This is a genomic window from Dysgonomonas sp. BGC7 (assembly GCF_001261735.1).
Lineage (GTDB): Bacteria > Bacteroidota > Bacteroidia > Bacteroidales > Dysgonomonadaceae > Dysgonomonas.
Genome location: NZ_CVRP01000007.1, coordinates 519,045 through 576,715, shown reverse-complemented (window position 1 = coordinate 576,715; position 57,671 = coordinate 519,045). Strand labels below are relative to the sequence as shown.

Sequence of the window (57,671 nt, the reverse complement as noted above, 5' to 3'; positions counted from 1 at the left end):
TCTCTTCTATTCCCACCAAATGACAAGCGGATATATAAGGAGAACCTGTATAGATAAACTCACGATACACTTCATCCGAGAACAAATACAAATCGTACTTCTGAACTAGATGTTTTATTTGATTCATTTCTGCACGCGAATAAAGATAACCTGTAGGATTGTTAGGATTACAGATCATAATACCCTTTGTACGCTCATTGATAAGCTCTTCAAATTTTTCGACAGGAGGTAGTGCAAATCCCTCCTCGATAGAAGAAGACACTGTACGAATTGTAGCGCCTGCCGATACCGCAAATGCCATATAGTTTGCATAGGCCGGTTCGGGAACAATAATCTCATCTCCAGGATTGAGGCAGGCTAAAAAGGCAAAAAGGACAGCTTCCGATCCACCCGTAGTTATAATAATATCGTCTGCCGACACATTTATATTAAACTTAGCATAATAGCCAACAAGTTTCTCTCTATACGAGCGATAGCCATCGCTGGGACTATACTCCAAGATTGTACGATCTATATTTCTAATTGCATTGAGTGCAGCTTCAGGCGTCGGCAAATCAGGTTGTCCGATATTCAAATGATACACTTTCAGGCCTCTGGCCTTAGCCGAATCTGACAATGGAGCCAGTTTTCTAATAGGAGAGTTTGGCATTTCCACGCCTCGCTGAGAAATATGTGGCATAATTAAATTGTTATAGTTTTACCCTTTTTACATTAAGACGCAAATATATGAATTTATAGTTACAGTTTGTAAAGTAGCAGCTATAAGTTCGGCTTCAACCTTAAAGAAAAATATCAACGTCTGTCTCATTATTCATAATTATATTTCTTACCTTTGCATCGCTTTGTTCCAAGACTTTATGTCTAAATGGATTAAAAGGGAATCAGGTGAAAATCCTGAACAGACCCGCTGCTGTAAGCTCTATATCAACGCTTATATACACAAAAAGCCACTGTAATAACGGGAAGGCTATATAAACGAGAGCAAGTCAGAAGACCTACAAAGCATATATCAGGAAAGCTTTCGAGGCATAAGGCTTAAGATACAACTGTAAAGAAATATTTTCTTCTCTTTGTTCTTATCGAAGGCTATCTTATAAACAGATACTAAAGATGAGACTTAAACTTCTTTTCCTTATACTTTTCTTCTGCTGTTCTCTCTATATCGGGGCACAAGTAAGCGATAGCATCAGGACACAACAGCTCAGTGAGATTGAAGTATCTGCTCACAGCAAGCCTTCAACAACACTTTCTACTACCCCGTTGCAAGTAATGGATAGCGAAGAGCTATTGAAACAAGGCATACAATCTGTTTCTGATGCCGTCCGTAGATTTAATGGAATTGTACTAAAAGATTATGGTGGTATAGGAGGTCTTAAGACTGTATCTATACGTGGCATGGGCGCCGAACACACAGCCATAAGCTACGATGGAGTGGTAGTAGGCAATGTACAATCGGGGCAAGTGGATATCGGAAGATTTGCACTGGATAATATTTCTGTAATTTCATTGAATATAGGGCAGGCAGATGATATTTTACAGACAGCAAGAGCGCGTGCTTCGGGCGGTGTATTAAACCTACAGACCTCATTTCCTGAACTTACTAACAAGAACTATAAAGGTCATGCACGTGTAACAGGTGGTTCGTTCGGATTGTTTAATCCGATGCTTGATTACGCTCAAAAAATAAATAAGAACCATTCCGTTTCGGTAAACGGAAGTTGGCAACGCGCCGATGGCAACTATCCTTTTACTCAGAAAGACGATAAAATATTCACCGAAAGAAAAAGAGAAAATAGCGATGTAGATATTTTCCGTACTGAGATCAACTTATACTCTAATTTAGAAAAAGCAGGAACACTAAAAACAAAAATATATTATTTTGATTCGGAAAGAGGTCTGCCCGGAGCAGTAGTCAAGGGTAATATCTACTCGAAAGAGAGACTTTGGGATAAAAACTTTTTTGCACAAATAGCTTATGAAAAATATTTAGGGAGAAAATTTAAGCTCCGATCGCAAGCTAAATATGATTATGTCTACACCCGATACGAAGATGATCAGTCTAGCGGCAAAACAAAAGATAAATACAGAGAACAGGAAGTTTATCTATCAAATGTTCTGTCTTACTCCTTAAACGACATAGTATCATTTTCGTTTGCGGAAGATCTTTTCTACAATAAGCTAAAAAATGAATATGTGTATAAATCGTCGGCAACAGGAGATAATCTCCCCTACCCCGAGCGATACAATTCTTTATCAGCACTCACCTTTCAGTACAAAAGCAAATATATTACAGTCTCTTCAAGCCTATTGGCCACATACATTTCTGAAAAGGTAAAAAACAACAAGAATGATAATTCTTATAAGAAGTTAAGTCCTGCCATATCATTATCATATCAACCTTTCAGCACAACAAACCTCAGACTGAGAACATCTTATAAACAAGTCTATAGGGTACCGACCTTTACCGAACTATATTATTCTTCGATAGAAAAAAAATTAAATCCAGAATCGGCAAAGCAATATAATTTAGGATTGACTTGGGTAGGAAGTATATCAAACAGCCCTATTGATTATATTAGTTTTTCGGCAGATGGATACATCAATAAGGTGGACGACAAGATTGTAATTATTCCTAAGACTTATCTGGCTACAACAATGAATATCGGCAATGCTGACATAAAAGGTATAGATGTACGAGTGGCAACAAATGCCCGCATAAATAAAGAAATGAGCCTCCAATTAGTAGTATCGTATAGCTTTATAGAAGCACTGGATGTTACCTCTAAAGATTCTGAAAGATATAAAAACCAATTGCCTTATACACCAAAACATTCGGGAGCAGCAACTCTTTCGTTCAACAATCCTTGGGTAGACCTGTCTTATTCAGTTGTAATAACCGCCAAACGCTATTCGATGCCAATAAATGAAAAAGCTACCCGTGTAGATGGTTATTCGGATCACAGTATATCACTGTTCAGACAATTTAAAATAAAGAATATGGAAACCTATCTGCAAGGAAATATATTAAATATGTGGAACAAAAGGTACGACATAATAGCCAATTACCCTATGCCGGGACGCTCGTTTAAAATTTCGGCAGGAGTCAAATTTTGAAAAGAGTTAATTTGAGAATTAAATAAATTATAAAAATAATTGAAGATGAAAAAGTATTTATTAAAAGTATTATTAGTAAGCATTTTTGCTTTACCATTTATATCTTGTGATTCAGACGATGATGATATAATATACGTAGAGCCGGAAATAAAAACCACAGGTATATATCTCTTAAATTCAGGAATAATGGGTTCAATTGATGGAACTTTGTCGTACTATGATGTAGACACAAAGAAAGTAACAGAAAATATATTTTCAAAACAAAATGACGACTTATCTCTTGGCGATATTGCACAGGACATCGTTATATATGGATCGAAAATGTATATTACAGCAACAAATTCTAACAAGATATACATTACTGACCGTAAAGCCAAGCTAGTACCTCAACGGGATTCTATCATATCTCCTGAAAATGAATCAAAACAACCATTAAAACCTCGTTCGATAGTTACTCACAAAGGTAAAGTATATGTGAGTACCGAAGCCGGGTATATTCTCCGTATTGATACTACAACAATGAATATGGACAGAGTGAAAGCCGGTACTTTTACAGAAGAAATGACTGTAGTAAATGATAAGCTATATGTAACCAATTCGAGAACGGGAAATAAAACTGTATCTATTCTTGACCTGAACAATTTCAGTGCACAAAAAACAGAAATTACTGTAGATGACAATCCTGCTGCAATAACAAGTGACAAATCGGGGAATATCTTTGTTATTCCATTGGGTATTTGGGGAAGTACATCTTCTACACTATACAAAATAAATGCAACAAACAATCAGGCAACTAAAATAGGAGAAGATGTTGCATCTATGATGGCAATAAACGGAGACAAACTACTATTAGTGAAAGTGGATTATAATACTAATCCTGCTTCTACAACTCTTTCTTATTACGATATAAAGAAAGGCGAGTTAGTCAACAAATCATTTATTACTGATGGTACTACCATATCTGCACCCGGAAATTCCATCAAAGTTGATCCGGCTACAGGTTATATATATTTAGGTACAGGCGATTATCAGAACAAAGGTAAGATGTATGTATTTTCGGCAGAAGGCAAGCTTATCGATCAATTTGCGACAGGAGGATATTACCCAATGGGCGCTTACTTCCTTACCGGAACAAAATAAGATATAAACAGATGAAAACATTATATTCATATATATTATTCATTACTTTTCTTCTTTTTGCCGTGGCAGGGTGTACTCACAAGCCTGCCGGGCAAAATGGAGAAAACGTGCAATCCGGCAGCTATACGATCCATTATGCCAAAGGATTTCAGGTAGAGAAACATGCAGAATATACAGAAGTTTCAGTAGTCAACCCTTGGGATACTACAAAACTACTTCAAAAGTATATCCTGATAGACAGAAATAAAGATGTACCTCAAAACCTTCCGCAAGGAACAGTTATAAAAGTTCCTATAAAAACTGTTGCAGCATATAACACCCTGCAATGTTCTACTCTTGCAGAACTGGAAGTCGCCGGCATAATAAAAGGAGTATTCGAACCTCAGTACATAAATCTGAAAGATGTGAAGAAAGGAATTGCAGATGGAACGATCAATGACTTGGGCAGTGCTGCAAAGCCGGATATAGAAAAACTGATATTACTCTCGCCCGAAGCAATAATGGCCTCACCTATCGTTGGGCAAACATATGGCAATGTAGAAAAAACAAAAATACCTATTATAGAAATTCCCGACTATACAGAACCTCATCCGCTAGGAAGGGCTGAATGGATACGTTTCTACTCTCTCTTTATAGGAAAAGAACAACTTGCCGATTCTCTGTTTACCATTACAGAAAAGAACTATAATGAAATAAAAACTCAATCATCTTCTGTAGCCAATCAGCCTTCTGTATTTACCGATATGCGGTATATGGGTAGTTGGAATATGCCCGGAGGAAAGAGCTACATGGCAAATATGCTTGCCGATGCCGGAGGGGCATACATATGGAAGGAGGACAACTCTACCACATTTCTTCCTCTGTCGTTCGAGGCTGTACTCGACAAAGCCGGAGAAGGGGATATATGGATTATACGCTATTTTTCACCTGAAGACCTCACATACGAGGGCTTAATGAAGGAATACAAACCATACTCTCACTTCAAGGCCTTTAAGGACAAAAAGATATATGGATGTAATACTACATATTCGACTTATTATGAAGATTTGGCTATACATCCCGACTATATACTAAAAGATTTCGCTGCAATATTTCATCCGGACTTATTCAAAGATTACCAGTTGAGGTATTACAAGAAATTAGACTAATAAAACAAAAAAGGAGAATTACTCGAGTAATCCTCCTTTTTTATATTATCTATACAATTCTAAAAACGGAAACCTAAAGAGACTGTCATATTACGATTTTTCATATCAGCTCCGCTATCTGCAACGTTATACATACCATATTCATACCCAAAGTTGATAGTATAAATATCATATATAAAACCAACCTTAGCAATACCTCCATAGTCGAAACGTCTCCAGCGTGTCAGTCCAAAAGTTTCTGTTTCATTTTCTGTTACAGTAGAAGTTATAACAGCACCATCTCTGTGAGTTGTGAGGAAACCTTCCTCGGTACTTTTACCTTTAAACCCGTAGGCGCCATATACCCCGACATTAATATTGAAGGCAAACGTTTTTGTTAGATACAATTCATAACCTATACACAAAGGAACCTGTATATAGTTTGCTGTTTTAACTCTCAATGTATCTCCTACATACATTACATTTGCACCTTGATCTACTTTTTTATCTATTATATGTTGACGAAGCCCTCTCTTGGTAACAAAAAGGCCGGTCTGGATCTGGAAATTCCTTATAACTTTAAAATTAAGATTCGCACCAAACTGCAACCCTACCTTAGGCTCTTTATACATATTACCTCCCTGAATATCCATTTCGGCAAGATTGAGTCCAAGATGTATATCGGAAGTAAACCTTCTTCTTTCACGTTGAGCATAGCTATCGGTGAACACAAAAAGAAGTAAAACTGTTAGCAGAAATATTTTAAATGCTGTTTTCATAAAGTCGGATCTGTGATGCAAAGTTAAAATAATTAATTATATAATAAACTAAACAGCCTCTTTTCGTCAAAAATTTCATTTGCAACATCTTGAATTTCTGAGGCTGTAATAGCTTCTATCTTAGCAAAAGTTTCCTCCATCGAATTGAAATGATTGTGACAAAGAATACTTTTACCTAAAGCTAAAGCCATATTCTCGTGATTATCATTCATCACCCCTATTTGTCCCATCAATTGCTTTTTGGCTCTCGACAACTGTATTGTTGTAAGTGTTTCCGTCCTTATTTTTTTCAATTCCTTATACACTAAATCAAGACATTTGTTGGCATTCCGTTTATCGCAGCCAAAGTAGATAGACATAATTCCCGTATCACTGTAAGCAGTCATCGTAGAGTCGACACTATACACATATCCATGCTTCTCTCTCAACGACAGATTTAGCCGGCTATTCATCCCCGGCCCTCCCAATATATTATTAAGTAAATGCAGAACTTTACGCTTTGGATTATGCAAAGAATAGGAACGACATCCTATCAGCGCATGAACCTGCGATGTATCTTTATTCTCTTTCTTAAGTATAGGAGTAATTTCAATAGGAGCTATCCTCTTACTATCATAGACTGTGAGAGGCAAGTTTGAAATATATTTCTCCGCAAGATATATTATTTTCTTAAAATCGGTATTGCCTAGAGAGAAGAACACTACATTGGAAGGAACATAATGTTTATTTACAAATCTAAAAGCCTTCTCCGTATCAAAATCTAAAAGTAAATCAGGTTCTCCAAGTATATTATGCCCTAATTGTGAACCTTCGAAAACAATATTTTCAAATTCATCGAAAATCAGTTCAGCGGGATTATCTTCATAAGAATGTATTTCGTCTATGATAACCTCAACTTCTTTGTCTATTTCGCGTTGAGGAAAAAGAGAGTGAAATGTGATATCGGATAACAATTCGAACGCCCGGGCAAAATGTTCTTCCAAAAAGGCAGAGTATATTACAGTCTCTTCCTTGTTAGTATAGGCATTCAGATCACCACCTACATTTTCTATTCTGCTTATTATATTATGCGACCTGCGATTTGCAGTTCCTTTGAACAGCATATGCTCCACAAAGTGAGCCATACCATGTTCATCATCATTCTCGTCACGAGTTCCTGCATTTACAATAAATCCGCAGTAAGAGACATTGCCTGCCATTGGCTTATGTACAAGCCGCAAGCCGTTTGTCAATGTATGAGAAAGGTAATTCATCATTTTTTCATATAAAAGGTACGCTCTTCTTCCGTAAATTTTTCTATAGAATAACGTAGCATTGTTCTAGGCATTTTTTTATGATACAAATCGAGAAAGCTACATAATCTGTTTTTATTTTTTTTACCGGCTTCTCTCAACATCCACCCCATTGCTTTATGCATCAGATCGTGTTTGTGATGTAACAATTTTTCAGACAGAACAAATATATCGTCCAAATCGCCGCGGCGGATAAAAGCAAAAGTAGACACTACAGCTATACGCTGATCCCAAAGCAGGTCACTATCAGCTAAACGGTAAAGCACAGCTCTATCTTTATCGACAAGATATTCGCCAACTATATCTTTTGCACTAAGGTCTACAAGATCCCAATTATTTATGCGAGTCGTATTATTCAGGTAAAACTCAAAAATATCGGAACGATCCTTTTCATTAGCTTTTTTAAACCGTTCTACTAATATTAGCAAAGCACAAAGCCGGCATTCATGATATTCACTGCGAAGAAGCGCTCTTATTTCGGAGAAAGGGAGGTCTTTATTTTTCTTTGCTATTTTTCTGGTATCGGGTACTACAACACCAAGGAATTTATCTCCTTCGCCATATTGCCCCTTACCTGTTTTGAAAAAGTATGGTAGGAAGTTCTTTTTTTCGGAAGAGGAACATAACTCCAATTCGTTTTGTATATTCTTTACGGTCATTTCAGATCAACCCCTCAGGCAGATTTAAATACAACAGTTTTTTCTTTGCGTCAATTTTTGTGATAAAGTCTTCTGTAGCAGGAACAATAATATCTTCTTCTCCTTTTATCAGAAAAAGAGTATTAATAGTCTTTTCATCTACTTCTTCTATTATGCCCAATTCTCCTGCATTTTCATCAAATACTTTAAAACCGATGAAGAAGTTCCATGAATATTCGATGTCCTCTTCGTGATTTCCTTCATAATATTTGCGGGGAAAATAAACCTCAAGTCCCGACATCCGTTGAGCCTTCTCATCACTGTCTACATCCTCGAAGGTGAGCAATGCTGTATCTTTACCCTTGAAACGGTACTCTTCTACAAAAAACGGAACGAAAATTCCATCGATACGACAAATAAGATATGGGCAATCTACTTTGTCGAACACATCGTTCTCAAAAGCAAAACTTATCTCGCCTTTTATTCCATGAGGCTTGATAAGCTTACCTATTTTAAATATTTCGTTTTCTTTAATCATAATTGCAGAAAACTATTTCTTTTTTTGCTGGTTTTTCTTCCCGCCGTTGTTATTGTTATTATTCCGTTGCCCTAAATCTTTCATTTCCGGCAACTTGATATTAGAATTTCGTATATCTATCTTACGCCCCGACAAGTCGAACAAATCTATAAATATCTTCTGATCGTCTACATCTTTATTCCATTGAATATACGATTTTTTCATATGAGTAGCCACCAATAGGATAAACTGTTCTTTTTCTTTCGGATCTTCTATGTCAACTGCCATTTTAGCCATCTTCTCCAATGTTTTTCCATAATGACGGTATTCCATATCTGGGCGGCTATATTCTATTTTGCCCGGTTTAGAGTAAAGATCTTCTTTTCTCACTATTTCATAAGGATAGTCTATATCCAACTTAAAGTCAGCCATTATAGCCAAATGATCCCATAGGATATGCTTAAAGTCATTTACATCGCGAAGATGAGGAAACATGTTTCCCATAATATTTATAACAGTATTGGCACATCGCTTACGGTCGTCTCTGTCTGAGATAGTTAGGCAATAGTCCACCATATTTTGGATATTTCGTCCATATTCAGGTAAAGCCAGTTTTTTTAATTGGGTATTATATTCCATTTTTTATTTTAGCTTATAATCTTTAATTATAGGAAGAAAAACTTCTCTTTGTATTTTTATTGATCCTTTTATTACAAATATATCGGTTAGAAAAGGTATTCACTATCATATAGTGATCTTATGAGGTATATGAATTTCAACTTGTAGTTTTATCATTTCCCGATCCTCGATGCAAATAAGACAACAAAGATAATATTTTAGTCGGATTGTTGCACGCCAACAAGCAAAATTATCTAATAAGGTGATAATTTAAAGGTAATTAGAACTACAGAGACAGATTAAAGGATTCTATAAAGGATCTCTTATTTACAGTTCTACAGCAACCGGTTTTTCTTCGGGAGCAGACAGAGTCTTATTGTACAGATCGTTATTACTCAATATTTCCACTGCTTTATTTACTTCCTGATCGTCTTTGAGCACATAAGCAAACTGACCTTTTTGATAATAATATCGTTTTAGTACTTCCGAATTAATTAGTTTAACAATATCATCTTTAAAGGTGTCAAGATCCCGATCTAGATCGGGCACCAGTTTAGCCTCCAATGCCTTAAACTCTTCGTCAGCAGATTTCATAAATCCTTCAAATTCCATAACTTCTTTCAAAGAAGCCATTGATTTTTCACTCATACGGTCATATTTGAAATCTTTTGACTTCACATAAGCTTTGAAATCTTCATAATCTTCATCGGTGATACTAAAGGCTTCTGCCGGAGATATTTTCTTATGTTTTGCAGCCCATCCTGTTACCCAATCGAAAAGAATAAATTGGTTCGACAGATAATAGGTTATAGTCGGAGATTTCTTTTCTTCTAATGTAAAATCGGGAGATACTCCTCCTCCATCTCTCACCGGACGTCCTATTGCTGTATGGAATACTGTAGTAAGACTATCAGGTATACGACCAACACTTCCATCCGCATTACGGTGCGAATAGTCGATCGCCTGTATACATCTGCCGCTTGGTATATAATATTTAGAAGTGGTCACTTTTAGTCCACCTCCATATGGTATTTCGCGAGGAGATTGTACAAGGCCTTTTCCGAATGTACGTTCGCCAACCAAGATAGCCCTGTCCATATCTTGCAAAGCACCTGCAACTATCTCCGAGGCGGAAGCAGAACCTCTGTCGATAAGGACTGCAATAGGAATATCTGTATCGATAGGCTCCAGCGTGGTACGATATGTTCTATCCCACTGTTTTAGTTTACCCTTAGTAGACAATACCACTTTACCTTTCGGCACAAACATGTTTACGATTTGGACAGCTTCTTCCAATACACCTCCTCCATTTTGGCGAAGATCGAAAATTAAGGATGTTATTCCTTGTTTTTTCAAGTCAAGGAAAGCATTTTTTACATCCATTGCACTTTTATCCGTAAAGCTGTTGAAATTAATATAACCGGTCGTAGGATTTATCAATCCATAATATTGTATAGGATCTATTGAAATTTTTTCGCGTACGACCTTCAGCTCCAAAGGTTTTTTCTCGCCCGGACGCTCTACCTTGATAGTTATTGTAGTGCCCGGTTGCCCTTTCAGATTGGAACTAACATAGTTGCTCAATGTGCGACCGTATGCTTCACCTTCTACTTTTTCGCATTTTGTCATATCCTTACCGTCTATCTCGAGGATATAATCACCAGCTTTAAGACCCGCTTTATCTGCGGGCTTACCTTCAAAAGGCTCTGTTATTGCGATTTTTTCGTCTTTATACGCTATACCCGATCCGATTCCCGCATACTCACCTGTTATCTGAGTGCTGAATTCTTTCATATCGTCCTTATTAAAATACACGGTATAGGGGTCTAACGTATTCAGCATATTATCTATACCACTACGGACTGTTTTATTTATATCAACACTATCTACATAGAACATATCCATTTCGCGTAGCACCGAATTAAAAATCTCTATATTCTTATTAATATCAAAATAATGCTGTTGCTTATCTTTATCGGGAGTATTTTGTACCTGAGCCAAAGAAGACAAGCTTACTGCTGAAATAGCAAAAAACAAAAAAAGTCTATTTTTCATTTATTATTTATATATAAAATATACGTAAACTTTAAAACAACACAAAGGAATGCTTTTTTTTATAAAAACTGAAATTTAACACTATTATATATAGCTTATATTTAACAAAAAAAGTGAAAACAAAGAAGTTGACTACAAAATCCCGACAACTTTATCTGTAAAGGAAATACTCTTTTCGGGAATAAGGTTCGTAGTAGTAACAGAAACTGTTTCAATTTTTAATTTAACCATAGAGCAAAAGTAGTAGTACTTAGCTCTTTTTATTTATGTGTAAAAGAGTACAACTTTGTCAGGTTTTAGTTAAAAACCTGACATAGCAGAACTGATAAAACTATATTCTGAATAAAGCCACGTCTAAATCGTATTAGTTATTTTTATTTATCTTTGCCATGCTTTTTTTACAAATGAAACAATACAATTATGACAATATTGACTCTTATATCATCAGCATTAAATATAAAAGCATCTCAAATAGAGAAAACAATAGAACTTCTCAACTCAGGTGCTACAATACCTTTCATCAGTCGTTATCGCAAAGAGGTAACCGGAGGACTTGACGAAGTGCAGATAGCTGCCATTAAAGAGCAAAATGATAAGCTGAACGAGCTAGTAAAAAGAAAAGACACTATACTGAAATCGATAGAAGAGCAAGAAAAACTGACACCAGAACTAAAATCGAGGATAGAGAACTGCTGGACATCTTCTGAGCTCGAAGATATTTACTTGCCATACAAACCCAAAAGACAAACCAGAGCTGAAATTGCAAGAAAAAAAGGATTAGAAGGCTTGGCTAAGATAATCATGGCTCAGCAACCAATAGATGTGGAAACAAAAGCCCTAGCCTTTGTAAAAGGAGAAGTGAAAGACACCAAAGAAGCATTGACAGGAGCACGGGATATAATAGCCGAATGGATAAACGAAGATGAATACGCGCGTAACTCTATTCGCAACATATTCGAACGTGAAGCGATAATTTCAGCCAAAGTAATAAAAGGAAAAGAGGAAGAGGGAGACAAATACAGGGACTATTTCGACTATTCGGAAAAGCTAAGTAAAGCCTCGTCGCACCGCATTCTGGCTATACGAAGAGGCGAATCGGAAGGGATACTGCGTGTGAATATTTCTCCGGACGAAGATTCCGCTTTAGAAAAACTCGACAAGCGATTCCTGAAAGGAGGCAACGACAATGAATGTACTGTACAGGTAGCCGATGCACTAGAAGACGCATACAAGCGATTGCTGAAACCATCGATAGAAACCGAATTTGCAGCACTATCGAAAGGGAAGGCGGACGAAGAAGCTATCAGGGTGTTTATCGAAAACCTTCGCCAATTGCTACTTGCCGCACCTTTGGGACAGAAAAGAGTGTTGGGTATAGATCCGGGATACCGCACAGGCTGTAAGCTAGTCTGTCTCGATGCAGAAGGCAACCTCCTGCATAATGAAACAATATACCCTCACCCACCGCAAAACGAGACATCGAAAGCAGGCAATAAGGTGGTAAAGTTAGTTTCAACATACAATATAGATGCCATTGCCATAGGTAATGGTACTGCCAGCCGCGAAACAGAACGATTTATAACAAACCTGCGATACGAGAAAGAAGTGAAAGTATTCGTTGTCAGCGAAAACGGGGCATCTATATACTCCGCTTCTAAAACAGCACGTGAAGAATTTCCCGATTACGACGTCACAGTAAGAGGAGCAGTATCTATCGGGCGGCGACTGATGGACCCATTGGCCGAACTGGTAAAAATAGACCCAAAGTCGATAGGTGTAGGGCAATATCAGCACGATGTAGACCAGACTAAACTGAAAAACTCGCTCGATCTCACAGTCGAAAGCTGCGTCAACCTTGTAGGAGTAAATGTAAATACAGCAAGTAAGCATTTATTGACCTACGTATCGGGACTAGGACCCGTATTGGCACAAAACATAGTAAGTTACAGAGCAGAACACGGAGCATTCGGGTCAAGGAAAGAATTGATGAAAGTAGCCCGCATGGGCGAAAAAGCGTTTGAGCAGTGTGCAGGATTTCTACGCATTGCTAATGCAAAAAACCCATTGGACAACTCTGCCGTACATCCGGAGAGTTACCATGTAGTAGAGCAAATGGCTAAGGATTTGAAATGCACAGTAAAAGAACTTATAGAAAATAAAGAACTAAAGAAATCACTCGATTTGCAGAAATATGTAACCGCATCTGTCGGACTACCTACATTGAACGACATTATAGACGAACTGGACAAGCCCGGACGTGACCCACGAAAAGGCATAAAGATGTTTGAGTTCGATCCCAGTATAAGAACAATAGACGACCTGAGAGAAGGCATGATATTGCCGGGAATTGTTACAAACATAACGAATTTCGGATGCTTCGTAGATGTAGGGATTAAAGAAAACGGACTGGTACACATCTCGGAACTCGCAGACCGCTTTGTTTCCGATCCTACAGAGGTAGTCTCTCTGCACCAACATGTAGAAGTAAAAGTATTATCTGTAGACTTGGCAAGAAAAAGAGTACAACTTTCTATGAAAAAATAAACAAAGCCGCTCAATGCGGCTTTATTCTTTTCTATAATATAGTTAAAGGTTTATGATTTCAATTTGAAAACAATCGGAATAGTAAAGTAAACAGCTACCTTATGTCCGTTTTGCATTCCAGGAATCCATTTTGGCATACTTTTTATCACCCTTACCGCTTCCTTGTCACAGTTGACACTTACTCCTTTCTTCAATTGGATGTCAGATATATCACCTGTCTTGCTCACTACAAACTGTATCGTTACACGACCTTCTATTCCCATTTCCTGATCTACTATCGGATATTTCAAATTTTGAGCTATATACTTATACATTTCTTCGATACCTCCGGGAAACTGAGGAGGAATTTCAGCAACCAAAATAGGCTTCGCATCTTCATTTCCTCCACCTTTACCACTGCCCTCACCCATTACATCAGTAGCAAATTTCTTCAATTCTGCTGTCGGATCTGTAGATCCTTCCTTTACAGTAAATGCACCCACTACTGCTTCCTTATTATCCAGAACATCTGACACACTTGCCATTTCCGGATCATCATCCGCAACCTCATTCTGATCTACAATAGTCGGCGGCACAAACTTCTCCATTTTTCTATATACCGGTGGTTCAGGAATATCAGGCTTTACTATATCGGCTATCAATTCATCTTTCTTATTATCTACCTGTACTACAGAATAAACACCATCGATGCCTCCATTATAATCGCTCTTAGCAGCTTTAATTGTACTCAATATAGAGGGAAGAAATGCGATGAACAACACCAACACTCCGATGATACCAAAAGCAATCACATGCCTTTTGCCGGAAGACTGTCTCAATTCGAATGCTCCATATGATTTATTTTTACCTTCAAAAATAACATCACACCATTCGGCGGAATTTAAGTTTAATGATTTTTTCATGACTGTAAGTTTTAAATTGTTATTAAATCTTCCCCTTTTTTACCTTATAGATATTAAAACTTCAAAAATTCCATAAACAGGGTTAATTTATTTTTATCTATCATATAAAAACGAAGATAGTAGGTATGAGAAGAGTACTCATTTTTAATATTTTTAGTCAATATTTTCCTCTTTTGAAATCTTTAAATGCTACATTTGTGACTTAAATACAATCAAGGAAATAAGGATATGCCAGACTCGATAGTAATAATACCAACCTACAACGAAAAGGAAAATATAGAGGCTATAATAAAAGCGGTATTCGACTTGCCAAAAGAATTTGATATTCTTATTATCGACGACGGATCGCCTGATGGAACTGCCGATATAGTAAAACGGCTGCAAACAGAATTTCCAGGACGCCTTTCCTTGATTGAGCGTTCAGGAAAGCTAGGATTGGGAACGGCATATATAGCAGGGTTCAAATGGGTATTGGATCGTTCGTATGAATATATATTCGAAATGGATGCTGACTTTTCTCACAATCCTAACGACCTACTAAAGCTCTATACAGCATGTGCTAACGAAGGAGCGGATTTGGCTGTAGGATCACGTTACTATAGTGGCGTAAATGTTGTGAACTGGCCTATGGGGCGTGTGCTTATGTCTTATTTTGCATCTAAATATGTACGCATTGTTACAGGTATGAAGGTGAAGGATGCCACTGCCGGATTTGTATGCTACAGAAGGAAGGTTTTAGAAACAATAGATCTGGACAACATACGTTTCAAGGGCTATGCTTTTCAAGTGGAAATGAAATACACAGCCTATTGTTTGGGGTTCAACATTAAAGAAGTATCTATAGTATTCGTGAACAGAATGCTAGGCACATCTAAAATGAATTCAGGTATATTTGCAGAAGGCGTTTTTGGAGTATTAACTATGAGATTCAGACAATTATTTGGAGGCATTAAGAAAAAGCAATAAAACTTACGTATATTTGCTCTGAATTAAGGACATATCCGGATGTATAGTAACAATTAGTATCATATTCTAATTTATGACTCCTAATTAGAACTTATACAAGAATAGACAAAAGCCGGTCTTAAGACCCTAACTTACCAATCACTACAAATGAAAATAATTTGCGTAGGACTCAATTATCAGTCTCACAACAAAGAAATGCAAAGAGAGTTATCTAAAAAAGAGGATGACCCTGTTCTTTTTATGAAACCCGACACTGCTCTTTTAGTTGCAGACAAGCAAAATTTTTATATTCCCGATTTCTCATCCGACATACACTATGAAGCAGAACTTGTAGTAAGAATTGATAAAATGGGAAAAAACATAGCCGAACGCTTTGCTCACAGATATTATAATGAAATAACCATTGGAATAGATTTCACAGCCCGAGACATACAGTTGGAACTAAAGAAGAAGAGCTTACCTTGGGAAATATCCAAAGCTTTCGACAATTCTGCTGCAATAGGATCATTTATATCCAAAGATAAGTTAGAAAAGAGCATTGACAATTTAAATTTTGAACTTTCGATAAACGAAAAGGTAGTACAAATAGGACATACTACAGAAATGATACATTCCGTAGATAAAATTATAGCCTATGCAAGCCGCTTTTTCACTTTAAAGACAGGGGATCTTATATTTACAGGAACTCCGGCAGGTGTAGGTAAAGTATCTATTGGAGACCATCTATGCGGAAATGTGGAAGGTCAAAAACTTTTAGACCTACATATATGTTAGAATATATTAAGCTATAAATGTTAAAAAGAGAAATAGAAACAATAAATATCATAAAATGGAGTTCTCCTTTATAAATAAAGGAAACAACGAACACCTTAACCAAATTTGATTGATTACTAAAATTAAAAAAGAATAAATGAAAACTATTTTAAAGAAAGCCTTGCTGATTAATGCTTGTCTTCTTAGCGCATTTACAGCCTTTGCACAGGATAATATAAATCCTATACCAACAGCTATGCCATCGTTGGTTATAGCACCTGATGCCAGAGGTGGAGGTATGGGAGATGCAGGTGTAGCTACTGCACCCGATGTTTATTCGCAACACTGGAATCCTGCAAAATATGCTTTTTCACCGAGTAAAGCCGGATTTGGACTTTCCTACACTCCTTGGTTGAGAAAAATAGTAAATGAAGTAGCGCTTGTATATGGAGTTGGCTACTACAAACTAGGAAATGAAAACAATCAGGCGCTTAGTGCATCTATCCGTTATTTCTCGATAGGAGATGTAAATATTACTGACCAATACGGTGAATTTTTACAAAAAGTTGCTCCTTACGAAATGGCTTTCGACATAGGCTATTCCCGCAAATTGACAGAAACGTTCTCAGGGGGGGTAACAGTACGTTACATCCGCACCGACTATTCGGGAGCAAATGAAGAAATATCGGCCGGAAATGCATGGGCAGCAGATGTGGCCGGATACAATGAATCTTATATAAACATAGGCCAATCGGAAAGCTTATTAAGTTTTGGATTCAATATATCAAATATCGGTACTAAAATTTCAACAGATGGAGGTAGTAGAAATGATTATCTTCCAACAAACCTTCGTGTAGGAGCATCTCTTATGTATCCGGTAAACGATGTAAGCACTCTATCATTCAGTGTAGACCTCAATAAATACCTTGTACCTACTCCTCCTGTCCTTAAAGAAAGAGGTGAAGGGCAAACTGATGAAGAATACAATGAGATGAAAGCCAAATATGATAACGATATGAAAGACTATAGAACAGGTAACCCTATTTCAGGCATATTTAAGTCTTTTGGTGATGCTCCCGGTGGATTTTCTGAAGAACTTAAAGAAATTATGTGGTCCTTAGGTGCTGAATATGACTACGACAACAAGTTTCGTCTTCGCACAGGATATTTCCATGAAAACAAAATGAAAGGTAACAGACAATATATGTCTTTTGGTGCCGGATTTAAACTTACTGCATTCCAGTTGGATGTTGCTTATATGTTAGCTACTGCACAACAGAATCCGCTAGACCAGACTCTGCGTTTCTCTCTTGCTTTTGACATAGACGCAATGAAAAATTTATTTAAATAATACAACGAACAGAATACTGAAACAATGAAAATAAGAGTAGGTTTTGGTTACGATGTACATCGTTTAGCCGATAATAGAGATTTGTGGCTAGGAGGTGTAAAGATCGAACATACTCAGGGACTATTAGGACATTCAGATGCGGATGTCCTTATTCATGCTGTGTGTGACGCTATATTAGGCGCAGCTAACCTCAGAGATATAGGATTCCATTTTCCTGATACAGCAGGAGAATACAAGGACATCGACAGTAAGATATTACTAAAGAAGACACTCGAAGTTGTGTCTGAAAAAGGATATCGAATCGGAAACATAGATGCTACAATCTGTGCCGAACGTCCTAAGATAAACCCTCATATACCTGACATGCAGAAAACAATGGCAGATATATTGGAAATATCAATAGATGACATATCTATAAAAGCTACAACTTCCGAGAGAATGGGATTTGTAGGAAGAGAAGAAGGCTTTGCTGCTTATGCAGTTGCTTTGATAGAAAAAACAGATAATTAAACACGATCTGACAATGAGTGTGAAACCTGAAATAGAGCTAACATCGGATGGGTCTCACACTCTTTTTGTACCCACCCTTAACGAACATTACCACTCCACTAACGGTGCTGTACAGGAATCTGTCCATATTTTTATCAATACAGGATTTCAGACCTGCAGGAAAGAAGATATAAAGATACTCGAAGTAGGCTTTGGAACAGGGCTAAATACATTTCTCACCTTATTAGAATCCCAAAAGGAAAGCAAAGCAATACACTATACAGGAATAGAATTATACCCTTTGCCTTTTTCCATCATCAGCAAACTAAATTATACGGACAGTCAATCTTCAGAAAACAAGTCTTTATTCTATAAATTACATGAATGCGACTGGAATGAAGAGATACAGATCACCCCACAATTTCATCTAAAAAAGATACAGGCAGACCTTACCTCCTTCGACCTTTCTTCTATAGAAAATATTGATATTATATATTTTGATGCATTTGCCCCCGACAAGCAACCCGATATGTGGACACAGGAAATATTTGATAAATTATATTCTATTACCACTTGGGGAGGCATACTTGTCACATATTGCGCAAAAGGTGTTGTACGCAGAATGATGCAACAAGCCGGGTACGAAGTTGAACGTTTGCCGGGTCCTCCAGGAAAGAGAGAAATGCTCAGAGCTAAAAAACCGGAACAGAAATAGTACGATAGTTAAGAAGATATACTATTTTCCACCTTTACCAAAAGATACTTATCTTTGCATCCCGATGCATACAATAGCTCATTATTTATTTTTTTAGAACTTTATCTATAAAGAAAATACTCTTTCCTCTGTAGCATAAAAATGACAAGCAAAAAATGAGTAAAAATTGTAACTTTTGTCACCTTTTAGTTAAAATGCCACTTCTTTTCGAAAAAGGGTAGGAGATACAGAGCTAAAGTGTAGCTTGCAAATATATGATTAAGATAAAACGATGAAAATAGGCAATATAAAATTTGGAGATAACCCCGTATTTCTTGCTCCGATGGAGGATGTGACCGATATGGGTTTTCGGCTTACCTGCAAAGGATTTGGAGCAGATATGGTTTATACCGAGTTTGTATCAAGTGATGCTCTTATACGTCATGTAAATAAAACAAAAGAAAAGCTTGCGATAACAGATGCCGAGCGTCCCGTAGCAATACAGATATACGGGCGTGAAGTAGAGCCAATGGTTGAGGCTGCCAAAATATGTGAAGAAGTCAGTCCCGACATTCTCGATATAAACTTTGGTTGCCCTGTAAAAAAAGTTGCAGGAAAAGGAGCAGGTTCGGGTATGATGAAGACGCCCGATCTGATGATAGAGATAACCAAGGCTGTAGTAAAAGCAGTGAATATACCCGTGACTGTAAAAACACGACTGGGTTGGGATAACGATTCTCGTATTATAGTAGAGCTGGCTGAACAGCTTCAGGATACCGGAATACAAGCTCTCACCATACATGGACGTACACGTGCACAGATGTATTCGGGTGAAGCAGACTGGTCTCTGATAGGTGCAGTAAAGAACAATCCCCGCATGCATATTCCAATAATAGGAAATGGAGATATAACCACTCCTGAGATTGCAAAAAAACGATTCGAAGAAACGGGAGTAGACGCCGTAATGATAGGACGAGGAAGTATTGGTAGCCCATGGATATTTGAAGAAACAAAGCACTATCTCGCAACAGGAGAATTACTGCCTAAAAAAGAATTCAGTTGGTATTTGGATGTCCTCAAAAATATGATAAACAAAAATATTGAATACTCAGGTGAGCGTGGCGGCATTATACACAGCCGTAGACATTTGGCCGCAAGTTCTCTATTTAAGGGCATTCCTGATTTTAAGAAAACACGAGTAACAATGTTACGTACCGAATCTGTCGAAGAGCTTTTTTCTATTATGGACAATATACCTTTATTTGATATAAATTAAATATGTCAGAAGAAACAGAGAATACCTTTTCTTATACATTTATTGCAATTATTACGGCATTAGTCTCTAATACAATATCTATCTTTTCTTTTGGTATAATATATTCTACAAAAAAGGAAGATATTTTAAATTGGACTAATCTAGCACCATACATATTTACAGCTATCTGTATTCTGGCACTTTCTTTCTCTGTAGTCTCTTTAGTTTTTACATCCAGAGCAAAGGAAAATGGAGGGAGATGGTATATAATAGCAGGACTTTTATCTTTTGTCGCACTTATTAATACTTGTACAGCTATAATCGTGACAATGGATGTCTTTCTATAATTGTTTATCTCGAGGCATTTTTTAGCAAAAGTATTTTTGTACTTTTGTATTTGTAAAACAATATGCAGATCATGGAACAAAAACTATCTATTTACAATACCCTTACCCGTACCAAAGAGTTATTCGAGCCGATTCATGCACCCAACGTGGGAATGTATGTATGTGGTCCGACTGTATACAGCGATGCTCATTTGGGACACGCCCGCCACGGTATTACCTTCGACCTTCTTTTTCGTTATCTCAAACATATCGGTTATAAAGTAAGATATGTACGTAATATAACAGATGTAGGTCATTTGGAAAACGATGCGGACGAAGGGGATGATAAGATAGCTAAAAAAGCCCGACTCGAGCAGCTTGAGCCAATGGAGATTGTGCAATATTACAGCAACAGATACCATAAGGTAATGGACGAGCTTAATACGCTGCCTCCCAGCATAGAACCTCATGCTTCGGGACATATTATAGAGCAGATAGAGACCATACAGGAAATACTGAAAAACGGTTATGCTTACGAAAGTAACGGATCTGTATATTTCGATGTTGTAAAATACAATAAAGACTTCAATTATGGTATATTGTCGCATCGCAATATAGAAGAAATGCTAAATACTACACGCGAGCTTGACGGACAACACGAAAAGCGAAGCAAAGTAGATTTTGCCTTGTGGAAAAAAGCATCACCTGAGCATATTATGCGATGGCCTTCACCTTGGAGCGACGGTTTTCCGGGCTGGCACCTCGAATGCTCCACAATGAGTATGAAATATTTAGGTACTGAGTTCGATATTCATGGAGGAGGATTGGATCTGATATTCCCTCATCACGAATGTGAGATTGCCCAAAATACGGCTGTAGAAAAGCATCAGGTAGTAAAATACTGGATGCACAACAATATGATTACGATGAAAGGGCAAAAAATGGCGAGATCGTTAGGGAATTTCATAACCCTGGAACAACTCTTCTCTGGAGAGAACGAATTGTTAGAGAAAGCCTATTCTCCTATGACTGTCCGCTTCTTTATATTGCAGGCACACTATAGAAGTACTATCGATTTTAGTAACGAAGCTTTGCAGGCAGCAGAAAAAAGTCTGGAACGGCTCTTTGAGGCATACAACAGAATAGACAAGATTCAGATTGCAGAAACATCTTCTGCCGAAGTCAGAGGCTTAAGACAAGCATGCTACGATGCTCTAAATGATGATATGAATTCAGCAATAGTAATAGCTCATTTATGTGAAGCTGCTACTACAATTAATTCTGCTATTGCCGGCAATATAAGTCTTACAGAAGAAGATACAAAAGAGCTAAAAAATATATTCGACACGTTCTTATTCGAAATATTGGGTATAAAAAACAACTCTTCTAATGCTAATAATGAAAATAGCGAGGCATATAGCAAAGCTGTTAATCTATTGTTAGATATACGTCAAAAAGCAAAAGAAAATAAAGATTGGGCAACATCCGACCAAATAAGAAATGAACTTACAAAAGCAGGCTTCGATATAAAAGATGGCAAGGATGGTGCCGAATGGAAGCTGAAGTAACTAAGATTTCTAACTTTTAAGAAAGATCATGTCCGTAAAGAAAACACTTATATACATTACATTATCTATATTTTTCCTCTCTTGTGGTAATACTACTACTCCGACTCGCCCTGCAAAGCAAATGCCTGATATAGTTCTCCATAAAGGATTATCTATGGAAGAGAAAATTGCACCGGGGAATAGCTTGGATGCGATTGCTCTAGCCGGACGCATAGGTGCCGATTTTATAGAAATGGACACATATGTAACTAAAGATGGACATATTATCCTGATGCACAGTATAGCCATTAACGAAACATGTAGGAATGCATCAGACTATTCTATAATAGAAGGAGGCAATGTATATTGTGACGAACATAATCTGCAAGAACTGAGAGAAAAATATGTCCTGACAGCTGAGAATCCAACCATGCGGCGTCCGATCCCGACATTGGAAGAAGCTTTGTCGATATGCAGAGAAGAAAGGATATATCCTTACATCGAGATAAAGGAAGCATATTTCAAAAAAGAAGATGTAAAGAAGCTATATAATACTGCTGTAAGAATGCTAGGACATGGCAATTTTTCCATTTCCAGTTTCGATACATGGGTGCTAGAATATATAAGAAGTTTTGATAAACAAATACCTCTATATAGGGATCTGGTTCAGGATTCAGAGTTTTTATTGAAGAACAAATTCAATTATTATCCTCGATACACAGAAATAGACAAAGAAAATATAGAAAAAATGCATAAATCGGGGCTGTTGACATCAACATGGACAGTACCCAAAGAGGAGTTTGATAACATATTTGCACTGGGATTTGATGGTATAATATCCGATGATATTGCCCCCAATTTTAAACGGGAATATGCAATATATAACGACAATACGGATGGAAACTTTAATAGCTACATTACAGACGGGAATATATCCGACGACATTGCATATCTGAAAAAAGATCAAACACTGACCCTTAAAGAGTATGTTCCTGATAGTCTATACTTAGGAGCGTTATACTTTACGGTAGAAGCTAAAGGAAAATTTGCTATCGACGCTAACGGATTCCACGTTGAAAGAGATAACAAATATGACGACTATAAGAGATATAAATTTCAATACCTCTTCCACAATGAGAAACCATTCTTTAAGATAACTGCCCTGAATGATAGTGTGCAGATTAAATCTGTTTGGCTGGCAATAAACAAATTCTGATAGAGTATTATTACATCAGACTACACAAATATCAAATATCTATTTTCTATCTATTTTATTTTTACAACAACATTTTACTAAAAATAAAATTATAACTTTGTTACTTTAGGTATATTTTTATATGAAAGAGCGTATAGTTGTAAAAATAGGAAGTCAGATACTTACCCGCAAAGACGGGACTCTCGATGTCACTAGAATGTCTGCTCTGGTTGATCAGATAGGCGAGTTGCATAAGAATAACATAGAGGTAATCCTTGTATCGTCAGGAGCAGTGGCATCAGGCAGATCGGAAATAAAGCCAAAGACAAAGTTAGATACTATCTCTGCCCGTCAGCTCTATGCCTCAATAGGACAAGTAAAGCTTATAAACAGATACTCGGATCTTTTTCGCCAGCAAAATATTGTATGTGGACAAATACTGGCAACTAAAGAAGATTTTGCAACCCGTCGTCATTATCTCAATCAGCGAAACTGCATGTCGGTAATGCTCGAAAATAAAGTAATACCAATAGTAAACGAAAATGACGCTATTTCTGTAAACGAGCTCATGTTTACAGACAATGATGAACTTTCGGGATTGGTGGCTACAATGATGGATGCCAAGAAATTGATTATCTTAAGTAATATAAATGGCATATATACAGGTGATCCGTCAAAACCGGAGTCTGAGATATTAAGGATAATAGAGCCTAAGGATAATATAGAGAGCTGTATACAATCATCCAAATCCTCTACTGGACGTGGAGGTATGATAACTAAATATAATATTGCCCGAAAGGTGGCAGAAGAAGGAATAGAAGTAATTATAGCCAATGGCAGACAGGATAATATACTTACAGATCTGATAAAAAGCAAAGAGGCGTTATCTACCCGTTTCGTTCCTGCCGCCAAAGGAACAACGAGTGTAAAAAAATGGATTGCACATTCGGAAGGCTTTACTAAAGGAGAGTTACACATCAATGAGGGAGCTAAAGAAGTTTTACTAGGCAATAAGGCTGTTAGCCTCTTACCTATTGGTGTGACAAAAATTATCGGCAACTTTGAAAATGATGATATAGTTCGCATTATAGACGAATCCGGCAAACAAATAGGTATAGGGAGAACAGCATACAGCAGCGAAAAAGCAAAAGAAATAATAGGAAAAAATAATAGGAAAGCGATTATTCATTACGATTATTTATATATTGAAAAATAAAAATGGACGACTATCACCAGAGCACGTTCCAACTGATATCTGAGGTTTCGAAAAGCCTGAACCTGTTGGAAGAAAAAGAAATAAATGCAATACTGGAAGCTATTGCCAAAGAAACCGAGTCTAAAATGTACTATATTCTTGCAGAGAATCAGAAAGATCTGCAAAGGATGGACATAAACAACCCCAAATACGATCGTCTATTGCTTAACGAAGCACGGATAGTAGACATCGTAAAAGATATAAGGAATGTAGTTCATTTGTCTTCTCCGACAGGTAAATATTTGATGCAAAAAACTTTACCTAATGGCCTGCATTTATCTAAAATAAGTGTTCCATTCGGTGTGATCGGTATTATATACGAGGCTCGTCCTAACGTTAGCTTCGATGTATTTTCTCTTTGCTTCAAATCGGGTAATGCCTGCATCCTGAAAGGTGGCTCTGATGCCCGTTTTTCGAACGAAGCGATTGTTGGTATCATAAGGGATGTATTAGATCAGAATGGAATAAATCCAAATGTATGTACCCTTTTGCCCAATGAACGATCGGCAACTGATGAGTTACTAAATGCACGAGAGTATGTAGACCTTATTATTCCACGAGGGGGCAGAGAACTAATAGACTATGTACGAGAAAATGCACGTATACCTGTTATAGAAACCGGAGCCGGGGTATGTCATACTTATTTCCATACAGAGGGAGACCTAAGAAAAGGAAAAGATATAATAACTAATGCTAAAACCCGTAAGGTTAGTGTCTGCAATTCTTTAGATTGCCTCGTTATTGATAAAGAAAGACTTGAAGACCTTCACTACTTATGCGAAGATTTGGAAAAGAAAAACGTAACCATATATGCCGATAAGCAAGCATACGAAGCTCTATTCCCTCATTACTCTTATGATTTATTAAAAAAAGCAGATGAGGACAGTTTCGGCACAGAGTTTCTCGATTACAAGATGGCTATAAAGACAGTATATAATATCGAAGAAGCAATATCACATATTTCTAAATATAGTTCGAAACATAGTGAAGCCATCATCAGTGAAGATAAAGAGGCAATCTCTTTTTTCGAAAAAATAATAGATGCAGCCTGTGTTTATGCAAATGCTTCTACCGCTTTTACAGATGGGGCTCAGTTTGGGCTGGGAGCAGAAATTGGTATCAGTACACAAAAAATGCATGCTCGTGGGCCAATGGCATTAGAAGAACTATGCACTTATAAATGGATAATAGAGGGTAACGGACAAACCAGAACATGAGCAAGAAAAGAAGAAAGAACAACACAAACAGTATAAAGATAGAAGATTACATAAAAGCCGTAAAAAAGGCTGACAGAGACGAAGAGTTATCTCAATCTCCCGGATGGAAGCGTATAACGAAAATACACAAAAGTAAAAAGCTGTATGACCGAAAAAGAGATACTAAGAATTACCCGACGGAATGATGGAACGCAATATAAAACTCGATTATTTTAAGATTCTTCTTAGCCTATTGGTTGTTAGTAGCCATATGCAGCCATTATTTCCATCACATAAGATGGCTGGGTGGCTGGTATCTAATGGTATTGCGAGAATAGCTGTACCCATATTCTTCATCATAAACGGTTATTTTATATGCTCGAGATTAGATAAGCCTAAAAAGCTATTAAGCTATGTAAAACATTTATTGATAATATATGTAACCTGGTCGATAATATATTCCCCTTATTGGTTTTCATTAGGCGATTTAAAATCAACAATACGTAATTTGATATTCGGATATTTCCACCTTTGGTATCTTCCGGCTCTATTTGTTGGTATCCTATTTCTCTTTGCTCTAAAAAAGATTGTAAAAAAAGACAACCTTATCCTTCTTATAGCTCTATTGTCATTTATTGTAGGATATTTTTTCAGTAAAGAACATCACGAATACCTATACTTATACAGGAGCGGTATCACCTTAGCTTTTCCCTTCATCGCACTGGGATATTATATCAAAGCAAAAGATATAGAAAATTCAATATCTGACAAAATACTTCTTTCATGCATTATTATAGGGGCTATAAGTCTTGTTATGGAAGCTTATTATCAATATGTATTTTATAGAGATATTTATATATATCAGGATTTTCTTTTATCACCTTTTCTTATTTGTCCGGCTCTGTTTGCTTATGTTATAAAACATCCGATGATGTCTTCCGGAAAATCCTTTATCGGAAGTTTATCTTCCGGAATATATTTTATTCATCCTTTGGTAATATATACATTACAGATTCCTTATGAATATACAATCTATAAATATGTATTGGTAGTAATTATTGCAGCATTATTGTCTTATATAGTTTATCTACTCGACAAACGAGTAAAGATATTTTTTTAGAATACAATTGAATATGAGAACAATATTTAAGCTTCGATTACGCTTTTTCATAGTTGGACAACATCTATAAATTATCTCTGAGTGCAATCGTTTCGATACTATTGTCTATCTTTATAATCATAATTAATTAACCGCATAAGATTTTTTTGATGAGAACATATACTAATGTAAAAGACCTTGGCAACCTGAATGCCGCAATAAAAGAAGCTCTTGAAATAAAGAAGAATCGTTTTGCCTATAAACATCTTGGCGAAAACAAAACCTTATTGATGGTATTCTTCAACTCCAGCCTTCGTACACGACTGAGTACACAAAAGGCAGGAATGAATCTGGGCATGAATACTATGGTACTGGACATCAATCAGGGAGCATGGAAACTGGAAACTGAGAGAGGGGTTATCATGGATGGTGACAAATCGGAACATATACTGGAGGCTATTCCTGTAATGGGAAGCTATTGCGACATAATCGGAGTGCGTGCATTTGCTCAATTTGAGAATAAAGAAGATGACTATCAAGAAAAGATATTAAACCAATTTATCCAATATTCAGGCAGACCAGTATTTAGTATGGAGGCTGCAACAGGTCATCCTTTGCAAGCATTTGCCGACCTGATAACAATAGAGGAATATAAGAAAAAAGACAGACCCAAAGTAGTACTTACATGGGCTCCACATCCAAAGGCTTTACCTCAGGCTGTTCCAAACTCTTTTGCAGACTTTATGAATGAAGCTGATGTGGATTTTGTAATTACACATCCTGAAGGCTACGAACTTGCACCTCAATTTGTACGAGGAGCAAAAGTCGAATACAAACAGGATAAAGCTTTGGAAGGTGCAGACTTCGTATATGCAAAAAACTGGGCGGCTTTTGCAGACCCTAATTATGGACAGATTATCAGTAAAGATATGTCATGGACAGTTACAACAGAAAAAATGGCTCTGACAAACAACGCTCTTTTTATGCATTGCCTACCTGTAAGACGCAATATGATAGTAAGCGACGATGTTATAGAAAGTCCTCAATCTATAGTTATACAAGAGGCTGCCAATAGAGAAATATCTGCTCAGACAGTTATAAAAAGAATGCTGGAAAGCTTATAACAGTGCAAATAAAAAATTTGACATATATAAAACGGGCGGAAATTACCTTTCCGCCCGTTTTATATATTTATTTCAAAACTATTCTGTTCTCTCGATTAAGGTTTCAATTCTTTGATCCTTATATTTTTGAACTTAACTGGAGATCCGTGACCTAAAAATCCGATATGACCAGTCTTATTGAAAAGCCCAGGATGTTCTTTTCCGTCAGGAGTACCCGCTTTTGTAGCCTCTCTGATATTTCCATCCAGAATAACTACTCCGTTCAATGTGATCTTAATATTGTCACCATTAGCAATCACTTCCTGATAATTCCACTCTCCAACCGGTTTTAAGTGACCTCTTTCGGAAGGAATAATGCCATAAACAGATCCGTGATATTGATAAGGTTTCAAATTCTTATAAATAGGTGCTTCGTTATCTAAAATCTGAAGTTCCATACCTACATATGCTGCATCGCCTTCCATAGGAGTACGGATACCCAAGCCATTATTAGCACCCGGAGTCAACTGGAACTCGAAACGGAATATGAAATTACCATACTCGTCTTTTGTATATAAGTTTCCGCCATGAGCCTTACTTGGATGCATAGAGATACAGCCATCTTCCAAAATATAGTCTACTGTATTTCCTGTCCATTGGTGCATATTTGTACCATCGAATAATACCTTATAACCATCTTTTTTTTCTTGTGCAGACAATTCGAAAGGTTCAGGACGTTCCAGTTCTTTTACATAAATATTACGGTAATAGACTTTACTGCCATGAGCCTGCAATTCTATCTGTTCTGTAGGAAATATAGGTTGAGTACGATCCCAGTAATTTTCAAGAATTACATTATCTACAACCAGAACTCCATTAAGTTTCACTGTTACGCGATCACCAATCATCTTAATATAGAATGTATTCCATTCCCCCAATTTATTATCTGCAACTACAAGCGGTTTGCTCTCATTCTTCTGATTATTATATAATCCTCCGGAACCTACCTGAGCACCTACTTTCACACGGGCTGTATCCCATATTTGAACTTGTGGTGTACCTCTCAGATATACTCCGGCATCTGCTTCAGGTCCTGCTATATCAAGATTCCAATCAACCAACATTTCGAAATCTCCATATTGTTTTACAGTACATAAGTTATCATGCCCTTTACCATCAAAGGCCAAAATTCCATTTTGAACCAGCCAATGAGTTTTAGCCAGCTGATCGGCAGCAGCCTGTTTTGCAGCTAAGTCTGCAGGTTTCATTTTAGATCTAGCAATTGGATTCTCTACCAGTCCTTTCCATCCGGAAAGATCTTTACCATTGAATATAGATGCATATCCTTCTTCTTTAGGCAACTCATTCAGATGTTTTTGTATAGCTTGTTTCTGATAGTCTGCATCCGGATTATCCAATACCTGAGAAACCTTTTTCAAAAGATCTTCTACAATATTCCCTGTAAAGTCCTTATTAGCCAGTGCAATTGTCATCACAGCATTAGCCGCAGCCTGTTGTACCGGTTTCGAGGCGAGATATTGTCCTGCAAGAGCCATTCCTAAGAAGCTACCTGTATTACCAAGCTCCTTTAATATTTGATTTTTCTGAGTATCAGTCTTTGCTATCTCCATTGCATTAGTAAGTAGCATACGACGGTTTTCTCCTGTAAGAAGAGAAGATGAGGCAAGTTGTATATATCTATCTAATGCTTTGCTAGAATAGTCGGAGGCAGAAGCGTCTTTAGCTATAGCGTACAATTTTTCAGCTGCCTCTATGCCTTTCCAGTCCACAAGAGCTTGGAAAGCTGCATTTTTAGCTTCTCCTGTTTCGCTTGTAAATTTATCAGAGATAATAGCTAATGCCGCAGGGTCTCCTGTTCCGGCCAATACCGGATAATACAGATACTCTTTACCATTATTTACTTTCTCCATCTGATTCACTACGATTTCGGCCTGCTTATTCTGCGGATATATATTTAGTGCGCTAGTCAAAGCTTTTTGTATTGGTGCAATATTCGCAGGTTCTGCACTCTCCAGCATAGAATATAGTTCTTTTATATTCTGCGGTGACACAACATCTCTTAAGGCTGTATAAGCAGCAGCTTTCACGGATGGCGATCCTGTATTTATTTGCTCTATTACTACAGCCGTTTGGCTATTAGCCTTACGCAAGGCTAATAATTCTAAGGCTGCGATTTTTCCTGCATCAGTAGCCTTAGGTATTACTGCTGCAACCTCCGATGTTATTCCCATACCAAAAGATGCTAAAGATTCTTTTGCCTGAGTCACTATCTTAGAATCGTTACTTGCAAGTTGATCAATCAGAGCCAAACCTGCCTGTGCATCACCTGTAGAAGATAATACCCGCATAGCAGCCAATCTTACTTCTAATGGCTCTTTTTGTTTTTCATCCAACAGATTACCTATAACTTGTATAAAAGAAACAGCTGCATCACCTTTTGCAACCAAACGTATTTCTTCTATCATCTTCTTCTTTTCCGTATCTCTTATATCAATAAGGATACTGTTGAGAATATCTTCTTTCACTTCGGGTTTTCCTTTCTGTACGAGCTTCGCCAACTCAATATACATACCTAAGTTTGCATATTGTGAAGCAAAGGCCAAAGCTGCGTTACGATAATTTTTGTCTGAGTCTTTCAATGCATTCATTAAGAGCTTCGACGCTTCAGCAGGCTTTGCTGCCATCAAGACTTCCAGTGCAGCTTCACGGCTTTGTGTTTGTCCAGCCTTAGAGGCTTTCTTCATAAGATCGGCTGCTGCTTTTTCCACTTCTTTTACATCACCTTGTTTCAGAACACGCTTTAGTAAAGCTATATAAGCCTCGTTCGCTCCTGTTTTTTCCATTCCGAAATTTGCTTTTTCTGCTAACAAAGCGAGTTCTGGTAAAGATGATTTTGAGCCAACACGACTTAATGCATAAAGGAGTGTTTTTTGCATTTTCTCATCCCCTGTTCCTAATAGCGATTTCAGAGGAGCTTCTCCTTCTGCGAGCTGCATATGGGCAATAGCTAAAATAATATCTTCCTTTGTTTTATTATTTCCTGCTTTTCCCAATGCTCCTAATAAAGCTTTACCACCTTCAGGTGTATTTATAGAAGCTAAAGCACGAGCAGCAGGGCCACTAAGAACTTCATCGTTAAGATATGACGCTAATTTGGCAACAGATTCTTCTTTTCCTATTATTTCTAATTGCCGTATTATGAAGGCCTTTATTTCTCGATCCGTTACCAGATCAAGAGCCTTTACATATGCGTTAGCAACTGTCAGACGTGGCATATCGACAGTGAGACCCGATACATAATGAGACAATCCACTAAGGGCATATTCTACCGAAGCATTTGACCCTTTGCCCGGAGGGTTCATCATTTTCACCAATTGCACGACACCTTCTTCTCCTGTGCCGCTAAGGTCTTTCATCAAGTTGTTATATTTTGCACCTTGCTGTACAGGCATTTGAGCAAGTACATCTGCTACAATCGTTTGCGTAGTACGATTTGCCGGCGCTTGTGCAAATAGCATTGCCGAACATAGGATAATACTTGCTAATAAATATATTTTTTTCATTATTCGTGTTCGTTTTTATATTAAATATTCCAAGGTGAACGCATCGGCTGATCCAACAAACGATTAGCTGCCTCGTCATTAATAAATTCGAGCTTTATTGGATCAAAATGCAATGTTCTATTCAGTCGTAAGGCTACAATACCCATATTTACGATTGTAGACGAACGGAATCCATTTTGTTCGTTAAGAGCAAATGGCCTACGGGTTTTTACACTTTCTATAAAATCGGTCATTTGAGGTTCCGGCTCAGGATAATCGGCTAGCTTCTTTTCCCAATCGGGGATATCGCATACAAAGTTTTTGTATACATTACCTTTTGGACCTGATATATATGGAGTATTAGAGTCTCCATAATCTTCACCCCAAAGCACAATCTGACAACCATCATCGTAAGTAAAGGTTATAGAACGCCAAGTTCCGATAGCATCGGGATGCTGTTGTGGAGCATCCACTTCTACTTTTACGGGGCTTATATTATCTTTACCTAATATATATTGAACAGGGTCTATATAGTGCTGCCCCATATCGCCTAATCCACCACCATCATAATCCCAATAGCCACGAAAGGTGGAATGTACACGGTGAGAATTATATGGCTTATAAGGAGCTGGCCCTAACCACATATCATAATCTAATTCTGCCGGAACAGGCTCAGGTGCCAGATATTCTTTTCCTACCCAGAAGAACTTCCAGTTGAAACCAGTATGCTGACTGATAGTTACTTTCAAAGGCCAACCTAACATACCGCTTTGCACAAGCTTCTTAAGAGGTTTTACAGGAGTACCTAATCCATAGAAATTATCTTTGAAACGAAACCAGGTATTAAGACGAAACATATTGCCATATTGCTTCACAGCTTCCATTACACGTTTACCTTCTCCGATAGTCCGTGTCATTGGCTTTTCGCACCAAATATCTTTTCCTGCTTTGGCTGCTTCAACCGACATAATACCATGCCAATGAGGAGGGGTCGCTATATGTACAATATCCACATTTTTATCCAGAATAAGATCTCGGAAATCATGATAACCTGCGATTTTATCCTTCACAAGATTCATCCCCAATTCTAAGTGCTTCTTGTCCACATCGCAAACTGCGACGAGACGCGTGCCTCCATAGTTTAAGTGTCCACGTCCCATACCTCCTGTTCCAATAATTCCTTTGGTCAGTTGGTCGCTGGGAGCCAAATATCCATTACCTAGTACATGACGAGGTACAATAGTAAGAGCTGTTAAGCATCCTAAAGTTTTCAGGAAATCCCTTCGGTTTGTTTTTGTCATAATTAGATTCTATATTCTGAGGGAAGTTATCTGGAGACAACTATTCCTCAAATGTTAATTTCATTGGTACTTCTACTTTAGGTCTCGAAATTAATAAAAAAAGATGGAAGATCAGAGCTTTATGCCATATAAATACACCGCACTAAATGTTAAATATTCACCGTAGAAGCCATACCTATTTCGACTATATCATAATTAACATTTATAACAAAAAAGAGCCGTAGAATCTCTCTACGGCTCTTAAGATATTTACAATATTTTATTGTATCTTATCTACAATATTAGCAGGCAAATAGAATGTATTATTTTTATCAATATAGACTGTAACCGACCCAATATTGAAAGGTTCATCATTAAGATACCCTACAGATTTGAATGCAGGTATAACTAATGTGGATTTTCCTTTCTTCACTGTAAGGGTAGGATTCTTCGGATTATTATCTATTGTATATTGATATCCTTTAAATACATCTGAATGTTTTACAAACACTTTTTGAGTATGTTCCAGAAGTGTATGCTGTAAACCTAGCAGATCGCATAAATATTGATTAACCTCGATATTTGTATTTAACCCTACAGGAATATCTCCTTGAGGATGATAAGCAGCAAGGAAAACATCTTCTCCTGTATGATTTCCACTAATGAAAGCGAAATGAGTATGAGAAGTCATAATTTTAGCGATACTCGAGACCATATTGGCAGTGTTTCCCACTTGAGTATAGTCTGCTACTTTATAATTTTTTGAAGACATTAGCAGATCTATTTCATCTTCTGACAAGTCGATATCAGTATATTCTTTGAATACTGATTTAATATCTTCCGGTTTAGTAGTCAACAAAATATCCTCCAAACCCTTCGAAGTTCTTTTATATTTAGAAACACTGGCAAAAGAATCATCTAATCCTCTTTCCGAATAGGCTTTAAGAGTTTTATCGCCGAAGTTGAATCCACTATTGCCATGATCGGGAAGAATAACAACTGCCGTTTCTCCATTCTTTTTAGCATAGTCAATAGCTTCTCCTACAGCCTTGTCAAAAGCAATGAACTCAGTAATAATACCGACAGGGTCGGTAGCATGAGCAGCCATATCCACCCGACTTCCTTCTACCATAAGGAAGAATCCTCGATCTTCTTTATCGAGCCTCTCCAATGCTTTTTTCGTCATCTCAGCCAAAGAAGGTTCTGCTGCGTCATTACGATCTATATCATAAGCGATATTACGTGAGCTAAACAAAGACCAAACCTTTTCGTTTCCCGAAAAATTACGGAAAGCATCCAGATCCTCTTGAAAATATTTAGTATTCGTTTGTTTAAAATATTGTTTCATATCGTCTGTTACCGCAGAATAACCTCCTCCAAACACCACATCCAGATTATTATAAGCCATTTGAGGTCCTAAATATTCATATGCCCCCCTGTTATAGTAATGTGAAGCACATGCAGCGGGGGTAGCATGACAAAAATCGGTGGTAACAACCACTCCTGTTGCTTTGTTCTTTTCAAATTTTGCAGCCTCCAGGACTGTAACTAAAGGTTGATAAGCCATTGTCGGATCTATCGGATCTATATCTTGCTTAACATCTACTAGAGGATAAATAGCCACATTTCCTTTTTGAGCCGGCACTCCGGTAGTGTATGCAGACATAGCCGGAGCAGAATCAGGTATAGGAGAGTTAGATGAATATGTTTTCACCAATCCACACAAATAAGGATCCAAATTCAAATTATGAGCTCCGTTATTATAACGTTGATACCAACGGGCAATAGACAATACACTCGTAGATGTACCGTCAGGAATCATCAGAATAACATTTTTCACAGGCCTCACAGGTCTCTTATACCGTTGCTGTGCAGAGCTTCCTCCACAAATGACAAGAAACAACAGGATAAAATACAAATACTGTTTTTTCATTATTATATTTAATTTAAAAAGACATAAAACTTAAATGCCATATTTATTAAGAATATCGATCACTATCGGCTCTATTATATTAAGCATCCGATCGAATCCTATATCATTAGGATGGATACCATCTGTAGTTCCCTCATGATCAGAACCTAAAAGATCTCCTTCGATATAATAAAGATCATCGACTCCCGCTGACTTCAATTTCTCAAATTCTATTTTAAAGTTTCTGTTTTGAGCAGCAACCCTTTCTTTTACTTTCATATCGAAGTTACCACTTTCGCGAACCACGCTCTGAATCATAACAATGGGAGCTTTAGGATGATGTTTCCGTATAGTATTTACTAAATATCCGGTACGTTGAGTAATTTCTTCTGGACTTGGATTAGGAGCACAATCGAGAATATAAGCTTCTGCTTCAATATCTGCAATCATATTAGTTACAGAAGCTTCCATTCTCCCGTTTCCACTTAATCCCAGATTAATAAAGTTCACACCTGTTTTTCTAGCCATACGAGCAGGGTATGCCATGCCCGGCCTACAAGCAGATGCTCCTTGCAAAATGCTGGAACCATATATCACAACCTTTTTCCTAAAAGGACTCTCTAATGATTCTATAATACTTCCTTTAGCAACCCCTATTTCTAAATTTTTCACTTCATCGTATAATGGCAGATACAACAAACATTCTTTTTCTCCATCTTGCATATTTTCTACAATCTTGGCTGTAGTAAAATTCTCTGTAGGGCGTCCCACCCCTGCAAAGATCCATTTACCATCACGCTTTATGTAGAGATCAAGCCCTTTATTAGCTATAGCTGTCATATTACTACCCGTTTTGGAACTGACAGTAGACCATCGGGCTGTAATTATATTACTATTGGTTTTGAAAGTAATTGCTAATCCCGCAGAGTTAGTAAATAGCTTTTTCACATTCAACGGCATATCATTGTATTTGGCTGTATCCACCCTATGATAATAGTGAGGTATAGAGTTCGCTTTTCCTATAAGGTTTAGATTTGTAGCATCAGTATATACAATATCCTGAGCAAATAAGGAAAAGCATGTAGAAAATAATAGTACACAGATAAACAGTTGTCTTTTTAACAAAATTGTTTTCATTAATTCTAAGATTTAGGTATAGATATGTCAGCTTATATTTCAGAGCTCTTTTTCATCATCAAAGATAAGAATATGTGAGGCAGTCTGAAATAAAATTCTTAGAAAAGAAACCTTAATTATTTTCAAAACTACCTCACAATTCAAAGACTGCATTTAATCAATTAGGAACCACCGCCCCAATAACTGTTTTTCCAATACGGGATTTACCTGTCTGATCTTTTGTTATAACATCTGCACCAATAGCAGGCGAATAGTTTGTACCCAAAGCCTCTAATGCACCGGAGGTCATACCCTGAGTCGTTGCCGGATTGGCAGATCCTCCTAACAAAGCACAAGTTTCTGTTTTTCCTCCATTATTACTCAAGGCTCCCAGCATTGTAGTATGATCAAAAGTAAGCCCACTAACGTCATTTCCATCTACATTATAAATTTTATTAGCATTTATACTATTATAAAACTTAGCTGTACCAAATAAATCATTACCTGTTCCTCCGGCAGTATTACCTGAAAGAATAGTATTATAAGAATTTACTGTAGCAAAAGCATTGGCAACTTCAATACCTCCACCATTATTATAAACCTTGTTTGCCGATACTGTAGAATTGATTATATCCAATTTAGCAGCACTACCCGATGCCCCGTAGATACTGATGCCGGCTCCATGTCCGCCTTCATTTCCATAGAAGGTGGAGTTTACTATTACTGTCACCGAATTCTCACGTCCATAAAATCCTCCTCCTCTACGAGTCTGATTAGCAGCATTGGCATCATTATTATTATAAGCAACAGTAGTATTATAAATATATGTATAGGTAGGTGTACTACTATTGAAAGCATAAATACCTGCTCCTACACCTGTACAAGAATTACTTACTACAGAACAATTATTGAAAAAGACTGTAGAACCATCAATAAATACACCTCCACAATTAGACGAATTAGTAGTCGCTACGTTATTCTTTATTACAGTGTTTTCGAACTTGACAGTTCCGCCTCCGGCAATATAAACTCCTCCGGCATGTAGTCCTGAAATATTATCAGAGACTTCGCAATCTACAACTTCGACTAATGATTTGCCGGAAACGAGTCCTCCACCATAGAAGCGATAAAACGGAACCCCATTTATACTTATGCTACCGGTACCGCTTGCCGCTGCTTTTCCGTTCTTTATTAAAAGACCTTTAAGCAATACTTTCTTTCCTGTGGCTATAGGAGCAGACACTGCAACCGTATGAAATGCCTGTCCACTATTGTGCAACCCACTCAATATTGTTTTATTCACAGATGGATCTGACACAGCTCCTTCTGCTGCATCAGCAGGATATCCTCCAATAAGTGTAACATTACTATGTATTTCGAAAGTTATATCACCCGCATTACTGGTACTTCCGCCCGACAAGATACGAGTAGGCTTATAAGTTCCTGCTGCAATATGCAAGAAGTCGCCATCGACCATTTCATCCATTGCCTTTTCGAGAGTAACAGGTGTACTCCAGGAAAGTCCATCGTTGGCTGCATCACCATCCGCTTTCACGTAATAGTGTACAACTAAGTCACTAGCTTCACTAGGTGCCTGTATTACTTTTATGGTCTTTAATTCCTCATCTGTAACCCATACAACAATATCAGCAGAACGCTCCTGAATTGTACGATTGCGGGTTACTGTAAATTCAAATTTACCGTCACCCAGCCCATTTTCACTTTTAAAGGAAATCCAATCGGCATTCGATTTTGCTCTCCAAGGTAGATTCGATATTACATTTACACTATAATCACCTCCATCTTTAGTTGCATTAACCATTGTTTTATCGAAAGAAAACTCCGGAATTTTCGGGGTAAAACTACCAAGCCCTTCATCATCGGAACATGATGCAAAACAAGCTAATAGTATTCCGAGAAATATAAAATTTATATATTTTGATACTTTAGTCATAAGAACTCATTTTTAGCATTACTTTTTTGAAATAATCAATAATCCGTTTGCCACAGAACGTTCTTGCCCACCATTATCAGTAGGCCAATTTCTTATCTGAAAACGGTTATCTTCAAATCCGGATGTACTACGTACAAAGAAAGTTGTAGATCCTCCGCCATCAAGATTAATGGAATTATATGCACCCATAGCTTGCATACATTCGCCCAGTTCCTCAAAGCCCATTCCATTGGAATACCAGAAATTACGCCCATCTACGGCTAGTATATATATTTTTGTACCGTCTTTAGAGATACCAATACAAGTCCGTGGTTCGATAGTAGTATCAGCATGTTTTACTACGTTGCCCTGACTGACAAGAGTAACACTCCCTCCTACTGCTTCTACTATATCCCCTGTAGCTGCTATATCGGTATATTCTGCACTTGTAGCCACCAAGGCTTTTTTATCTTTCATTATAGCAAAAAAGCTACGTGTTCCACTATCGAACTTAGTTCTTATAGCTGTACCCTTTTTATAGAAAACGCCACGCGGCTCACCTGTAGACATATTATAAAAATCGGCATTAACACCTGCCCAAACTTTATGCCCCTCTTTATCTACAAAAGTAGCTTGTTTGGTCATCTGCTGCATCGCATAAATAGGCTTATCTTTAGGAGAAGATGCTTCAATAAGAATATCTGGATTTTTAAGATCAACTTCGAATATAAATATTTTCATAGCTAATCCTTTTTGTGATAGATAGTGTATTTCGGTAGCTTTCACTCCATCTGTCACGGTATAAGTAGAATCTGTATATATCTGAGCAAAAAGATTTGTACCTTCTACCAGCTTTATTCCAATCTCGGTTTTGGGTTCAGCCTTGTAGTCGAAACTGTATTCATTATCGCTACAGCCGAAATTGCTATATATAAATGCTAAACTTAGCAGTAATAATTTCATATATTTAAAATTTTTCATAATTGTCAATAAATTTTAGTTGTTAATATCCGATATTCGGTGCCAGATTCGGATTCAACTGCAATTCTCGCCCGGGTATAGGCAACACCATTTGATGATCGAGTAGTCCTAATTCCTGTTTAGCTCTTCCTGTTCTTACCAAGTCATGGAACATAAAATTCTCTCCCATCAGTTCCCTTCTGCGTTCATCTAATATTGCTGTTATAAAATCATTATCATTAGCTGGAAATATATCAGTTAACCCTCTAAATCGGCGCAATTCATTCAATCGACCGACACCAGCAGAACGTCCTTGAGCTTCGGCGCTAATCAGATACATTTCGGCAATACGGGAAATAATTACGGGATCGCGACCTGTTTGTCCACTCGGGTATTTATTGATACAGTCAGTTCCTGCTATATTTATAAAACTAATAGCTTTACGCTTATCTGCTTCAATAAAAAGATCCATCAACTCTGTAGTCGGTCTGTATGACCCTTGTCCCTTATTTGGATGAGCATATGTATAATATAAGTCACTTATATTGATACTTGATTCTTCTGTAATATTTTCAAAAGCAAAAATAATTTCACTATTAGCCTCTTTACGGAATATTTTTTCGAAACTATCTAGTTTGTATACACCCGAAGTTATTAGACTTTCGGCCAACTCAACAGCTTGTCTTTTCTTTTCAGATGTTCCCTGACTAAGCAAGGCTCTTGCTTTTAGAGCAATAGCAGCATCTCTAGAAACATAATAATAATTTTTAGAAGATCCGAGTATTGATGCAGCAGCATCGAGATCTTCTTCTATAAACTTCCACACTTCTGCAACAGGATCTCTGGATACTTTATCCATTGTATTCTGACGCAATATAGGCATGTCTCCCCAACGGGTTACCAGACAGAAGTAAATATATGCTCTCAGATAATGAGCTTCGCCTTTAGCTTGTATTCCTATCTCTGAAGAAGGGAAACGGTTACTTACCGCAATCATATTATTTACCTGATATAAAGCACTGAAATAGCCGTTCCAGCCGGAAACAATATATGAATTTAAAGGGCTTAACGTTCCATTTATTATATCTTTAGGTGTTCCATTAGCAGTACGGAGTATTCCTCCCAACATATCGAACATTATATACGAACGCACTCCCGGATCATTCTGAACACTATAATACATCCCATTGCGAATGGCAGGAATATCTTTTTCTGTAACCGCTTCGGGCGATATAGATGAAAAAGAATACTGATCGAGTTGTCCGGAACAAGAGCTCAATATGTATACAAAGCTTATTATTATAACTATATATTTTTTCATATCTATATTTTTTAAAAACTGATATTTGCTCCTATAGTAAATGTTCGAGGTTGAGGCACAGCAAATGTATCTACATTCAGGAAGCGCGGATCAAGATTGTTACTAACCTGAGGATCCCATCCCGGATACTTAGTTATAAGGAAGAGATTATCTCCCTGACAAAATACTCGCAGCGATTTCATATATACTTTCGACAACATCTTAGCCGGAAAATTGTAACTTAAAGTCAATGTACGTAACCTGATAAACGAACCATCTTCGAGCCATCTATCCGAGTTCCTTGTATTGTTGGCATCTCCATTGAGAGACCGTGGGTATTTATTTGTAGAGCCGGGACCTGTCCAACGATTTTCAGCATGCTCTTTGAGTACAGCGTTACGATGTCCAAGCTTTGCAACATCCACTTGCCATTGTGCATAAACGTCATTACCATACATATACGAAAAAAATACATCGAGCTGAAAACCATTGTAACGGAATGTATTATTCCAGCCCCCGAAAAAGTCAGGATTAGGAGAGCCTGTTACTACACGATCATTATCATTGATAATACCATTACCATCGACATCTCTCCATTTTACATCTCCAGCCCTTACTCCTATTTCGTATTGTTCTTTAGGCACCTCTCCGTCATACTGATATATACCTTCTTTGATAAAGATATAATACGCACCCATCTCTTTTCCTACCTGCAAAGCTCTATTTCCGCCAACACTTATTGGAGCATCATCTCCTATTAAAGCTGTTATTTTGTTACTATTGGTAGCAATATTGAATTGAGAGAGCCATTCAAACTTGCCAAAGTTAAAATGAGTATTAACAGTAAATTCTCCACCTCTATTGCGCATAGACCCTATATTAGAAGTTATACTTGTTACTCCCGTAGTTGCATGTACAGGCATACTGTAGATCAGATCCTTTGTATTTTTTTGATATAGGTCGAGCATCATATTCAATTTTCCTTTAAATAGTGTGACATCGAAACCAACATCATACTGGTCAGCCTTTTCCCATGTAAGAATTTCATTTCCGAATGTTGATACTGCTATACCACTAGCTCCTCCATAATTAGTTCCACCCGACATCAAGGCCTGATATGCATAACTGCCAATACCATCCTGATTTCCTGTCTTGCCATAACTCACACGGAATTTAACTTCAGCATCGCGGTCTTTCAGAAATTTTTCTTCCGACATATTCCAACCTAAGGAGACTGACGGAAACCATCCCCAACGATAGTCCTTAGCAAAACGAGATGAACCATCGGTACGCAATGTACCTGTAAGAATATATTTATCGAGATAAGACAAGGTGGTACGACCGAAATAGGACTCCATTGCATAGATTCCTTTTCCGGTAGATGAAGTAGTTTCTGCCGCAGCACTGGCTACTGTAAATGAGGGTGAAGGGAAATTACGAGCATCAATATATGTTGTGGTGGTTGTTACTTTCTGAAAAGAATGTCCAACCATTGCGTTCAATGAAAAATCTTTAAACTTATCATTATAATTGATAACATTCTCTGATAACAAATTCTTGATCAATCGTGTACGATCCAGTAATCGGCCAAACCCCATGCCATAAGGATGTTTTTCATTGTAATATGTATAATCATATGTATTTTGCACATCGGCATTGAATGAGTATTTCCATGATAGTTTGTTTTTATACTTCAACAAACCGTAAAAATTACCTAAGTATCTTAAATCTTCGAAATAAGAATCCTGCTCGTTCAAGATTTGTAGAGGATTGTGAAAAGTAAGTTCATCTGTTCCTCCTACATAATAATCTCCATTTGGTTTATAAGGACGATCGAATGGTCGTTGCAATATAGCCCGACCAATAATAGTAGTGCCCAGATTGGCACCGGGTACCTGGTTATTCTTCATATAGTTTGCCGAGTTATTGGCACCAACTTCGAGCCAAGTAGTCAATTCATGACTAATCTTAGCCTTAAGGTTTATTTTTTCCATTTTATTGGTTTTAATAACTCCTTCCTGATTTGTATAATTGGCTCCTATATAAAATTTAGTCTTTTTTGTTCCGCCCGAAAAAGAAGCATCGACACTATAGAAAGTTCCCGTTTGTGTAATAACATCCATCCAATCTGTATCGGGCAAATTACCAAAAGGGTTTGAAATTGGGATCTTGTAGCCCGAATTTCCAATAGATAGTCCATATTGTTTATTATAGTTGGCAACTCCCTCATTGTAATCTCTTATATAAAGACTGGAGTCTGCCATCTTTATTTTTCCTATATTGGGAAACTTAGTAAAACCTGTAGTAACATTTACACGTATGTCTGACTTTCCTTCTTTTCCAGATTTTGTTGTAATGACTATTACACCGTTAGTAGCCCGCGATCCATAAATAGCAGCAGATGCAGCGTCCTTAAGCACCTCTATAGACTCAATATCAGTAATATTAAGAGTGGACAATGACCCCATAGACTCTCCAAAGTCGTATAGGTTAGCATTCTGATTGGTAATAGGAATACCATCTATTACATACAAAGGCTCGTTGCTTGCACTAAGCGATGATATTCCGCGTATACTCATTCGCTCTCCGGAACCCAAATTTCCAGAACCTGTAGATGTTGTTACTCCTGCAATACGCCCATCTAAAAGTTGCCCCGGACTGGTTACCTGACGAAGATTTGTTTCGTCCACTGTCAGTTTGCTAATAGCACTTGTTACCAAAGAACGACGTTGAGTACCATAGCCTATTACAACAACCTCTTCCATTAATTTGGGATCTTCCATCAGCCGTATATTATATACCTGATCAGCTTTTGCAACAACAGTTTGAGCCATAAAACCAACATATGTAACGGCGATTACTGCATTTGGCGTAATATTAGCAAGAGTAAAATATCCATCAACATCGGTAACAACTCCATTTGTTGTACCTTTTTCTACAACACTTGCACCAATAACAGCCCCTCCTTGAGCATCTAAGACTCGACCTTTTATTGTTATTTTAGGATTTTGGAGAGATGTGGGGATAGTTTTCACTTCATTCTTTCTACGAACAAAAACCTGTCTCCCATCAATAAAATAGGCATTATCAGTATCTTCAAATAATCGGTCTAGTATCTGTTGGATAGTCTGATTTGATGTTGCCAGATTTACTATTTTCTTTTTATCCAGGCTTTCGTCCTGATAAAAAAATATATATCCAGTTTTACGCTGAACAACATCTATAGCTTCTGTTAGCTTCTTATTCTCTATCTTAAGGGAGTAAGTTGACCTTTGGATATCATTTTCAGCTTGAAGATATCCGACTGCGGAACATATAAAAATAAGGAAAAATAAAAGTACCCTTAGATTTATTACCAACCCGTGTGTTTTTCTTTTATAGTTGTTAAATCTTTTCATATATTTGTATGTTATTTAATGTTTTATACAGTAATGTATATTCATAAATGTAGGGCGGGCAATATTGCGAGTATTGTTCGCCTTTGTTGTTCTCGTATATTATTTTGTCATAGGCATAGTCTTTTTTAGGGGTTAACACTAAATTTATATTTATTATTTTCTTTGATATACTTTACTGATACAGACTGACAAATACCATCCAGCACTTGACTTATATTATCCTTAAGATCAAGCCCTCCGGAGCAACGCAAATCATAAATATCGACATCGCAACTGATAGATATGCCATAGTAACGGGAAAGACGCTCAAGAATAACTCCTAAGCGCTCATTCTTAAAGAGACTGTAACCACTTTTCCATGATATATAACTAAGTACATCTACATTTTCTATTCTACGATGTTCTGCTGAAGCATAAAAAAGCTGATTAGGTTTTAACAGAACTGTTTCTTGTTTTCCTGTTCTATTTTCGACTTCAACAGAACCTTTGACAAGAACAACACTATGCGCTTTTTCATTTTCATAAGCCATAACATTGAATTGAGTACCTAAAACTTTTACATCCATTTCTTTCGTTTTCACTATAAATGGATGGTCTTTATCAGAAACAATATCTGCATAAACTTCTCCATCTACATATATTTCTCTGACATCCTTAGCGAACGAAACAGGATATACAATACGACTTCCGGCATTAACCCAAATCTGACTTCCATCAGATAAAATAACTGAAGATCTCTTACCATAGGGAACTACAAGTTGTATATATTCTAGCTTCTGAGACTTTTTATCTACTACTTTATCGTTTACTACAATATTTTCCCCCTGACTATAATCTACTACCGCACTATCTCCCGGAATAGATAATTCACCGGCGGAACTGATAAGCTGAATTTCATCCGATATACTTTTCTTTGCTATATGCCGAATATCGACTTCTTCTGTTAAAAGACCATTGTCCATGTCAGAATTACCATGTTTGATAAAAACAACAGAGAGAATAAATACTACAGCTATACTAGCAATGGCTATAGCAGATCTTAAATAAAGTTTTCTTTTCTTTTCCTTTATGGTTTCGTCTATACGTTCCCATAAAAAAGGAATACGGCTATCTACGAAGTCAGCAACTTCTTTGTTACTTTCGTTCAGTTCTAAGATAAATTGTCGAGCCCGAGCAAAGACATCAGCATCTATTTTTCCGGTATCGACCAGTTTGCTCCAAAACTGTTCGGTCTCGGGTGTGGGGTTATATGTCGATTCGAGGAAAAAATCATCGCTCAGAAACTCATCGAATGTATATTCCTCATAATTGTTTTTCATTATTTATTGGCCTTTATTATAACAGACATAAATAGAGTAAAAAAGTACTCTATTATTTTTTAGTTTTTTTCGAAATATTTTAAGCTGTTAAAAAAATAGAAGGAAGAATAGAGGGAAAGTTACCAAGTCGGGTAACAAAGACCTGATTTTTTTTAGAGTAATCTGAACCATATTTTTTGCAGATTGGATATTGACTCCCATTATATCTGCAATTTCTTTATACGATAATTGCTCTACGTATTTATAGTAAAGAACCTGTTTCTGTCGAGAAGAAAGATATTGTTCTATAGTCTTTATTATTTTTCGGTCTTGTTCAGACTTTTCATTAAGCATAATCTCTTCCTCTATATTATATGAAGAGGCAAAAAAGAGTGGATCTATCTTATCCAGTTTGAATGTCTCATTATTTTTACTTAGCCTATTGAATAATGTATTACGCAGGGAAATAAACAGATAGAATTTTATATTATTCACTTCAGGCAGCTTTTTTCTATCATTATATATTTTCACAAATATATCATGTATAGCATCTTCTATCAACTCATAATCGGATGTATAATGCAGGCCATATACATACATAGCTTTAGCAAATCTTTTATAGATAGCAGCATAAGCATCTTTATCTCCATCTACAAATGCCTTCCAGATAGCTAAATCCTGAATTTGATTCTTAACACACATATCTCTGACAGATCAAAGGAAACCTATTTTCAGATAAGAATAATCAATCTATAGATAATTACGAATTTACACTATAAAATATTATTCACCTATTTACAAAACTACATAAACCAATACTATCCTTCTATTTTTAGCTGGATGAATAGCTCAATATCTCCTGCAAATATACCAATATTACAATAGACGATTGTTTCTAAAAAGTTATATCACTATTAAGATTATAGTAACAAAACCGCTTTAATCAATCGTAGCAACAACCAGTTACAAATAAAATTAATACTTTTGGACTCAATATTAAATAAAGGTTACAATACCACAAAACAATAGTATTACAATCATTAAGGACGTCTAAAGATATGAAAAAAAAACAAAGCAAGTCATTCTTTATTGGAGCAAAAGAAAAAGTATATCCTGCCGGAGAAGGTATCACTCGGCAGTTTATAGGGTACGATGATACAATAATGATGGTAAAGGTTATGTTCGAAAAAGGAGCTATAGGCTATGAACATCAACACTTCCACGTGCAAACAACATACGTTGTATCCGGCAAATTTGAAGTTACAATAAACAACGAAACCCGAATATTGGAAGCAGGAGACGGATTCTATGCGAAGCCTGATATTATACATGGCTGTGTGTGCATAGAGGCAGGCGACCTGATAGATGTATTTGCTCCAATCAGAGACGATTTCTACGAAACAATAGATCGATAAAGAGTTGTATCCTAATAAACAAAGAGGTCTGTTTCGCATGAAACAGACCTCTTCTATTTTTATCGATCAGAGAAATCTCTTATTTTATCACTTTCAGTTCATCTACAATACGAGGGCATTTCATTACCTTATCTATAATATAGAGAACATAACGAATATCGACACTTATTGTACGTTGCAATTCCGGCTCGAATACGATATCTCCGCTCAATGCTTCCCAGTTGCCATCAAAAGCCAAGCCTATAAGTTCAGCATTACCATTAAATACAGGGCTACCTGAGTTTCCTCCTGTAATATCGTTATTCGATAAGAAGTTAACATGCATTTTGCCATCAGGGGCTGCATATTGACCAAACTCTCCTTTTTTCAAATCATCTAATATATACTGCTGAACAGCAAATTCAGGATCTTCTGCATTTTCTTTTTGCTGCACTCCCTCCGAGGTGGAATAGTGTTCATAAATTACCGCATCTGCCGGTTTATAGCCCCCTACAGAGCCATAACTCAAACGCTGAGTAAAGTTTGCATCAGGAGAAAATGTCTTATTCGGCTCCATCTCCATCAGACCAGCCATAAACAGACGCTCTCCTTTACCTATTTGTGCAATAAATGGTTGCGATCCTTCACTAAGGAGTTTCAAACAAGGCTCTAATGATTTTGCAAGTTCTATTGCCGGATCATTCATTATATCCTTTTCTTTTCCATTCGCTATCAGATTTATCGTTCCATCCAAAGATGTCAATTTCGTATTCTTATAGAACCACTCTGCATACTTATCATAATCTCCTTTAAACTTCTTCTTTATCTTATCAAAGATAGAAGGCATATATTCGGCCGGCACCCTTTCAGCATATAGTTTAAGAAGTACAGGCATGACATGGCGGTCTAATGCAGGCTCATAATCTTTATAAATACCAGACATACGCCCTGACAATTCTTCCGCCTTGTTTCCATTCTCCATTTTACTAACAAACAAAGCCGTATTAGCCATACGGGTAATTTCTATTCCCATATAAAATGTTTCGTACAGATAAGTTTGATTCTTCGCAACATCCATAGTAGAAGTATAACCATCTTTCAACATAGACAGAACATCTCCATATTTAGTTCCATTACCGGAAGATGCCACCCATTGAGAAAATCTATTTTCCAGTTCCTCTTTATCTTTTATTACATCCAGTTTTGCAATAGCTTCGTTCATCCCCATGGCATTCTTCCAATAGTTAGAACTTCCTGCATATTTCGAGGCATATTTAATACGGATAGCGTCACTGGCATTCATTGCTTTTCTCCAGATATCTTGCTTCGCTCCACGAACTTCGATACGAGGTTTATGCTCCGACTCTACCATCTGCGTAATACCCCACGAAGACAGATAGCGCTCTGTACTGCCGGGATAGCCAATGGTCATAGCATAATCTTTATCTTTAAATCCTTTAATAGATACCGGCACAGAATATTTCGGACGATAAGGGATATTGTCTTCGCTATAATTAGCTGCTTCATTATTTTTATTTGCATATACTCTGAATACAGAAAAGTCTCCTGTATGACGAGGCCACATCCAGTTATCTGTTTCTCCTCCGAATTTACCGATCGAAGACGGTGGTGTGAATACCAGACGCACATCTTTAAATACATCATATATTACAGCATAATATTTGTTGTGAGCATAAAATGGCACCACCTGAGCACGCACGAACTCATTACCCTTATACTTTTTAAGATATTCGTTCGACATAGAATCTATTTTCGCTTCACGAGCTTCTTCCGTGTCGTCAGGCAAGATAGTTGACATTACAAACTCAGTTATATCCTGAGTTTCGCGAAGGAAGCGAATTGATAAACCTTCAGCAGGTAACTCTTCAGAAAATGTCTGACTAACGAATCCATCTTTAAGGTAATCGTGCTCTACCGAGCTCAATTTCTGAATATTTCCGTATCCGCAGTGGTGATTGGTAAAAATCAAGCCTTGATCGGAAACTGCAACACCTGTACATCCTCCGCCAAAAATTACCACTGCATCCTTCAGTGAAGGATTAGTTTCGCTATATATACTATCTGTAGGAAATGTAAAGCCCAGTTCCTTCATTCGAGCAATACTTTGCTTGTTCAGCTCTTTAAGCAACCACATACCTTCATCTGCCTGTACAAGAAGTACAAAAAAGAATGTGGCAAGTAATAAAAGAATTTTTCTCATTTTTCTGTTCAAATTTTAGAATAGTTATTTATGTGATTCAATGGTTTATATTATTTTAAGCAACAGCTTTTGGTCATTCCTAAAAGTACTATTTTAACTAAAAAGTAACGAAAGTAACAGATTTTACCCGTTTTTCATTTGTTATATTTAACCCTATTCTCAAAAAGGTATTTTCTTTATAGATAAAGTTCCAGAAAATCGACACTAAGCTATAGAGATCTTACCTAATACAATTTCAACACCCAATTCACGATTCATTATCGTTTATTGTTTTTCTTTTTATATATTTATTTATAACAGGAATGCTTGACAAAGGCATATCTCTTTTTACGATTATGACAGCAAATACGATTAATAATACTGTCCGATATAGCATTCGCAATATTTCATTATCTATTTGCGGAAGCATAGCAGCAGCATAGAAACCTACAGCTAGAGCAAAATATATAAAGATACTTTTCAGATCGTATTTTATAGGGAAATATTTCTGCCCGAAGAAATAAGAAATAACCATAATCAAAAGATTACATGCAAACGTAGCCCATGCACTCGCAATATATCCGTATATAGGTACTAATATAATATTCATAGTAAGCTGAATAACACACCCAAAGACAGAGAAATAAGCTCCATACTTAGTTCTATCCGTCAACTTATACCATACAGAAAGATTGAAGTATATTCCAAAAAATATTTCTCCCAACATAGCATAGGGCAAAATATCCAAACCTCCAATAAAATCTTTTCCGACCTTGGTCATGAGGAACTTGATTACATCAATATAGAACATCATACCCAAAAAGATGAATAAAGCAAAAATGATGAAATACTTCATAGCATCCGCATACGGTTTTGTATTTCCTTTATTTTCGCTCTTTCCAAAGAAGAAAGGCTCATATGCATATCTGAAAGCCTGAATAAACATAGTGATAACAACTGTTATTTTCAGACTGGCATTGTAAATACCCAACTGTGTATCTGCCTCTACAATATCACCACCGAACAAATAAGGATATACCAATCCTGCTATCGCCTGATTTACCACACCCGCCAAGCCCAAAATAAGCAAGGGAAAAGAATATTTTAGTATTCGCTTTAACAGAGTGTTATCGAAGCGGAATTTCAACCCCTCCATCGTGTTGGGGATAAGTAACAGAAGTATAATAAGAGTAGAAAGCAGATTGGCAAGAAATACATATCCGACACCAAAATCGGGATGATAGAATTTCATTAACCCAAGGTCGGGGAAAGTCTTATACAGCCAAGGACATAATAAAAGGAAGAAAACATTCAGCACTATATTGGATAATACAAATGTCATACGGAGCATCATAAAGCGCATAGGTCTTTTCTGATGTCTCAGGTATGCAAACGGAATGGTCATAAAAGCATCTATGGCCACAGTCATAGCCATCATCATAATATGACCTTTATGCTCATACTTTATAAGTTCCGAAATAGGAGTAATGAATGAAAAACAAAGCAAAATAAAAAGGGCAGAGCTAAAACCTAATGTTATTAGTGATGTGGAATAAACGGTTGCAGTATTTTCTTCCTTTTTATTCATAAAGCGAAAGAAACCAGTCTCCATACCATATGTCAACAGTACCATTAATACGGCAACATAAGCATAAATACGATTGACCTGACCGTATTCCATCGGATTGAAAACTGAGATATAAAGAGGAAATAAACACCAGTTGAGAAAACGTCCGACAATACTGCTCAATCCATAGATTGCAGTATCTTTTGCCAAACTTTTCATTCCACTCCCTGCCATAGTTTTTCTTTAGCTACAAAAGTAATATATATAATCAATAGATAAAGGCTTTTATTCTCTTTTCTCTGCTCTTATCGCATTTGATTATCGCGACAACAACTGTTTGTACAACTATAAAAAAGCCAATTCTATACTATATTTTCCATATTATAAATTACCTTTGCCATAAGAAAATCAAAAAAACGTAATCCCATGAATTATTACCATTTGTCCATATTGGTACATCGCCAAGCTCTTAGGTATGGAAGAAAGACAGCCCTAAAATATAGAAATGCAGAAGAAAAAAAATGGAAAAACATATCTTGGAAAAAATTTTCTGAGAATGTTATGAAGACTGCATGGGCTATGGCAGAAATGGGAGTGCAAGAAGGTGATAAAATAGCTGTATATTCACAGAATATGCCTCAGTATCTTTTTACAGACTTTGGCTCTTATGCCAACCGCTGTGTATCTGTGCCTATATACGCCACATCTTCCCCTACACAAGTGGAATATATAATAAATGATGCTAATGTAAAACTATTGTTTGCAGGAGAGCAATTCCAATATAACAACGCATTTAAAGTACAGCAAAAAGAATCTTCGGCATTAAAAAAAATAATCGTATTCGATCCGAAAGTTAAATTTCATCCCGAAGATAAAACGTCTATATACTTTGACGATTTCATAGCCAGTGGAGAGAATTCACACACAGAAGTAACAGTCCGTGTACGCATGAAGGAACGCAGAGATGATGATATAGCTTGTATCATCTACACATCGGGAACCACAGGGGAACCTAAAGGAGTAGTACTCCCCCATTCATGCTTCTTACAAGTATTTCGTATCCACGATATACGTCTGACGATGACGTCGAACAAAGATTTATCAATGAATTTCCTTCCGTTGGCTCATATATTCGAGAGAGCATGGACCTATTATGCGATTCATAAGGGAATGACTACTGCTATAAATCAGGATGCAAAAGAAATACAAAAATCCATCAAGCAGGTAAAACCTACAATAATGTGTAGTGTACCTCGCTTTTGGGAAAAAGTATATGCAGGAGTACATGCAAAAGTATCGGAATCGAAAGGCTTCATGAAATGGCTCTATACAAGTTCTATGAAAACCGGACGAAAATACAATCTCGATTATAAAAACAATGGATTGAGAGCACCGTTGGGTACACGCATCAAGTTCTTCATATACAATAATACTGTATTCCGCGTACTGAAAATGGTGGTAGGTATTGAGAAAGGAAATATTTTCCCATGTGCCGGAGCTCCTGTATCCGACTCTATAGTCGAATTCCTTATGTCGGTAAATATTCCTATTATTGTAGGATATGGGCTTACCGAGACAACTGCAACTGTCAGCTTTTATCCCGAACAGAGATTTGTGATAGGATCAATAGGAACTATTATGCCCGAAGTAGAAGTGAGGATAGATGAAAGCAACAACGAAATATTGGTGAAAGGCAAAACTGTAATGCGCGAGTACTACAACAAGCCCGAAGCTACAGCCGAATCCTTTACCGAAGATGGGTTTTTCAGAACCGGTGATGCCGGACGACTAGAGGGTAATGTATTGTACTTAACAGAACGTATAAAAGATCTATTCAAGACTGCTAACGGAAAATACATTGCACCTCAGGCAATAGAAACACGTGTAGGAGAGGATAAATATATAGACATGATCGCTATTATAGCCGATGAGAGAAAATTTGTAAGTGCCCTCATTGTTCCCGACTATAAAGCATTGGAAGAATATGCCGATGAAAACAATATAACATACAATAAACCGGAAGATCTATTTCATAATGTAGATATCCTGCGTATGCTTGATGCCCGTATAGAATTACTTCAGGCTAACTTTGCTCCATACGAAAAGATAAAAAAATACAGGCTTCTACCCGAACCATTCACGATGGAGGGAGGTGAGCTAACGAATACTCTGAAAATTAAACGCAAGTTTGTAGCCGAAAAATACAAAGACCTCATAGATACGATGTATAAAGAATAAAATGGCCGGCATATACATACACGTCCCTTTTTGTAAAACCAGATGTATCTATTGCGATTTCTATACCCGAACCGATATGTCGTCGAAGCAAAACTACGTTGCAGCATTGGGTCAAGAAATGGTGCTACGCAAAGAATATCTGCAAAAAGAGAAAATCGAAACAATATACTTTGGGGGAGGTACGCCTTCGCAGCTATCTTTCAATGACTTTGCTTACCTCTTCAGGATTTTGAGAGGGACTTTCGAAATAGAAGAGAATGCTGAGATAACAATGGAGGCCAATCCTGACGATTTGACCAATGAATATATAGAAACTGTCTTACAGAAATTACCATTTAACAGGCTCAGCATCGGTATACAAAGTTTTGACAACAAAGAACTCGAATTTTTAAAGCGCCGACATTCTGCTGAAGCAGCAATGAATGTAGTAAGATTATGCCAGTCGATTGGCTACAACAACATTAGTATCGACCTTATGTATGGGCTTCCCGGACAAACAATGGATATATGGAAGCGTAACCTCAGCATAGCAACCTCATTGGATGTACAGCATATATCATCTTATCATCTGATATATGAACAAGGAACACGCCTTTATAGATTATTCAAATCGGGAGACGTTAAAGCTGTTGATGAAGACCTAAGTGTAGACATGTTTTCTGTGATGATAGAATCCTTATCTACTGCTGGATTCGAACAGTATGAGATCTCAAACTTTGCAAAAGACAGCCTATATTCCAAGCACAACAGTTCCTATTGGTTAGGTAAAAAGTATCTCGGATTAGGTCCTGCTGCGCACTCATACGATGGGAGGAACCGATCTTGGAACGTTGCCTCCACATCCAAATACATACAAGGTATATCGGAAGGAAAGCCATATATAGAAACCGAAATACTAGACACTAACACCCGATACAATGACTTTATACTCACAGGGATGCGTACCAAGTGGGGAGTAAACCTCATCGAATTGGAAAAATCGTACGGACCGGAACTCAAGGACTATGCTCTGAAGAACGTAAAACAATATATAGATCAGGGATTTGTAACCCACAAAGCAAATATACTTAGTCTAACACAAAAAGGAATATTCATATCAGACGGAATAATGAGTGATATGATGTGGGTAGACTAAAACTCCTAGAAGCTCAAAAGCATATATCTAAAGACAGTTCTCTGCATGATACGAAGAACGTACTAAAGGTCCGCTTTCCACATGACTAAACCCTTTACTTAAAGCAATTTCCTTCAATCGTTTAAATTCATCAGGATGAATATATGCTGACACAGGCAAATGTTTACGCGATGGCTGTAAGTATTGACCGATAGTAAGAACCGAACAGTTGACAGTTCTCAAATCGTCCATCAGTTGAATAATCTCTTCTGTAGTTTCCCCCAATCCGACCATCATACCCGATTTGGCCTTCAAACCATTATCCGCTATTCGTTTCAACACGGACAAACTCACATCATATTTAGCTGCACTACGTACTTTTGGTGTAAGACTACGCACAGTTTCCATATTGTGTGAAATCACATTAGGAGCAGCCTCACAGACCAGATCGACCAGATCAGTCTTACCTTGAAAATCAGGAATAAGAACCTCGATTGTTGTACCCGGATTCACTTCTCTTATCTTTCGGATAGTATTGACCCAATGCATTGCTCCCTGATCGGGAAGATCGTCTCTATCTACAGAAGTTATAACTGCATGTTTTAGCCCCATCAGTTGTATAGATTTAGCAACATTTGCCGGCTCATTCGGGTTTAAGGCTAAAGGACGTCCTGTTTTAGTATTACAAAATTTACAAGAACGGGTACAAATATCGCCTCCGATCATAAAAGTAGCAGTTCCTCTACCCCAACATTCTCCCATATTCGGACAACGTCCGCTCGAGCAGATAGTATGAAGTCCATGAGATTCGAGTATATTGTGAGTTTCTGAATAATGCGCTTCGCCTCCTAATTTTATTTTCAACCACTCAGGTTTTTTTACGTGTTCCATGTCTATGTTTATATATATGTTTATGGAGATTAAAAATAAGTATTTACAAAGATAAACCTTCGAGGGCTTCAACTTGTACTATATCCTCAAAAAAACTCATCTAATAATCTTATAAGCGATAGATAAAGCCAAACAGCCTGTGAAGATTAGCTATTTCCAGAATATATGCCCTTGTCTGATGGGCAATATTTCCAGTGCTTCGTCTATAGTCTGAACATGTGGTATTTTAAAAAAAAGCCCGATATTCATTCCTTCTGTAGCAACTGTTATATGTCCGAAAATCTCCAATCCATCCAGTCTGATATTTTCTTTTACCTGATTACCATTTTCTGTTTTCACATTGAGAGCATCTCCTACAATCACACTTCCGTGTTCAATTTTACCTGTAGCGACCAAACCTCTGCATTTAATAAAAAACACATCTTCTATTCGCATATAAAACAATACATTATCTGTAGCTTTCATAGTAATCTCAGTTATATTAATACCCTTCAGTAGTTGATTTTTATCTGACCTCTGTAAGAAAGCATTTTAACTAAAACCTGACAAAGTTGTACTTTTTTTCTTTGTTTTTTTCATTTGCCATTACCCTCTTCTTGGCTTCGCCTAAGCCTCCCTTTTGAGTAGCTTGGGAGGGGATTCTTTCTTTTTCATCTGCCTATCAACCTATTTATAGATAAACTTAGAGGCAATTATTTTTTAATGCAAAACATCATTCAACTACTCATTATATGCCTAGAACAAATATAAATATTTTTGTTCTAAAAACTCCCATAACATGTTTTGTTACTCGCAACTAATTGTCTTACCTTTGATGCCACATTTCTAACAATAATGTAATGTCATGGATTGGTTTATAAAAGCCATTGTAGAATCGCCTTCGATTCTATCTATAATTATTATTTCTATCATTTCAGCCATCGGACTACAACTTGGCAAGCTGAAACTGTTTAATATCTCTCTAGGTGTTACTTTCGTCTTTTTTATTGGGATTGTATGCGGGCATTTTACCCTCGACCTAAATAAAGATATGCTCAACTTCGCACAAAACTTTGGGCTTATCTTATTCGTTTATGCTCTCGGGTTACAAGTAGGGCCGGGCTTTTTCTCTTCTTTAAAAAAGGGAGGATTGAGGCTCAATATGCTTGCACTGGCAGTTATCGTTTTAGGCCTGTTATTTACTATAATTTTTAGTTATGCAAGTAATATATCCTTGCCCAATATGGTAGGTATTCTATGTGGAGCAGCAACAAACACTCCGGCGCTGGGTGCAGCACAGCAAGCAATGAAACAGATAGCAGCAGGAGATACTAAGGTTGTCGCAGACATGGCTCTGGCAACAGCTGTCACATATCCTTTAGGGGTAGTCGGAGTTATTCTGGCAATTATATTTCTTCGTAAGTTTTTTGTTCCAAAAGGAGAATATGATAAGCCTCACGAAAGGAGAGACAATGAAACCTATGTAGGAGAATTTCATATAACCAATCCGGCAATAGAAGGAAAAAGCATACGCGATATTATGAAACTTTCGCCAAAACGCTTTGTCATATCACGAATATGGAGAGAAGGAAAAGTCACAATCCCTACATCGGAAAGCATATTGCAGCACGACGATCATCTTCTCATAATATCTATAAAATCGGATGTTGAACATATTAAAATCTTATTTGGAGAACAAGAGAACGTAGACTGGAACAAAGAAGATATAGACTGGAATCATATAGATAACAGCCAGCTGGTATCCCGAAGGATAATAGTAACCCGTAGCAAAGTAAATGGAGTAAAACTAGGAACCCTCCGACTAAGAAATATATACGGAATAAACATAACCAGAGTCAATCGTGCAGGGATAGACCTTCTGCCTTCACCTAATTTATCTCTCCAGATAGGAGATAGAATTACTGTCGTAGGGGAAAAAGCTTCTATTGATAATGTAGCAAAAATACTGGGAGATGAGGTTAAACGTCTCAACAATCCTAATCTTATTGCTATATTTCTCGGCATTGCATTAGGGCTGATATTGGGAGCATTACCTATACCTTTCCCCGGCATAAGTTTCCCTATGAAACTAGGGATTGCCGGAGGTCCTATTATAGTAGGTATATTGATGGGAGCTTTCGGACCTCGATTCCATATTACAACCTATACCACACAAAGTGCCAATCTGCTAATGCGACAATTTGGTCTTACAGTATATCTTGCCTGTCTTGGAATAAGTGCAGGAGAACACTTCTTCGACACTGTGTTCCAAACAGAAGGACTTATCTGGATTAGTTTTGGCTTTATACTAACAGTGCTCCCTGTAATTATAGTCGCACTGATAGCAATGAAAATATATAAACTCAATTATGCAAAAAGTGTAGGTATGCTTTGCGGAAGTATGGCCAATCCGATGGCACTCAACTATGTGAATACCACCATCGAAGATGACGAACCGTCTGTAGCCTATGCAACCGTATATCCGGTATCTATGTTTGCCAGAATTATTCTTACACAATTACTGCTAATACTTTTCTACTGATACATTTCACAAAAGATATAAAGAAAAAAGCCTGTGAGTTTTAATATAAAACTCACAGGCTTTTTTTAGTCTATTAATTATCTCTTTAATCTTTCGGAATAGATGCATTATAACAATATGTACAAACAGAGCCTTCGGGCAAACCGATAGAATCCAAAAGGTCTTCCACGGTTATAAACTTTAATGTAGTAATATTGAGTTTTTCCCGAATATTATTTATCATAGTATTATATTTCTTCGAATCGGTAGAAGCATACTGATCCAAATCTTTAGAATCGTCACCTTCCAGTTCTTTTATTGTACGACGTGTTATCAACTCCATAGCCGACTTAGATGCCGTAAATCCGAGATAAGGGCATGCATGCAAAATCGGAGGACTACCTATACGCATATGCACTTCTTTTGCACCATATCCATACAGAATATTGACATTGTCTTTCAATTGCGTGCCACGTACGATAGAATCGTCACAAAAGATTACTCGCTTATTCTCCAACAGTTTCTTATTAGGAATCAATTTCATTTTGGCCACTAAGTCACGCACTTTTTGGTTAGCAGGAGTAAAGCTACGAGGCCATGTAGGTGTATATTTTATAATTGCCCTTCTGTACGGGATACCTTTTCCTTCGGCATATCCTAACCCCATACCTATACCGGAATCCGGAATCCCCGCTACATAATCGGCATCGACATTATCCTTTCGAGCCATTGCCATACCGCACGCAGAACGGACTGCATCTACATTTATTCCTTCATAATCTGATACAGGATACCCATAATATACCCATAAGAAAGAACAAACCTGCATTTTCTTATTCGGCTCTCGTAATTGTGTCATGCTATCGGCAGTGAGCAGAACTACTTCGCCCGCACCCACATCGTATATATGCTCATAATCAAGATTGGGAAAACTGCATGGCTCGCTGGAAACAGCATATGCTCCATCTTTCTTTCCTATAACAACGGGGGTACGCCCCCACTTGTCTCTTGCTACAATTATACCCTTTTCGGTAAGAATAAGCATAGAGCAT

45 protein-coding genes and 1 riboswitch (2 of these 46 cut by a window edge) are annotated in these 57,671 nt (G+C 37.2%); of the genes, 22 read left to right on the top strand and 23 right to left on the bottom strand.

Annotated features, from left to right (window positions below; genetic code table 11):
• On the bottom strand, positions 1 to 679 hold the 5' portion of the coding sequence (locus tag BGC7_RS07740) for a pyridoxal phosphate-dependent aminotransferase (protein ID WP_050700979.1). It extends 524 nt beyond the left edge of the window; the window shows 679 of its 1,203 coding nt (coding positions 1-679); the start codon lies at positions 677 to 679; its stop codon lies beyond the left edge, outside the window.
• Positions 680 to 825: 146 nt separating this feature from the next.
• A riboswitch (cobalamin riboswitch) is annotated at positions 826 to 1,018 on the top strand.
• Between the two features lie 92 nt (positions 1,019 to 1,110).
• Here BGC7_RS07740 and BGC7_RS07735 point away from each other — a divergent pair.
• The 3 genes from BGC7_RS07735 to BGC7_RS07725 are packed head-to-tail and all read left to right on the top strand — an operon-like array spanning position 1,111 to position 5,402.
• A complete protein-coding gene (locus BGC7_RS07735) occupies positions 1,111 to 3,114 on the top strand; it encodes a TonB-dependent receptor (protein ID WP_050700978.1) in 2,004 nt (667 codons plus the stop codon).
• Positions 3,115 to 3,159: 45 nt separating this feature from the next.
• Positions 3,160 to 4,254 carry a YncE family protein gene (locus BGC7_RS07730; RefSeq protein WP_050700977.1) on the top strand — a complete coding sequence of 365 codons (1,095 nt, stop codon included), beginning with the start codon at positions 3,160 to 3,162 and terminating at the stop codon, positions 4,252 to 4,254.
• Positions 4,255 to 4,265: 11 nt separating this feature from the next.
• On the top strand, positions 4,266 to 5,402 hold the full coding sequence (locus BGC7_RS07725) for an ABC transporter substrate-binding protein (protein WP_050700976.1): 1,137 nt from the start codon (positions 4,266 to 4,268) through the stop codon (positions 5,400 to 5,402).
• A gap of 59 nt (positions 5,403 to 5,461) precedes the next feature.
• Here BGC7_RS07725 and BGC7_RS07720 read toward each other — a convergent pair whose 3' ends face one another.
• The 6 genes from BGC7_RS07720 to BGC7_RS07695 all read right to left on the bottom strand — a co-directional run bounded on the left by BGC7_RS07720 (position 5,462) and on the right by BGC7_RS07695 (position 11,280).
• Positions 5,462 to 6,160 carry a porin family protein gene (locus BGC7_RS07720; protein ID WP_050700975.1) on the bottom strand — a complete coding sequence of 233 codons (699 nt, stop codon included), beginning with the start codon at positions 6,158 to 6,160 and terminating at the stop codon, positions 5,462 to 5,464.
• Between the two features lie 32 nt (positions 6,161 to 6,192).
• Positions 6,193 to 7,413, bottom strand: a complete 1,221-nt coding sequence (locus BGC7_RS07715) for a M16 family metallopeptidase (protein WP_050701080.1) — start codon at positions 7,411 to 7,413, stop codon at positions 6,193 to 6,195.
• Positions 7,413 to 8,111, bottom strand: coding sequence for a DNA alkylation repair protein (locus BGC7_RS07710; RefSeq protein WP_050700974.1), 699 nt, complete (start codon positions 8,109 to 8,111; stop codon positions 7,413 to 7,415). The genes BGC7_RS07715 and BGC7_RS07710 overlap by 1 nt, the downstream gene beginning before the upstream one ends.
• Before the next feature lies 1 nt (position 8,112).
• Entirely contained in the window at positions 8,113 to 8,628 is a 516-nt protein-coding gene (gene rimM, locus BGC7_RS07705; protein ID WP_050700973.1) for a ribosome maturation factor RimM, read from the bottom strand.
• A 12-nt stretch (positions 8,629 to 8,640) separates the two neighbouring features.
• Positions 8,641 to 9,246: a DUF4290 domain-containing protein gene (locus tag BGC7_RS07700; RefSeq protein ID WP_050700972.1), complete on the bottom strand. Its 606-nt coding sequence runs from the start codon at positions 9,244 to 9,246 to the stop codon at positions 8,641 to 8,643.
• A gap of 306 nt (positions 9,247 to 9,552) precedes the next feature.
• On the bottom strand, positions 9,553 to 11,280 hold the full coding sequence (locus BGC7_RS07695; protein ID WP_050700971.1) for a S41 family peptidase: 1,728 nt from the start codon (positions 11,278 to 11,280) through the stop codon (positions 9,553 to 9,555).
• Between the two features lie 420 nt (positions 11,281 to 11,700).
• On the opposite strand from BGC7_RS07695, the gene BGC7_RS07690 reads away from it, so the two are divergent.
• Complete coding sequence (locus BGC7_RS07690) at positions 11,701 to 13,824, top strand: Tex family protein (protein ID WP_050700970.1); 2,124 nt, start codon at positions 11,701 to 11,703, stop codon at positions 13,822 to 13,824.
• 50 nt (positions 13,825 to 13,874) lie between these two features.
• Here BGC7_RS07690 and BGC7_RS07685 read toward each other — a convergent pair whose 3' ends face one another.
• Positions 13,875 to 14,726, bottom strand: a complete 852-nt coding sequence (locus BGC7_RS07685; RefSeq protein WP_050700969.1) for an energy transducer TonB — start codon at positions 14,724 to 14,726, stop codon at positions 13,875 to 13,877.
• A gap of 228 nt (positions 14,727 to 14,954) precedes the next feature.
• Between BGC7_RS07685 and BGC7_RS07680 the strand changes: the two genes are divergently transcribed.
• From BGC7_RS07680 to BGC7_RS07615, 14 genes are all read left to right on the top strand, one after another.
• Positions 14,955 to 15,692 (top strand): polyprenol monophosphomannose synthase, encoded by a 738-nt coding sequence (locus BGC7_RS07680; protein WP_050700968.1) that lies wholly within the window; start codon positions 14,955 to 14,957, stop codon positions 15,690 to 15,692.
• A 147-nt stretch (positions 15,693 to 15,839) separates the two neighbouring features.
• A complete protein-coding gene (locus tag BGC7_RS07675) occupies positions 15,840 to 16,466 on the top strand; it encodes a fumarylacetoacetate hydrolase family protein (RefSeq protein ID WP_050700967.1) in 627 nt (208 codons plus the stop codon).
• Positions 16,467 to 16,602: 136 nt separating this feature from the next.
• A complete protein-coding gene (gene porV / locus BGC7_RS07670; protein ID WP_050700966.1) occupies positions 16,603 to 17,796 on the top strand; it encodes a type IX secretion system outer membrane channel protein PorV in 1,194 nt (397 codons plus the stop codon).
• A 24-nt stretch (positions 17,797 to 17,820) separates the two neighbouring features.
• Complete coding sequence (ispF, locus tag BGC7_RS07665) at positions 17,821 to 18,306, top strand: 2-C-methyl-D-erythritol 2,4-cyclodiphosphate synthase (RefSeq protein ID WP_050700965.1); 486 nt, start codon at positions 17,821 to 17,823, stop codon at positions 18,304 to 18,306.
• Between the two features lie 13 nt (positions 18,307 to 18,319).
• Positions 18,320 to 19,000 carry a tRNA (5-methylaminomethyl-2-thiouridine)(34)-methyltransferase MnmC2 gene (mnmD, locus tag BGC7_RS07660; protein ID WP_050700964.1) on the top strand — a complete coding sequence of 227 codons (681 nt, stop codon included), beginning with the start codon at positions 18,320 to 18,322 and terminating at the stop codon, positions 18,998 to 19,000.
• A gap of 271 nt (positions 19,001 to 19,271) precedes the next feature.
• Positions 19,272 to 20,255, top strand: coding sequence for a tRNA dihydrouridine synthase DusB (dusB, locus tag BGC7_RS07655; RefSeq protein WP_050700963.1), 984 nt, complete (start codon positions 19,272 to 19,274; stop codon positions 20,253 to 20,255).
• 2 nt (positions 20,256 to 20,257) lie between these two features.
• On the top strand, positions 20,258 to 20,581 hold the full coding sequence (locus tag BGC7_RS17855) for a hypothetical protein (RefSeq protein WP_157258680.1): 324 nt from the start codon (positions 20,258 to 20,260) through the stop codon (positions 20,579 to 20,581).
• A 71-nt stretch (positions 20,582 to 20,652) separates the two neighbouring features.
• Positions 20,653 to 22,128, top strand: a complete 1,476-nt coding sequence (gene cysS / locus BGC7_RS07645) for a cysteine--tRNA ligase (protein ID WP_050700961.1) — start codon at positions 20,653 to 20,655, stop codon at positions 22,126 to 22,128.
• Between the two features lie 28 nt (positions 22,129 to 22,156).
• Positions 22,157 to 23,323, top strand: coding sequence for a glycerophosphodiester phosphodiesterase (locus BGC7_RS07640; protein WP_050700960.1), 1,167 nt, complete (start codon positions 22,157 to 22,159; stop codon positions 23,321 to 23,323).
• A 121-nt stretch (positions 23,324 to 23,444) separates the two neighbouring features.
• A complete protein-coding gene (gene proB / locus BGC7_RS07635) occupies positions 23,445 to 24,518 on the top strand; it encodes a glutamate 5-kinase (RefSeq protein WP_050700959.1) in 1,074 nt (357 codons plus the stop codon).
• 2 nt (positions 24,519 to 24,520) lie between these two features.
• Entirely contained in the window at positions 24,521 to 25,774 is a 1,254-nt protein-coding gene (locus BGC7_RS07630) for a glutamate-5-semialdehyde dehydrogenase (RefSeq protein ID WP_050700958.1), read from the top strand.
• Positions 25,771 to 25,959 carry a hypothetical protein gene (locus BGC7_RS07625; protein ID WP_050700957.1) on the top strand — a complete coding sequence of 63 codons (189 nt, stop codon included), beginning with the start codon at positions 25,771 to 25,773 and terminating at the stop codon, positions 25,957 to 25,959. The genes BGC7_RS07630 and BGC7_RS07625 overlap by 4 nt, the downstream gene beginning before the upstream one ends.
• Positions 25,956 to 26,873, top strand: coding sequence for an acyltransferase (locus BGC7_RS07620; protein ID WP_082206537.1), 918 nt, complete (start codon positions 25,956 to 25,958; stop codon positions 26,871 to 26,873). Before BGC7_RS07625 ends, BGC7_RS07620 begins: the two co-directional genes overlap by 4 nt.
• 149 nt (positions 26,874 to 27,022) lie before the next feature.
• Positions 27,023 to 27,976, top strand: a complete 954-nt coding sequence (locus BGC7_RS07615) for an N-acetylornithine carbamoyltransferase (protein WP_050700955.1) — start codon at positions 27,023 to 27,025, stop codon at positions 27,974 to 27,976.
• Between the two features lie 95 nt (positions 27,977 to 28,071).
• Here BGC7_RS07615 and BGC7_RS07610 read toward each other — a convergent pair whose 3' ends face one another.
• The 10 genes from BGC7_RS07610 to BGC7_RS07565 all read right to left on the bottom strand — a co-directional run bounded on the left by BGC7_RS07610 (position 28,072) and on the right by BGC7_RS07565 (position 45,417).
• On the bottom strand, positions 28,072 to 31,539 hold the full coding sequence (locus tag BGC7_RS07610; RefSeq protein WP_050700954.1) for a DUF1080 domain-containing protein: 3,468 nt from the start codon (positions 31,537 to 31,539) through the stop codon (positions 28,072 to 28,074).
• A 20-nt stretch (positions 31,540 to 31,559) separates the two neighbouring features.
• Complete coding sequence (locus BGC7_RS07605; protein WP_050700953.1) at positions 31,560 to 32,819, bottom strand: Gfo/Idh/MocA family oxidoreductase; 1,260 nt, start codon at positions 32,817 to 32,819, stop codon at positions 31,560 to 31,562.
• A 259-nt stretch (positions 32,820 to 33,078) separates the two neighbouring features.
• Entirely contained in the window at positions 33,079 to 34,731 is a 1,653-nt protein-coding gene (locus BGC7_RS07600) for an alkaline phosphatase (protein ID WP_087880055.1), read from the bottom strand.
• A 30-nt stretch (positions 34,732 to 34,761) separates the two neighbouring features.
• On the bottom strand, positions 34,762 to 35,847 hold the full coding sequence (locus tag BGC7_RS07595) for an SGNH/GDSL hydrolase family protein (RefSeq protein WP_050700951.1): 1,086 nt from the start codon (positions 35,845 to 35,847) through the stop codon (positions 34,762 to 34,764).
• Positions 35,848 to 36,004: 157 nt separating this feature from the next.
• Entirely contained in the window at positions 36,005 to 37,780 is a 1,776-nt protein-coding gene (locus BGC7_RS07590; RefSeq protein WP_050700950.1) for a right-handed parallel beta-helix repeat-containing protein, read from the bottom strand.
• Positions 37,781 to 37,798: 18 nt separating this feature from the next.
• A complete protein-coding gene (locus BGC7_RS07585) occupies positions 37,799 to 38,722 on the bottom strand; it encodes a phosphodiester glycosidase family protein (protein ID WP_199318986.1) in 924 nt (307 codons plus the stop codon).
• Between the two features lie 40 nt (positions 38,723 to 38,762).
• Positions 38,763 to 40,040 (bottom strand): RagB/SusD family nutrient uptake outer membrane protein, encoded by a 1,278-nt coding sequence (locus tag BGC7_RS07580; RefSeq protein WP_050700948.1) that lies wholly within the window; start codon positions 40,038 to 40,040, stop codon positions 38,763 to 38,765.
• An 11-nt stretch (positions 40,041 to 40,051) separates the two neighbouring features.
• Positions 40,052 to 43,417, bottom strand: a complete 3,366-nt coding sequence (locus BGC7_RS07575) for a TonB-dependent receptor (RefSeq protein ID WP_050700947.1) — start codon at positions 43,415 to 43,417, stop codon at positions 40,052 to 40,054.
• A gap of 125 nt (positions 43,418 to 43,542) precedes the next feature.
• Entirely contained in the window at positions 43,543 to 44,736 is a 1,194-nt protein-coding gene (locus tag BGC7_RS07570) for a FecR domain-containing protein (protein WP_050700946.1), read from the bottom strand.
• 87 nt (positions 44,737 to 44,823) lie between these two features.
• Entirely contained in the window at positions 44,824 to 45,417 is a 594-nt protein-coding gene (locus tag BGC7_RS07565; RefSeq protein WP_050700945.1) for an RNA polymerase sigma factor, read from the bottom strand.
• 356 nt (positions 45,418 to 45,773) lie between these two features.
• Between BGC7_RS07565 and BGC7_RS07560 the strand changes: the two genes are divergently transcribed.
• The gene (locus tag BGC7_RS07560; RefSeq protein ID WP_050700944.1) at positions 45,774 to 46,130 is read left to right on the top strand and encodes a cupin domain-containing protein; all 357 of its coding nucleotides are present in this window, start codon (positions 45,774 to 45,776) and stop codon (positions 46,128 to 46,130) included.
• Between the two features lie 79 nt (positions 46,131 to 46,209).
• Here BGC7_RS07560 and BGC7_RS07555 read toward each other — a convergent pair whose 3' ends face one another.
• Together BGC7_RS07555 and BGC7_RS07550 are read right to left on the bottom strand one after the other, a co-directional pair.
• Positions 46,210 to 48,330 (bottom strand): S46 family peptidase, encoded by a 2,121-nt coding sequence (locus BGC7_RS07555; protein ID WP_050700943.1) that lies wholly within the window; start codon positions 48,328 to 48,330, stop codon positions 46,210 to 46,212.
• Between the two features lie 247 nt (positions 48,331 to 48,577).
• A complete protein-coding gene (locus tag BGC7_RS07550; protein ID WP_050700942.1) occupies positions 48,578 to 50,110 on the bottom strand; it encodes a lipopolysaccharide biosynthesis protein in 1,533 nt (510 codons plus the stop codon).
• A 192-nt stretch (positions 50,111 to 50,302) separates the two neighbouring features.
• Here BGC7_RS07550 and BGC7_RS07545 point away from each other — a divergent pair, with 192 nt between their 5' ends.
• Both BGC7_RS07545 and hemW read left to right on the top strand, forming a co-directional pair.
• Positions 50,303 to 52,114 carry an AMP-dependent synthetase/ligase gene (locus tag BGC7_RS07545; protein WP_050700941.1) on the top strand — a complete coding sequence of 604 codons (1,812 nt, stop codon included), beginning with the start codon at positions 50,303 to 50,305 and terminating at the stop codon, positions 52,112 to 52,114.
• A gap of 1 nt (position 52,115) precedes the next feature.
• On the top strand, positions 52,116 to 53,249 hold the full coding sequence (hemW, locus tag BGC7_RS07540; RefSeq protein ID WP_050700940.1) for a radical SAM family heme chaperone HemW: 1,134 nt from the start codon (positions 52,116 to 52,118) through the stop codon (positions 53,247 to 53,249).
• Positions 53,250 to 53,276: 27 nt separating this feature from the next.
• Here hemW and lipA read toward each other — a convergent pair whose 3' ends face one another.
• Both lipA and BGC7_RS07530 read right to left on the bottom strand, forming a co-directional pair.
• Positions 53,277 to 54,119 carry a lipoyl synthase gene (gene lipA / locus BGC7_RS07535; protein WP_050700939.1) on the bottom strand — a complete coding sequence of 281 codons (843 nt, stop codon included), beginning with the start codon at positions 54,117 to 54,119 and terminating at the stop codon, positions 53,277 to 53,279.
• Positions 54,120 to 54,269: 150 nt separating this feature from the next.
• Positions 54,270 to 54,584 carry a hypothetical protein gene (locus tag BGC7_RS07530; RefSeq protein WP_050700938.1) on the bottom strand — a complete coding sequence of 105 codons (315 nt, stop codon included), beginning with the start codon at positions 54,582 to 54,584 and terminating at the stop codon, positions 54,270 to 54,272.
• A 379-nt stretch (positions 54,585 to 54,963) separates the two neighbouring features.
• Between BGC7_RS07530 and BGC7_RS07525 the strand changes: the two genes are divergently transcribed.
• Positions 54,964 to 56,640 carry a putative transporter gene (locus tag BGC7_RS07525; RefSeq protein WP_050700937.1) on the top strand — a complete coding sequence of 559 codons (1,677 nt, stop codon included), beginning with the start codon at positions 54,964 to 54,966 and terminating at the stop codon, positions 56,638 to 56,640.
• Between the two features lie 85 nt (positions 56,641 to 56,725).
• Here the strand turns inward: BGC7_RS07525 and BGC7_RS07520 are convergent, their stop codons facing one another.
• Positions 56,726 to 57,671, bottom strand: partial view of an amidophosphoribosyltransferase gene (locus BGC7_RS07520; protein WP_050700936.1) — the 3' portion only. The gene runs 461 nt beyond the window's last position; 946 of the gene's 1,407 nt are visible here — the last part of the coding sequence; its start codon lies beyond the right edge, outside the window; the stop codon is at positions 56,726 to 56,728.

Excerpts from the sequence above, each read along its gene's own strand:
- rimM (WP_050700973.1), bottom strand. The coding sequence starts at position 8,628 with ATGATTAAAGAAAACGAAATATTTAAAATAGGTAAGCTTATCAAGCCT.
- BGC7_RS07560 (WP_050700944.1), top strand. The coding sequence starts at position 45,774 with ATGAAAAAAAAACAAAGCAAGTCATTCTTTATTGGAGCAAAAGAAAAA.
- BGC7_RS07580 (WP_050700948.1), bottom strand. The coding sequence starts at position 40,040 with ATGAAAAAATATATAGTTATAATAATAAGCTTTGTATACATATTGAGC.
- BGC7_RS07565 (WP_050700945.1), bottom strand. The coding sequence starts at position 45,417 with ATGTGTGTTAAGAATCAAATTCAGGATTTAGCTATCTGGAAGGCATTT.
- BGC7_RS07555 (WP_050700943.1), bottom strand. The coding sequence starts at position 48,330 with ATGAGAAAAATTCTTTTATTACTTGCCACATTCTTTTTTGTACTTCTT.
- BGC7_RS07545 (WP_050700941.1), top strand. The coding sequence starts at position 50,303 with ATGAATTATTACCATTTGTCCATATTGGTACATCGCCAAGCTCTTAGG.
- BGC7_RS07570 (WP_050700946.1), bottom strand. The coding sequence starts at position 44,736 with ATGAAAAACAATTATGAGGAATATACATTCGATGAGTTTCTGAGCGAT.
- BGC7_RS07680 (WP_050700968.1), top strand. The coding sequence starts at position 14,955 with ATGCCAGACTCGATAGTAATAATACCAACCTACAACGAAAAGGAAAAT.
- BGC7_RS07730 (WP_050700977.1), top strand. The coding sequence starts at position 3,160 with ATGAAAAAGTATTTATTAAAAGTATTATTAGTAAGCATTTTTGCTTTA.
- BGC7_RS07710 (WP_050700974.1), bottom strand. The coding sequence starts at position 8,111 with ATGACCGTAAAGAATATACAAAACGAATTGGAGTTATGTTCCTCTTCC.
- dusB (WP_050700963.1), top strand. The coding sequence starts at position 19,272 with ATGAAAATAGGCAATATAAAATTTGGAGATAACCCCGTATTTCTTGCT.
- BGC7_RS07620 (WP_082206537.1), top strand. The coding sequence starts at position 25,956 with ATGATGGAACGCAATATAAAACTCGATTATTTTAAGATTCTTCTTAGC.
- BGC7_RS07630 (WP_050700958.1), top strand. The coding sequence starts at position 24,521 with ATGGACGACTATCACCAGAGCACGTTCCAACTGATATCTGAGGTTTCG.
- BGC7_RS07640 (WP_050700960.1), top strand. The coding sequence starts at position 22,157 with ATGTCCGTAAAGAAAACACTTATATACATTACATTATCTATATTTTTC.
- BGC7_RS07605 (WP_050700953.1), bottom strand. The coding sequence starts at position 32,819 with ATGACAAAAACAAACCGAAGGGATTTCCTGAAAACTTTAGGATGCTTA.
- mnmD (WP_050700964.1), top strand. The coding sequence starts at position 18,320 with ATGAGTGTGAAACCTGAAATAGAGCTAACATCGGATGGGTCTCACACT.
- BGC7_RS07530 (WP_050700938.1), bottom strand. The coding sequence starts at position 54,584 with ATGAAAGCTACAGATAATGTATTGTTTTATATGCGAATAGAAGATGTG.
- BGC7_RS07610 (WP_050700954.1), bottom strand. The coding sequence starts at position 31,539 with ATGAAAAAAATATATTTATTAGCAAGTATTATCCTATGTTCGGCAATG.
- BGC7_RS07625 (WP_050700957.1), top strand. The coding sequence starts at position 25,771 with ATGAGCAAGAAAAGAAGAAAGAACAACACAAACAGTATAAAGATAGAA.
- proB (WP_050700959.1), top strand. The coding sequence starts at position 23,445 with ATGAAAGAGCGTATAGTTGTAAAAATAGGAAGTCAGATACTTACCCGC.
- lipA (WP_050700939.1), bottom strand. The coding sequence starts at position 54,119 with ATGGAACACGTAAAAAAACCTGAGTGGTTGAAAATAAAATTAGGAGGC.
- BGC7_RS07690 (WP_050700970.1), top strand. The coding sequence starts at position 11,701 with ATGACAATATTGACTCTTATATCATCAGCATTAAATATAAAAGCATCT.
- BGC7_RS07695 (WP_050700971.1), bottom strand. The coding sequence starts at position 11,280 with ATGAAAAATAGACTTTTTTTGTTTTTTGCTATTTCAGCAGTAAGCTTG.
- ispF (WP_050700965.1), top strand. The coding sequence starts at position 17,821 with ATGAAAATAAGAGTAGGTTTTGGTTACGATGTACATCGTTTAGCCGAT.
- BGC7_RS07735 (WP_050700978.1), top strand. The coding sequence starts at position 1,111 with ATGAGACTTAAACTTCTTTTCCTTATACTTTTCTTCTGCTGTTCTCTC.
- BGC7_RS07585 (WP_199318986.1), bottom strand. The coding sequence starts at position 38,722 with ATGAAATTATTACTGCTAAGTTTAGCATTTATATATAGCAATTTCGGC.
- BGC7_RS07675 (WP_050700967.1), top strand. The coding sequence starts at position 15,840 with ATGAAAATAATTTGCGTAGGACTCAATTATCAGTCTCACAACAAAGAA.
- cysS (WP_050700961.1), top strand. The coding sequence starts at position 20,653 with ATGGAACAAAAACTATCTATTTACAATACCCTTACCCGTACCAAAGAG.
- BGC7_RS07685 (WP_050700969.1), bottom strand. The coding sequence starts at position 14,726 with ATGAAAAAATCATTAAACTTAAATTCCGCCGAATGGTGTGATGTTATT.
- BGC7_RS07595 (WP_050700951.1), bottom strand. The coding sequence starts at position 35,847 with ATGAAAACAATTTTGTTAAAAAGACAACTGTTTATCTGTGTACTATTA.
- porV (WP_050700966.1), top strand. The coding sequence starts at position 16,603 with ATGAAAACTATTTTAAAGAAAGCCTTGCTGATTAATGCTTGTCTTCTT.
- BGC7_RS07715 (WP_050701080.1), bottom strand. The coding sequence starts at position 7,413 with ATGAATTACCTTTCTCATACATTGACAAACGGCTTGCGGCTTGTACAT.
- BGC7_RS07600 (WP_087880055.1), bottom strand. The coding sequence starts at position 34,731 with ATGAAAAAACAGTATTTGTATTTTATCCTGTTGTTTCTTGTCATTTGT.
- BGC7_RS07720 (WP_050700975.1), bottom strand. The coding sequence starts at position 6,160 with ATGAAAACAGCATTTAAAATATTTCTGCTAACAGTTTTACTTCTTTTT.
- BGC7_RS07550 (WP_050700942.1), bottom strand. The coding sequence starts at position 50,110 with ATGGCAGGGAGTGGAATGAAAAGTTTGGCAAAAGATACTGCAATCTAT.
- BGC7_RS07725 (WP_050700976.1), top strand. The coding sequence starts at position 4,266 with ATGAAAACATTATATTCATATATATTATTCATTACTTTTCTTCTTTTT.
- BGC7_RS07700 (WP_050700972.1), bottom strand. The coding sequence starts at position 9,246 with ATGGAATATAATACCCAATTAAAAAAACTGGCTTTACCTGAATATGGA.
- BGC7_RS07590 (WP_050700950.1), bottom strand. The coding sequence starts at position 37,780 with ATGACTAAAGTATCAAAATATATAAATTTTATATTTCTCGGAATACTA.
- BGC7_RS07615 (WP_050700955.1), top strand. The coding sequence starts at position 27,023 with ATGAGAACATATACTAATGTAAAAGACCTTGGCAACCTGAATGCCGCA.
- BGC7_RS07525 (WP_050700937.1), top strand. The coding sequence starts at position 54,964 with ATGGATTGGTTTATAAAAGCCATTGTAGAATCGCCTTCGATTCTATCT.
- BGC7_RS17855 (WP_157258680.1), top strand. The coding sequence starts at position 20,258 with ATGTCAGAAGAAACAGAGAATACCTTTTCTTATACATTTATTGCAATT.
- BGC7_RS07575 (WP_050700947.1), bottom strand. The coding sequence starts at position 43,417 with ATGAAAAGATTTAACAACTATAAAAGAAAAACACACGGGTTGGTAATA.
- hemW (WP_050700940.1), top strand. The coding sequence starts at position 52,116 with ATGGCCGGCATATACATACACGTCCCTTTTTGTAAAACCAGATGTATC.